Origin of the sequence: Chitinilyticum litopenaei DSM 21440, assembly GCF_000428145.1 — a bacterium.
Classification (GTDB): Bacteria; Pseudomonadota; Gammaproteobacteria; order Burkholderiales; family Chitinibacteraceae; genus Chitinilyticum; species Chitinilyticum litopenaei.
This window is the reverse complement of record NZ_ATZJ01000035.1, coordinates 1-43880: the sequence shown is the minus strand read 5'-3', so window position 1 is coordinate 43880 and position 43880 is coordinate 1. Positions and strand designations below refer to the sequence as shown.

Genomic DNA, 43880 nt, shown 5'->3' with positions numbered 1-43880 from the left:
CAAGGATTTCTTTTCTTCCGCCTCGCCCTTGCCTGCCGCTTCACGCTTGCACAGGGTCGAGAAAATGGTGGGGATCATTTTGTAAGTCGAGCCGTTGCCGATGCCGGCCCAGGCGAACAGCCACAGGAAGCTGAGCAGGAACATGGTCCAGTTGCCGCCGACCGGCGCGCCGCCGGCCATGGCCGGCAACGCCGACAGCACGCCGAGCACGCCGGCTGCCATGCCGGCAAAGACCACCAGGGTTACTTTGGCGCCGCCGAGCTTGTCGGAAATCGTGCCGCCGACCGGGCGGATCAGCGCGCCGATCAGGGGGCCGATAAACGCGATCTTGGCCACGGGGATTTCCGGAAACATGGTCTTGGTGAGCAGGGCGAATGCGCCGGCAAAGCCGATGAAGCTGCCGAAGGTGCCGATATAGAGGTAGCACATGATCCAGTTGTCGCGGCGCTTGAAGATCACGGCCTGCTCGGCAAACGAGGCTTTTGCGTCCGCAATGTCGTTCATGCCGAACCAGGCGGCCAGCGTGGCGGCGACAATCAGCGGCACCCACATGAAGCCGGCATTCTGCAGCCACAGGCTTTTTTCCACGCCGTCTTTCATATAGTGCTGCGCGTCGCCACCGAAGGCGCCAAACAGCGGCAGGGTGATCAGCAGCGGAATCAGCAGCTGCGCGAGCGATACGCCCAGATTGCCGAAACCGGCGTTCAGGCCGTTGGCCTTGCCTTTCTCGGCCGACGGGAAGAAGTAGGCGATATTGGCCATCGAGCTGGCAAAGTTGCCGCTCCCCAGCCCGCACAAGAGCGCAATCGCCAGCATCACCGGATAGGACGTGGTCGGGTCCTGCACGGCAAAGCCCAGCCACAGCGCCGGAACCAGCAGCAGGCCGGTCGAGATGGTCGTCCACTTGCGCCCGCCCACCATCGAGGGCATGAAGGAGTAGAAAATCCGCAGCGTGGCGCCGGACAGATTGGGCAGTGCGGTCAGCAAAAAGAGCTGATCTTTGGTGAAGGTGAAGCCGGCATTGGGCATGTTGAGGGTCACCATGGACCACAACACCGAAATCGAAAACCCCAGCAACAGGCAGGGAATCGAAATCCACAGATTGCGCCGGGCAATGCTCTTGCCCTCGCTTTGCCAGAAGGCCGCGTTTTCCGGCTCCCAGCGTTTCAGTACGGCACTCGACATGATGGTTCTCCTTGGTTTAAAGCTTGCCGCTGGCCGTGGCCAGTTTCTGGGCCGAGGCGTGTCTGATCGCCTCTTCTTCGGCCAGCGGTTTGAAACTGAAATGCATCCACACGAGGCTCACGCAGACGGTGCCGTAGAGCAGCATGAAGCAGCTGGAACGCACGCCGCTGAAATCAAGCAGCGCGCCAAACATAATCGGCAGGATGAAACCGCCCAGCCCGCCAGCGAGCCCCACCACGCCGGACACGGCGCCGATATTGCTGGTGAAGTCATCAGAGATGAACTTGAACACGGAGGCCTTGCCGATCGCCATGGCGATGCCGACGACAAACAGCAGCACGGTAAACGGCACGACCGAAAGACCAATATCGAGCGAAAGCGGCCCTTTGGTGGTCTGGATGATCATCGCCGTTTGCGGGTAGGACAGCAGAAACAGCGCCACCCACATCACCCACATCACGCCCCAGGTGACCTTGTAGGCGCCGTACTTGTCCGACAGCCAGCCACCGAGTGCGCGCAGCACGCCGCCGGGCAATGAAAAGCACGCGGCCAGCAGCGCGGCGTGCTGGATGGAAAGGCCGTATTCAGTGACGTAATACTTGACCAGCCACAGCGACAAACCAACGTATCCGCCGAAAACCACCGAGTAGTATTGGCTGTAGCGCCATACCCTCGGGTCTTTCAGCATGGTGAGCTGTCTGGCAAACGAGACGCCCGCGCCGCTGTGGTGCGAAGGGTTGGTGCTGCTCAGCAACCAGAACAGGATGGCGGTGATCAACATGCCCACCGCGTACACCTGCGGCACCACCACCCAGCCGTACAGACCGATCAGCACGGGCGCGATGAATTTGTTGACCGCCGCGCCCGAATTGCCGGCGCCGAAAATCCCCATCGCCAGCCCCTGCTGGCGCTTGCCGAACCAACGCGCCACATAGGGCGTGCCGACTGAAAACGAACCGCCGGCCAGGCCGACAAACAGGCCCAGCACCAGGAAATGCCAGTAGGCGGTGGCGTAGGAAATCAGCCAGATCGGGATGACGGTGGCGAGCATCAGCAGGAACAGCACGATGCGCCCGCCGTATTTGTCCGTCCAGATACCCAGCGGCACGCGCACCAGCGAGCCGGTGAGCACCGGCGTGGCGGTCAACAGGCCAAACTGCGTTTCGTTCAACCCCAGCGTCGCCTTGATCGGAATGCCGATCACCGCGAACATCATCCAGATGGTGAAACAGACGGTGAACGCCAGCGTGCTGGCAAACAGCACCGACCATTTGCGGCCCGCTTGTCCGTGTTCAGTCATGTCCACCTCCCGTAAAGACCTTTCAGCCCATGTGGACAAGCATACGGGCCGCGCCCAGGCGCCGGCATTCATCGTTGTACGCAGCGCGCCCGCGCAAGCGGGCTAGGCCGCAACCACCCAAAGGCCGGTGCTGGCTAGTCAGTTCGAACTAGGACGGAGAAAAGGCGCGACAAGTTTGACGACCATCAGGACGGGCAACGCGGCCATGACCCACAAGACGGGTGCAGTTTTGCGTGTCGTTTCTGGCCAAACCGGTCGCCAGCATGCGCAGCAGGCAGCAAAGCGGCGTGCGGATCCCGGGCTGCCCCAAAGACAAATCGGGCGTCAGCCATTACAATCGGCGGTTTCCAATTGATTAAGCAGCAGCGTTGATGCGCGTGGTCCGCGGCGCCCTGGGCGCGACCCTCCCCCCCTGTGTTCTGGCCATCGGCAATTTCGATGGCCTGCACCTTGGCCACCAGGCCCTGCTGCAGCAATTGCGCGACGATGGCGCGCGCCGGGCACTGCCTACCGCCGTGCTCACCTTCGAGCCGCATCCGCGCGAGCTCTTCACACCCGATCAGGCGCCGGCGCGACTGACCAGCCTGCGCGAAAAAATCGAGTTGCTGGCGGCGGCCGGTGTCGATTATCTGGTGGTGCAGCGTTTTGACCGCCGCTTTGCCGCGCTTGAGGCCGAAGCCTTCCGCGACGAGGTGCTGGTTCGACACCTGCATGCGCAACATGTGCTGGTGGGCGATGACTTCCGCTTTGGCCGGCAGCGGCGCGGCGACCTGGCGCTGCTTGCGGCGACACCCGCGCTGAGCGTGGCCGGCCTGCCGGAAATCCAGCATGAGTCGAAGCGCATTTCCTCGACCGCCGTGCGCGCGGCGCTCGCGGCCGGCGAGCTCGAGCATGCCGCCCGCCTGCTTGGCCGCCCCTATTCGATTTCCGGCCGTGTGGTCGGCGGCGAGCGCATCGGCCGCCAGCTCGGCTTTCCGACCGCCAACATCCAGCTCAAACACAATCGCCCGCCGTTGCTGGGCATTTTCGTTGTCGCAGTGCATGGCCTGGGCGGAGTGCGCCAGGGCGTGGCCAGTCTGGGTTTTCGGCCGACCATCCACGGCGGCGACCTGCTGCCCAAGCTGGAAGTACACCTCTTCGATTTCAACGAGGACATCTACCGCCGCCATTTGCGCGTCGATTTCCTCGTCAAACTGCGTGATGAAGAAAAATACCCCGATCTGGAAACCCTGAAAGCCCAGATCGCCAGGGATTGCGAAGCGGCCAGAGCCTGGTTCGCGGCAAAAGAAAACCTGAACGTATAGCCACGCAGCCCATCCAATTCAAAGCATACAGACCAATACCCTGCATACCGGAACAGCCATGACCGACAAGACCAGCAACAAGTATCCCGTCAACCTGCTCGACACGCCGTTTCCCATGCGTGGCGATCTGGCCAAGCGCGAGCCGGGCTTTCTCAAGCAATGGCAGGATCAGCAGCTCTATCAAAAATTGCGCGCCCGAGCCAAAGCCGAAAACCGCCCGCAATTCCTGCTGCACGACGGCCCGCCCTATGCCAACGGCGACATCCATATCGGTCATGCGGTCAACAAGATCCTGAAGGACATCATCATCAAGTCGAAGTCGCTGGCCGGCTTCGATGCGCCCTATGTGCCGGGCTGGGATTGCCACGGCCTGCCGATCGAACACCAGATCGAGAAGATCGTCAAAAGCGACAAGGATGCGGTGAAGAACAACCCCGACATCCACGCGCGCATCGTCGAATATCGCAAGGCCAACGGCCTGGATGAGAAGGAAACCAAGCTGCCGGCGTCCTTCACCCGCGAGCTGTGCCGCGAATATGCCGCCAAGCAGATCGAGCGGCAGAAGGTCGATTTCATCCGCCTGGGCGTCTGGGGCGACTGGGAAAATCCGTACCGCACCATGGATTTCAAGACGGAAGCGGAAATTGTCCGCACGCTGGGCAAGATCAACGCCAACGGCTACATGACGCGCGGCCAGAAGCCGGTGCACTGGTGCGTGGATTGCGGCTCGGCACTCGCCGAAGCGGAAGTCGAATACGAAGACAAGACTTCCCCCGCCATCGACGTCGGTTTCCGCGTAATCGATGCCGCAGCCCTGTCCAAAGCCTTTGGCGGGATCAATGTCGGCGACCAGCAAGCCTTTGCCGTGATCTGGACGACCACGCCGTGGACGCTGCCCGCCAACCAGGCCGTCTGCGTGTCTGCCGAGCTGACCTATGACCTGATCGCCACCGAGAAGGGCCTGCTGATTCTGGCTCGCGATCTGGCGGAAGCGGCGATCAAGCGCTACGGCCTGGACGCCAATGAAGTGATTGCGCAAGCCAAGGGCGCGGCGCTGGAGGGCCTGCAGCTGCAGCACCCCTTCTTTGCCCGCCAGGTGCCGGTAATTGTCGGCGAGCACGTCACCACCGACGCGGGTACCGGTCTCGTGCACACGGCACCGGCGCACGGTGTCGAGGATTACCAGGTTGGCCTGCACTACAAGCTGCCGGTCGACAATCCGGTTGGCAACGATGGCCGCTATATCAGCAACACGCCGGCCATGAATGGCAACGTTGAACTGGCCGGCCTCACCGTCTGGAAAGCCAACCCGCTGGTACTGGAAGTACTGGAAGCCAACGGTAACCTGCTGGCGAACGAGAAGCTGCTGCACAGCTACCCGCACTGCTGGCGCCACAAGACACCGATCATCTTCCGCGCGACCAGCCAGTGGTTCATCGCCATGGAGCATGCCGCGCATGACGGCAGCGTGCTGCGCGACAAGGCCAACAAGGCCGTCGACGACACCGCCTTCTTCCCGAGCTGGGGCCGCGCACGCCTGGAAGCGATGATCAAGAACCGCCCGGACTGGTGCATTTCGCGCCAGCGCAACTGGGGCGTGCCGATGACCTTCTTCGTGCACAAGGAAACCGGCGAGCTGCACCCGCGCACCAATGAGCTGCTGGAACAGGTCGCTCAGCGCATCGAGCAACACGGCATCGAAGCCTGGTTCAGTCTGGACGCCAGCGAGCTGCTGGGCGCGGAAGCCGACACCTATGAAAAACTGAAAGACACACTGGACGTGTGGTTCGACTCCGGCTCGACCCACTTTGCCGTGCTGCGCGAACGCGGCCTCAAGTGGCCGGCCGACCTGTATCTGGAAGGCTCCGACCAGCACCGCGGCTGGTTCCAGTCCTCGCTCTTGACCGCTTGCGCGACCGAAGGCCGCGCGCCCTACGACCAGCTGCTCACGCACGGTTTTGTGGTGGACGGCAAGGGCATGAAGATGTCCAAGTCCAAAGGCAATGTGATCGCTCCGCAGACCGTCATCAACCAGATGGGCGCCGATATGCTGCGCCTGTGGACCGCCAGCACCGATTACTCGGGCGAGCTGTCGATTTCCGACGAAATCCTCAAGCGCACGACTGACAGCTATCGCCGCATCCGCAATACGCTGCGCTTCCTGCTGGCCAACCTGTCGGACTTCAAGGCTGAAAATGCCCTGCCCGTCGAACAGCTGACGACACTGGATCGCTATGCGCTGGTGCAGCTCGGTGAATTCCAGCCGCGCGTGCTGGCCCTGTACGACAAGTACGAGTTCCACCTCGCCGTACAGGACATCACCGCCTACGCCTCGGAAGAACTCGGCTCCTTCTATCTGGACATCATCAAGGACCGCCTCTACACGATGGCCGCGGACAGCGCCGGCCGCCGCTCGGCACAGACCGTGCTGTGGCACATCACGCAGGCGCTGGTGCGTCTGCTGGCGCCGATCACCTCGTTCACCGCGCATGAAGTCTGGGAAGTGCTCAATGGCACGGGCGACAGCGTGTTCCTTGATCGCTGGCACCTTGTTCCGGCCGTTGCCGATGCCGCGGCACTCTCTGCCCAGTTTGCACTGGCCCGCGAAGTGCGTACACAAATGCACAAGGATATCGAAGTGCTGCGATCGGAAGGCAAGGTCGGCTCCAGCCTGCAGGCCGAAGTGGTCATTACCGCCAGCGGCGAGACGCACACTGCACTGGCGGCGCTGGGCGAAGAGCTGAAATTCCTGCTCATCGTCTCGAAGGCCGTATTGCAGCAAGGCGATGAAAGCGCCATCAGCGTCAAAGTTTCGGAATACGAGAAGTGCGAACGCTGCTGGCACTACCACCCGACCGTAGGCACCGTAGATGGACACCCGACGCTGTGCGCGCGCTGCGACGACAATCTGCACGGTGCCGGGGAGGTACGCCAGCATGCTTAAGCGACTGGCCGGTTTCGGCCTGAAACAGTGGCTGCTGCTGGCACTGGGCGTGCTGGCGCTCGACCAGATTACCAAGCACGGTATCGAGCTGAGCTTCAACAAGGGCGAGAGCCTGACGGTGATACCCGGCTTTTTCAATCTGACCCTGGCCTACAACCCCGGCGCAGCCTTTTCCTTCCTGGCCGACGCCGGCGGCTGGCAGCGGCATTTCTTTACCGCACTGGCGCTGGGTGTGTCTGCCTATATCGTGGTGCTGCTGAAAAAGCATCAGCACGAAACCCGCTTTGCACTGGCGCTGGCCATGATTCTCGGCGGCGCCATCGGCAATGCCATCGACCGTATGATTTTTGGTCACGTCATTGATTTTCTTGATTTTTACCTGGGCGCGCGCCACTATCCCGCCTTCAATCTGGCCGACTCGGCCATCGTTGGCGGCGCCGCGCTGATCATCTGGGACAGCTACCGCCGCGAGAAGGAGAAACCCGCAGCATGAACATCATCCTTGCCCAGCCGCGCGGCTTCTGTGCCGGCGTTGACCGCGCCATCGCGATTGTCGAAAAGGCGCTGGAAAAATACGGCGCGCCCATCTACGTGCGCCACGAAGTCGTGCACAACAAATTCGTGATCGAAGACCTGAAAGCCAAGGGCGCGATCTTCATCGAGGACCTGGCCGACGTTCCCGCCGGCAATACCGTGATCTTTTCGGCGCACGGCGTCTCGCAGGCCGTGCGCAGCGAGGCCGAAGCACGCGGGCTGAACGTCTTTGACGCCACCTGCCCGCTGGTGACCAAGGTGCACCTGGAAGTGCGGCGCCTGCAGCAACAGGGTTTCGCCATCATCATGATCGGCCACAAGGGGCATCCCGAGGTGGAAGGCACCATGGGCCAGGGCAATGGCCCGATGTTCCTGGTGGAAGAAGCCGCGGATGTGGCGACACTGGACGTTGAGGGTCACGAGAAGCTGGCCTATGTGACGCAAACCACGCTGTCGGTCGATGACGCGCAAAAGGTCGTCGACGCGCTGCGCGCACGCTTCCCCGACATTGTCGGCCCGAAGAAGGATGACATCTGCTACGCCACGCAAAACCGCCAGGATGCGGTCAAGCAGCTGGCGCGCGATGTGGATGTGCTGATCGTCGTCGGCTCGCCCAACAGCTCGAACTCCAACCGCCTGCGCGAAGTCGGCGCCAGCCTCGGCATCGACGCCTATATGGTCGACAACGCCGGCGAGCTGAAGGTGGAATGGTTTGCCAGCAAAGCCCGCGTCGGCATTACCGCCGGTGCGTCGGCGCCGGAAATCCTTGTCCAGCAGGTCATCGAGCGCATCCAGTCCTACGGCGCCAAGAGCGTGGCACCGATGGACGGCATCGAGGAAAACGTCGTGTTCAGCCTGCCCAAGGGTCTGGCCTGACGGCTCGCCACCGGCCGGCTGCATTTCTGACGCCATCAGGCCACCTCCGGGTGGCCTGATGCTTTTGTGGCGGCATATACTGCAGCTCCGGAATTCGCTCGCAGTGCCTGGCCATGAAATCCTCGACCAATCCCACCGACATTGCCCGAGAAACGCTGAAGCAACTGGCGGTGCGACGGGTGCCGCCAACACCGGATCATTATGAAGCGATTTTTCATGAAATCGCCGGCACCGCCGAAGCCGAGCGCCTGCATCCGGCCCTGCGGGAAATTCTCGCTGCGCTGGACCAGCGCTCGCAATCCAGCCCGGAAGGCCAGCGGCAACTGGGACAGCTGCGCAAGCTGGCCCAGACTGAACAGTGGCCCGAACTGCCCGAGCTGCTGTTTCGCTGCGTGCAGACCAGCAGCGCCCAGGGGGCGCTGAGCCGAGCTTGGGCCGAGCTGATTCGTGACCTGATCCGGCAATGGGATTTGCGCAATCCGGTGTACACGCCCAGCCGCAAGCAGGCCAGCCTCGAGAAAGTGCTGATCAATTTCGGCAACAACTCCGATGAACTCAACGACAAGCTGGCCTCGCTGGTCAAGGCCTGGGCCGAAGGCGATACCGGCGGGGACATCGGCGGTCTGATCGAGGCGGCCGATGCGCCGGCCATTGGCGCCGAAGCGGTAGCGACGGCGGCAACTGCCGAGACAGCGGTTTCCCACGGCAGCTGGGCCAATGCCCTGAGCAGCACCCTGACAATCGGCCTGCAGGCACGCCTGAGCCACAATCCCGAGTTGCAGCAGGAGGCCGCCTCGCTCGCCACCGAAGCGGCCACCGTCAGTGATGACGCCGGTTTCGAAAAGCTGTTGCCGCGCCTGCGCAAATTCTGGTTGCGGCTGGAATTGCAGAACGATCAGGAAATGCGCCTGTGCGATGGCCTGATGAACCTGCTGCGGCTCTTGACCGACAATATGGCCGAGATCGTGATCGAGGACGAGTGGGTGCGTGGCCAGATCGCCGTGGTGCAGAGCATCATGGCGCAGCCGCTGGACATGCGCGTCATCTACGATGCCGAATCGGGGCTGAAGGAAGTGCTGTTCAAGCAGAGCCAGCTCAAGCATTCGCTGGTCGAGGCCCAGGCGGCGCTGAAGGAAATGCTGGCCTCCTTCATTGACCGGCTTGGCGTGATGTCGCAAAGCACCGACCGCTACCACGACCGCATCAGCAGCTACGCCGAACGGATCGAGAAAGCCAACGACCTCAGCAGCATCCGCGACGTGATGGAAGGGCTGCTGCAGGATACGCGCAGCATGCAGCTCGATGTGCAGCGCTCGCGTGACGAACTGCAGGAGGCGCGGCAGCGCGCGGATGATGCGCACCAGCGCGTGCAGGAGCTGGAAAACGAGCTGAGCGAGCTCAGCAGCCGCGTGCGTGAAGACCAGCTCACCGGCGCGCTGAACCGGCGCGGCATGGAAGAAGCCATGGAAACCGAAATGGCGCGCAGCCAGCGCACCGGCTCGCCACTGGCGCTGGCGCTGCTCGACATCGACAACTTCAAGAAATTGAACGACTCACGCGGACACGGCGCCGGCGATGAAGCATTGCGCCATCTGGTGGGCGTGATCAAGGCCATTGTCCGCCCCATGGATTCGGTGGCGCGCTATGGTGGCGAGGAATTCGTACTCATCATGCCGGAAACCGACAGCGCCGCTGCAGTGGCTGCCATGCAGCGGGTGCAGCGCGAGCTGACTCGGCGCTTTTTCCTGCACAACAATGAAAAGCTGCTGATCACCTTCAGTGCCGGCGTCACCGAAATCCAGCCCGGCGACAGCACGCAAGCAGCGCTTGAGCGTGCAGACCATGCCATGTATATGGCCAAGAAGGCCGGCAAGAATAGGGTGGAGACCTATACCCCACCCCAATTCTGAGTTCTGTGTCTGAGCCGTTCAGGGCTGGCCGGCAAACAGCTCTTCGGGCAAGACCACCGCCGTACCCAGCTTGGCCACGACAATGCCTGCGGCACGGTTGGACCAGTCCATCGCGTCGGGCAGGCTGAGCCCGGCAGCCAGCATCAGTCCCAGCGTGGCGATCACCGTATCGCCGGCGCCCGAAACATCGAATACCTCCTGCGCAACCGTGGGCTTGTGCACGACCTCGTCGCGCGCAAACAGGCTCATGCCCTCCTCGCTGCGCGTCACCAGCAAGGCGTCAAGATCGAGCTCTTCGCGCAGGGCTGCAGCCTTGGCGGTCAGCTCCGCCTCGTCGCGCCAGCGGCCGGCCACCTGGCGGAATTCGCTGCGATTGGGCGTCAGCAGCGTCGCACCGCGATAGCGGCCGTATTCGTCACCCTTGGGATCGACCAGCACCGGCTTGCCATGCTGGCGGGCTACCTCGATCATCTTCTGCACATGGCGCAAGCCGCCCTTGCCGTAATCCGAGAGGATGACGACATCCACTCCGGGCAGCAGCGCGGCAAACTGGTCGAGCTTGGCAGCAAGGATTTCATGACTGGGCTCGTTCTCGAAATCAATGCGCAGCAATTGCTGCTGGCGCGCCAGCACGCGCAGCTTGACCGTGGTGCTGATTTCCGGATCGCGATGCAGGGAAGCCTTGACGCCATGGGCTGTCAGCAGACGCTCAAGCGCGGTGCCGGCCTCATCATCGCCCACCACGGCAAGCAAGTGAGCCTGTCCGCCGAGCGCGGCAATATTGCGCGCCACATTCGCAGCACCACCCGCACGCTCGTCGGTGCGCTGGATGCGTGCCACGGGCACTGGCGCTTCCGGCGAGATGCGCTCGACATCGCCGAACCAGTAGCGATCCAGCATTACATCCCCCACCACCAGCACGCGCGCTTGCGCCAGACGTTCGGACCAGTTCATCTTCTACCCCTTCGCATAAGTGTCATGACCGCTCAGGCGGCAATACTGGCGTTGATGCGCTGCAGTGTCAGCAGCGGATCCGGACTCTGGGTAATCGGGCGACCAATCACCAGATAGTCAGCCCCGGCGGCCACCGCAGCTTCGGGGGTCATGATGCGGGTCTGATCATTGGCGGCGGCATCCAGCGGGCGGATGCCGGGCGTAACCAGGCGGAAATCCTGACCGCACAGGGTTTTCAGGCGCGCAGCCTCCTGCGCCGAGCAGACCACGCCATCCAGCCCGCAATCGTGCGTGAGCTGGGCCAGTCGCTCGACCTGCTGGGCGGGGGCAGGCAAGCCCAGCTCGGCGAGTTCCTCCTCACCCATGCTGGTCAGCACGGTGACGGCGATCAGCAAGGGGCGCTGCGGCAAGGCTTCGAGTGCATTGCGCGTGGTTTCCAGCATCTTGCGCCCGCCGCTGGCATGCACATTGACCATCCAGACGCCCAGTCTGGCGGCGGCCAGGCAGGCTTGCGCCGTGGTGTTGGGAATATCGTGAAATTTCAGATCAAGAAAGACATCGAAGCCGCGTGCGACCAGTTGCTCGACCAGTGCCGGCCCGGCACTGGTAAACAGCTCCTTGCCCACCTTGAGGCGGCATTGCTGCGGGGAGACGCGCTCGGCAAAGGCGAGCGCCTGGGTGGCGCCAGGGAAATCCAGCGCGACGATGACACGGGGATCAGACATGATGACCTCTTGGTTTATTTCTGATGCGTTCATTCCGGCTACGCCGGGAAAAAACGCGGCGCAGCTGTTTCTGCGGCCTGCTAATGGGTAATGCGCCGCAAGCCGCGCACCGGGGGATAGCTTTCCCACTCGTTGCAGGCCGGGCAATGCCAGAAGTACTGGCGGGTCTTGAAACCGCAGGAGCGGCAATAATAAAGCGCGTTTTCGCGGGTTTCTTCGTGCAGCAGACGCACGATGATTTCCAGATCGGGCTTCTGGTCGTCAGGCGCAAGTTGCAGATAGGCTTCCAGCACCTTGCGCAAGCCCGGCATGGTCGGATGCTCGCGCAAGCGTTCGCGCACGAAGCGACTGGCAGCTTCCGGACCACTGCGCGCGAGGATGCGCTCATACAGGATGTCGAGCACATCCAGGTCGGGATGCTGTTGCTGCAGGCCGATCAGGTAAGCTTCACCGTCCTCGTTGCGCCCAAGCGCGTCATAGGCAGCCAGCAGCTGACGGGCAACCAGTGCCAGATAGAGCACATCCTGACGCTCCATCGCCAGCCATTCACCGATGGCCTCGTCGAATTTTTCCTGCTTGAAGGCGAGCTCGCCAAACATCACCCGGGCGCGGGCGCACTGGCGATTGGCCTGCAGGGCCGCTTGCAGCTCGCTCAGCGCCTGCTCGGGGTGCTTGTGCAGGAGGGCATGGGCAGCCAGTTCACAGTGAAAGTGGGCAATTTCATGCTGGTAATTGTGGCTGTCATCGCGCAAATGTCCGGCCAGCTCAATGGCTTTCTGCCACTCATGCTCTTGCTGGTAAATGCCGAGCAGCTCCACCCTGGCCTGACGGGAAAAATCGGTGTCGGCAAGTTCGTGCAGCAGGTGTTCGGCACGGTCAAACAGGCCGGCCTTCATGAAATCGATGGCCAGCTCCAGCTGCGCCTGCTGGCGCTGGTTATCGCTGAGATCCTTGCGATCCAGCAGCTTCTGGTGCATGCGGATGGCGCGCTCCAGTTCGCCACGCCGCCGGAACAGGTGTCCCAGCGTGAATTGCAGCTCGCTGGTTTCGACATGGTGGCGGGCAATGTCGACATAGACCTCGACGGCACGATTGGTCTCGCCATTGAGCAGATGATTGAGTCCGCGAAAATACTGGGCCGGCAGCGAACGGGTTTCCGCGAGCACGTGCTTGATGTCGATGCGGGCAGCAAGCCAGCCCAGGCCAAAAAACACGGGCAGGATGATCAGCCACCAGAGCTGGATTTCAATCATTCGGAAGTCATTTCAGTAAGTGCAGGAAAACCAGGCCATGCGGCTGGCTGTACGGGGATTCAGAGGGCCTCGCGGGGCGGCAACAATTGCTCGGCATCCTGCCCTGCCGCATCTGCGCGTTTTCGCTCGCGACGCAATACCAGCAGCTCGCGACGCAGGCGCACCGTCTTGCCCAGACCCGCCAGCACCCCCAGCACGACACCCAGTACGGCGGTCAGCAGCAGGACCAGTGCCAGTGGTGCCTCCAGCGCATAACCCAGAAAGAACTGGATCCGGATGGGGGCGGCATTTTTCATCGCGAAATCAAACAACACGGCAAACAGGGCCAGCTTGATGATCCACAAGAGATAGCGCATGGGGCTTTCCGCAATAAGAAACTGTCGTATTGTAGCGGAAAGCATGGCGCACAGCCCTGCCCGCACTTGTAAAAAAAGGCGACATTCTTGCGAATGTCGCCTTTTTCGGTCAGAAGTCGGGCTTACGCGTTGACGTCAACGCGTTCACGCAACTCCTTGCCCGCCTTGAAATGCGGCACAAACTTCTCGGGCACCGCTACCTTGGTTCCCGATTTCGGATTGCGCCCCATTCTGGGCGGCCGGTAGTTCAGATCGAAGCTGCCAAAGCCACGAATTTCGATGCGCTGGCCTTGCGACAGGCTCTTGGCCATGGCATCGAGTATCGTTTTGACGGCCAACTCTGCATCCTTCGCCACCAGCTGCGGATAGCGGGCGGTGAGCTTTGCGATGAGTTCGGATTTGGTCATGCTTACCACTCCGGACTTATTCCTGACCGGACATCTTGGCCTTCAGCAGGGCGCCAAGGTTGGTGGTGCCAGCGGAAGCATCGTTGGAGAGCTGGCTGATGGCAGCCTTCTCTTCACCGGCGTCCTTGGCCTTGATCGACAGGTTGATCGAACGGTTCTTGCGATCAACGTTGATGATCATGGCTTCAACTTCATCACCTTCCTTCAGGACGGTGCGGATGTCTTCAACGCGGTCACGCGACACTTCGGTGGCGCGCAGATAGCCTTCAACGTCGTCAGCCAGACCAACAACAGCGCCCTTGGCATCCAGGGACTTCACGGTGCCGCGCACGATGGTGCCCTTGTCGCTGGAAGCAACGTAGTTGTTGAACGGATCACCTTCCAGTTGCTTGATGCCGAGGCTGATGCGTTCCTTTTCCATGTCGATGGACAGAACCACGGCTTCGACTTCGTCGCCCTTCTTGTAGTTGCGAACAGCTTCTTCGCCGGCAACGTGCCAGGACAGGTCGGACAGGTGAACCAGGCCATCGATGCCGCCCGGCAGACCCACGAACACGCCGAAATCGGTGATGGACTTGATCGCGCCCTGCAGCTTGTCGCCCTTCTTGAAGTTCTGGCTGAACTCTTCCCACGGGTTGGCCAGGCATTGCTTCATGCCCAGGCTGATACGACGCTTTTCTTCGTCGATGTCGAGGATCATCACTTCGACTTCGTCGCCCAGCTGAACAACCTTGGACGGGTGAACGTTCTTGTTGGTCCAGTCCATTTCGGACACGTGCACCAGGCCTTCGATGCCCTGTTCGATTTCCACGAACGCACCGTAGTCGGTCAGGTTGGTCACCTTGCCGAACAGGCGGGTGCCTTGCGGATAGCGACGGGACAGGCCCACCCACGGATCTTCGCCCAGTTGCTTCAGACCCAGCGATACGCGGTTCTTCTCTTGATCGAACTTCAGAACCTTGGCTTCAACTTCATCACCCACGGCCAGAACTTCGCTCGGGTGCTTGACACGGCGCCATGCCAGATCGGTGATGTGCAGCAGGCCATCGATACCGCCCAGATCAACGAACGCACCGTAGTCGGTGATGTTCTTGACGATACCCTTGATGATCGCGCCTTCCTTCAGGGTTTCGAGCAGCTTCTGACGCTCTTCGCCCAGGGACTCTTCCAGTACGGCACGACGGGAAACAACCACGTTGTTGCGCTTGCGATCGAGCTTGATAACCTTGAACTCGACTTGCTTGCCTTCGAACGGGGTGGTGTCCTTGATCGGACGGGTGTCGACCAGCGAACCCGGCAGGAAAGCGCGCAGGCCGTTGACCATGACGGTCAGACCGCCCTTCACCTTGCCCGAGATCACGCCGGACATGATGGCGCCCTTTTCCAGGGCATCTTCCAGCTCGATCCAGGAAGCCAGACGCTTGGCCTTTTCGCGGGAGAGCTTGGTTTCGCCATAGCCGTTTTCCAGGCTGTCGATGGCAACGGTCACGAAATCGCCGATCTTGACGTCAACGTCGCCGTTGTCGTTCTTGAATTCTTCGAGGGCAATCAGGGACTCGGACTTCAGACCGGCGTTGACAGTCACCCAGTTGTTGTCGATGCCAACCACCTCGGCGGTGATCACTTCACCGGAGCGCATTTCCTGGCTCTTGAGGCTTTCTTCAAACAGGGCGGCAAAACTGTCCATGCCGGACAAAGTAGCAGTAGTCATATTGGGATAGGATCCAATTTGCCCGTCAGGCCAACTCGCCTGCGAGCGGGGTAAGTTGAACAAAAGGCCGGGAAGCATTGCGCATCCGGCCGGCAAACACCCCTTGCGGGGCTGCTTCGCTGGCAGACCCAGTCCGCAGCGAAGGCGATATTTTAAAGAAATCCCTTTTATCGATCAAGTGTTTAGTGTGGTTTTCTCCCGCCACCAGCCCAGCACGGTCGCGACGGCTTCCTCGATACCCATCGCCGTGGTATCCAGCAGCCGGGCATCCGGCAGCTGGCGCAGCGGCGCCACGGGGCGGTTGCGGTCACGCTCGTCGCGTGCGGCCAGATCAGCGGCAATGGCCGCAAGATCGGCGGCTTCACCGCGCCCCGTCAGCTGCTTGTAGCGCCGCTCGGCGCGCGCCTCAGCCGTTGCGGTCAGAAAGACCTTCAGTTGCGCGTGCGGAAAGATCACCTCGCCCATGTCGCGGCCATCGCCAACCAGTCCGGGCGCCCGCGCGAAATCGCGCTGGCGCTGCAGCAAGGCGGTGCGCACCGCCGGCAGGGCTGCCACCTTCGAGGCGCCAACGCCGATGTGTTCGCTGCGGATCGCAAGGCTGACGTCCTCGCCCCCCAGGGTGACACGCTCGCCGGCAAACACGACAGCAAGCCCTTCGGCCACTGCCGCCACGCCGGCTTCGTCAGCCCAGTCCACGCCGGCCTGCTCGGCAGCGAGGGCGGTCAGGCGATAGAGGGCGCCAGAATCAAGGTAATGAAAACCGAGTACGGCAGCGACACGCTGCGCAACCGTACCCTTGCCGGAAGCCGACGGGCCATCAATGGCGATGACGGAAACAACCATGGGTATATACCTGCAAGCTAATCAAGTGAAAGGATGCAAGCCTATACACTTGCCAGTATTTCTTCAATGCGCACCAGCTCATCGTTCGTGAAATCCAGCTTGCGCACGGCACCGAGATTTTCTTCGATTTGCGACACCCGGCTGGCGCCGATGATCACCGAGGTCACCGTCTGCAGCGCCCAGGCCAGCGCCATCTGCGCCAGCGTCTGGCCGCGCGCCTCGGCAATGGCATTCAGCGCCCTGATCTGGGCAATGCGCGCGTCGACCTTTTCCGGTGTCAGGAAGGGGTTGTCTTCCGATCCCGCGCGCGAATCTGCCGGCACGCCATTGAGGTAGCGGCTGGTCAACAGGCCCTGCGCCAGCGGGCAGAAGGCGATCGAACCGATGCCCTGCTCTTTCAGCACGGCCGTCAGGCCACCCTCGATCCAGCGATCGAACATCGAGAAACTCGGCTGGTGGATCAGGCACGGCGTGCCCAATGCTTTCAGGATGCGCGCCGCTTCTGCAGTCTGTTCGGCGGAATAGGACGAGATGCCGACATACAGTGCCTTGCCCTGGCGCACGATGGCATCGAGCGCTCCCATGGTTTCTTCCAGTGGCGTATCCGGATCGGGGCGATGCGAGTAGTAGATGTCAACGTAATCCAGCCCCATGCGCTTGAGGCTCTGGTCGAGGCTGGCCATCAGATACTTGCGGCTACCCCACTCGCCATAGGGTCCGTCCCACATGCGCCAGCCGGCCTTGGTCGAGATGATCAATTCGTCGCGATACGCGCGCAGGTCCTGCGCCAGCACGCGCCCGAAGGTTTCCTCGGCCGCTCCGGGTTTGGGACCGTAGTTGTTGGCCAGATCGAAATGCGTGACGCCATGATCGAAGGCATGCAGGACCATCGCCCGGCTGTTGTCGAAGGGCCGGTTTTCGCCGAAGTTGTGCCACAGCCCCAGCGAAATCGCCGGCAACATCAGACCGCTGCGGCCGCAGCGACGGTAAGGCATCGATTCATAACGGTTTGCAGCTGCCTGATAGACCATCTGGACTACTCCTGCTGGTGGGTAAATAAGCAGAGTCTGGCCGAGGAAATGCGGCCCGGATATACCTGCAAGCCATTATGGCAAGAGCGGATAACAATGCGCGGCCTTGCTGCATATCACTGCCGCTTCCTCACTCTCCGGGTGCCAGCCCGGCGGCCCAGGCGATATGGAAGCAAAGCCATGGGACAGCAAAAATGGAGGTATACGGCCAAAGCCCTTTCTGCAAATAGGCTTTACTGATATACCCCATTGCATCAATCACAAACAGACGCAGGGATGTTCTCTTCACCCCCCCGACTTGCCCCATTTGCTGCGCGCCTTGCTGGCCCGTTCGATGTAGGACGTCAACGCTGCCGGCTCGGCGGTTTCGACCAGCGCGATCAGCCGTTCCAGCTGGACGCGGTTGGTGTGCAGATCGGCCAGGATGGCCTCGCGATTGGCCAGGGTGATGTCGCGCCACATTTCCGGATGCGAGCCGGCGATGCGGGTGAAGTCGCGAAAGCCGCTGGCGGCGAAATCCAGGCAACGTGCGGCATTGCGGCGATCAAGCACGGCATTCATGTAGGCAAAGGCCAGCAGATGCGGCACATGGCTGACGCAGGCAAAGACGCCGTCATGCTCGGCGGCGTCCATCTCGTGCACGATCCCGCCACACGCCTCCCAGAGCGCCCGAACGCGCGCGATACTCTCGGGCGCATTCTCCGGCAAGGGCGTGATGACAATGCGTCTGCCTTCATACAGTCCATACTGGGCGGCGGCCGCACCACTGAGGTCGGAACCGGCAATCGGGTGGGCTGGCACGCAGTGCGCCAGTTGTCGCGGCAGGTGGTGACGATAGAGCGCCACCACGTCCTGCTTGGTCGAGCCGCCATCGGTGACGATGCAAGCGCTGTCCAGGTGCGGGGCAATTTTTTCCATCAGTGCCCCCATCTGCCCCACCGGCGTACCCAGCATCACCAGATCCGCGCCGACCACGGCTGCGGCGGCATCCTGAGTGGCGACGTCGATGACTTTCAGCTCGATGGCGCGTTCCAGATTGGCGAGGCTGCGGCCGACGCCGACCACTTCCCTGACCAGTCGGGCGCGCTTGAGCGCCAGCGCGAACGAGCCGCCAATCAGGCCGGCGCCCAGCAGCACCAGCTTGTTCAAAGGTTTCATTGCAGCATCCATGATTACAGGCTGCGCCCCACGGCACCGGCAATGGCTGCCAGGGTTTTCATCAGCTGTGCGAGCTCGCCGGGCGCAAGCGCCTGATCGGCATCGCACCAGGCTTCGCACGGATTCGGATGCATCTCGATCAGCAGGCCATCTGCGCCAGCGGCCACCGCCGCCTGCGCCAGTGCCGGCACCATCCAGGCCTTGCCGCCGGCATGGCTGGGGTCAACGATCACCGGCAGGTGTGTTTCCCGTTTCAGCACCGGAATCGCGGTCACATCGAGCACATTGCGGTAGGCCGTTTCAAAGGTACGGATGCCGCGCTCGCAGAAAATGATGTGATGGTTGCCGCCGGCGGCGATGTACTCGGCGGCCATCAGCCATTCGCTGATGGTGGCCGACAGGCCACGCTTGAGGATCACCGGCTTGTTCACGCGCCCCACTTCTTTCAGCAGGTCGAAATTCTGCATATTGCGTGCGCCGATCTGGATGACGTCGACGTCATACTCCATGAAGGTATCGAGCATGCGCACGTCCATCAGCTCGGTGACGATGGGCAGATTGTGGCGACCAGCGGCTTCCTTCAGGTATTCCAGCCCCTGTACGCCCAAGCCCTGGAAGGCATACGGGCTGGTGCGCGGCTTGAAGGCGCCGCCGCGCATCATGCGGCAACCGGCATCCACCACACCCTGAGCAGCCAGTGCCATCTGCTCCGGCGTTTCCACCGAACACGGGCCGCCAATCACCTGGATCTGTTCGCCACCGATGGGAATGCCGCGCACCCTGATCACCGAGCCGGCCGGATGCGTGACACGGGATACGATCTTGTACTGCTTGGCCACGCGCGTAACGCGCTCGACACCGGGCAGGACCTCAAAGCGGGCCGGATCAAGCTTGTCCTCGTCGCCGATGGCGCCGATGATCACCAGCTCGGCGCCACGCGAAACATGTTCCTTCAGGCCCGCTTCGCGAATGTGGCCAATCACATTGCTGATCTGGGCATCACTGGCGTGATACTGCATCACGATTATCATCGTCACACCTCAATCCTGTTCAAGGCCGTAACTCTAGCAGACGCCCCGCGGCAAGTCCCGGCCTGCCGGTTTTTCGCCGCCGCAGCCCGGGATGCGACAGGCATGTTAGCGCTTCTCCCAATATATGCGCACCGCCGGCCGTGCTCTGATGCTGTCGTGTGCATCTCGCGTAAAAAGGCCGGGCCATGAATCCGAAAGCAATCTTCGAATCCTTCCTGCGGGGCAATATCGTCCTGCAAATCCTGTGCGGCATGGCAATGGGCATTGTCGTCGCGCTACTGTCGCCGACCCTGGGCAAATCCGCCGCCCTGCTCGGCTCGGTGTTTGTCAGCGGGCTGAAGGCAGTCGCACCGGTGCTGGTGTTTTTCCTGGTGACCGCTTCGATCGCTGCCCGCAAGCAAGGCGGCGACAGCAATATGCGCTCGGTCATCGTGCTCTACCTGCTTGGCACCTTCGCTGCAGCGCTGGTCGGCGTAGCCGCCAGCTTCCTGTTCCCGTCCAGCCTGACCCTGGTTGCGCCTGCCGGCAGCACGACGGCGCCGGGCGGCATCACCGAAGTACTGAAGACGCTGCTGTTCCAGGTCTTCGAGAATCCGGTCAAGGCCATTGCCGGCGGCAATTACATCGGCATCCTGGCCTGGGCCGTGGCACTGGGCATTGCCCTGCAGCACGCCAGCGCCACGACCAAAGAGGCCATCACGGAAGTAGCCGGCGCCATCACCCGCATCGTGCAGCTGGTCATCCGCTTTGCGCCCTTTGGCGTGTTTGGCCTGGTGGCCGAGTCGGTGGCGACTACCGGCTTTGCCTCCTTGCTGGGCTATTCGCACCTGCTGCTGGTGCTGGTCGGCGCCATGGTCTTCGTGGCACTGGTGGTAAACCCGCTGATCGTGTTCCTGACCATTCGCCGCAACCCCTACCCGCTGGTACTCACCTGTCTGCGTGAAAGCGGCATCACGGCCTTCTTCACCCGCAGCTCGGCGGCCAACATCCCGGTCAACCTGCAGCTGTGCAAGCGCCTGGGCCTGCACGAAGACACCTACTCGGTTTCGATTCCGCTGGGCGCCACGATCAATATGGCGGGCGCAGCCATCACCATCTCCGTACTGGGCCTTGCCGCCGTGCATACCCTGGGGATCAAGGTGGATCTGCCGACAGCATTGCTGCTGAGCGTGATTTCCGCAATTGGCGCCTGCGGCGCCTCGGGTGTGGCAGGCGGTTCACTGCTGCTGATTCCGCTGGCTTGCAGCCTCTTTGGCATCAATAACGACGTGGCCATGCAGGTGGTTGCCGTTGGTTTCATCATCGGTGTCGTGCAGGATTCGGCTGAAACGGCACTCAACAGCTCGACCGACGTGCTGTTCACCGCCGCTGCCTGCATCGCTGCCGAATCGGCCCGGGAAGGCGCGGGCCAGGCCGCAGCCGGCACGCTCGCCAACGAAACGGCGTAAGCCCGCCCTGTCAGCAGTCCTGAATGACAACAGGCCACCCCGGGTGGCCTGTTTCTCATCAGCCGGCGAGGCCGCGCTGCAAATCGGCGATCAGATCATCGACATGCTCGAGCCCGACCGAGATGCGGATCAGGCCATCACGGATGCCTGCCGCTGCGCGTGCTTCCGCCGTGACCCGACCGTGCGTTGTGGTTGCCGGATGGGTAATCGTGGTGCGCGTATCACCCAGATTGGCGGTACGACTCATCAACTGCACGGCATCGACCAGCCTCCAGGCGGCATCCTTGCCCCCTATGACCTCGAAAGACACGATGCCGCCACCGCCATTTTGCTGGCGTGCCGCCAGCGCATGCTGGGGATGCGAGGCCAGGCCCGGGTAGAAAACACGCTCGATTTGCGGCTGGGCTTCCAGCCATTGCGCCAGTTTCAGGGCATTGTCGCAGTGTGCACGCATGCGCAGCGGCAGCGTCTCCAGCCCCTTGAGCATCACCCAGGCATTGAATGGCGACAGGCTGGGGCCGGCCGTGCGCAGAAAGAGATAGACGGGGTCGACCAGCGCCTTGCTGCCAACCACTGCCCCGCCCAATACACGCCCCTGGCCATCCAGGTATTTGGTGCCGGAATGGACGACCAGATCGGCGCCCAGCTTCAGCGGCTGTTGCAGGATTGGCGTGCAGAAGCAATTGTCGACCGCCAGAATCGCGCCATTCTCATGGGCAATTGCCGCGATGGCGGCAATGTCGGCGACCTCGGTCAGCGGGTTGCTGGGTGTTTCCAGGAAAAACAGCCGGGTATTTGGCCTGACTGCCGCAGCCCAGGCCGCTGGATCGGTCGGGGCTGCATAGCTGACTTCGACGCCGAACTTGCTGAAATAGGTATTGAACAACTGGATGGTTGCGCCGAACAGGCCATTGGATGCGACGACGTGATCACCCGCCTTCAGATGCGCCATGCCCAGCGACAGGATGGCCGCCATGCCGCTGGCGGTGGCAATCGCCGTCTCCCCGCCCTCCAGCGCCGCCAGGCGCTGCTCGAAGGCGGTGACAGTCGGGTTGGTAAAGCGCGAGTAGATATAACCCGGAATCTGGTTGGTGAATTTCAGCGATGCCTCTTCGGCGCTGCCCACGCAAAAGCTGGAAGTCAGGTGCAAGGCATCGGAATGCTCGCCGAATTCACTGCGCAGGGAGCCGGCGCGCACGGCCAGCGTTTCCGGGTGCAATTCATCAAACTCGTCAAAAATCATCATGCGTCTCCAGACGACAACGGGGGCAACTGCCCCCGTGGTTATTATTGGCTTACACCGATTATCAAGCAGGGCAAGCGCCCCTGCTGTAACGGTGTTAGATCAGGTTCTGCTCGGCCACACCGATATTCAGATCGAGATTGGCACTGGCCTCGGCCTTCGTCGACAAGGGTGAAAGGCGCTTGGCCTCCAGCTCGTCAAGATAGGCATCGCTGACATCGCCAGTGATGTAATTACCATCAAAGCAGGATGTTTCGAACTTGGTAATGCGTCCACCGCTAGCGTCCGTACAGGCCTGGATCAAGGCCGACAGATCCTGGTAAATGACTGCATCGGCCGAGATTTCGGCGGCAATCTGCTCGGCATTGCGCCCGGTGGCGATCAGCTCGGCACGCGTGGGCATGTCGATGCCGTAGACATGAGGGAACTTGACCGGCGGCGCAGCCGAAGCCAGGTAAACCTTTTTCGCGCCGCAATCGCGCACCATCTGCACGATTTCCTTGGAAGTCGTGCCACGCACGATGGAATCATCAACCAGCAGCACATTCTTGCCACGGAACTCGACCGCGATCGGATTGAGTTTCTGGCGCACCGACTTTTTGCGGCTGGCCTGGCCCGGCATGATGAAGGTGCGGCCGATATAGCGGTTTTTCATGAAGCCTTCGCGATACGGTTTGCCAAGCGCCAGCGCCAGCTCCATCGCGGAGTCGCGGCTGGTGTCCGGGATCGGGATCACGACATCGATATCCAGCGCCGGCACCATCGAACGCACCTTCTCGGCCAGCTGCTCGCCCATTTTCAGGCGCGCTTCATGCACGGAAATGCCGTCGATGACGGTATCCGGACGCGCGAAATACACGTGCTCGAAAATGCAGGGCACCAGCTGCGGACTCGGATGGCATTGCTTGCTGTGCAGCTGACCATCAAAAGCAATGAACAGGGCTTCGCCCGGCGCGACATCGCGCTCGAAGCGGAAACCCAGGGTATCGAGCACCACCGATTCGGAGGCAACCACATACTCGGCCCCCTCGGCCGTGTCGTGGCGACCCAGCGACAGGGGACGAATGCCGTGCGGATCGCGGAAGGCCACGAGGCCGAAACCGGCAATGATGGCAACAACGGCGTAGGCACCCTTCACGCGGCGATGGACAGCGGCGACCGAATCAAAAATGGTGGCGACATCCAGATGCGGCCCCTGCACACGGCGCGACAGTTCGTGGGCAAACACATTCAGCAGCGCTTCCGAGTCGGAGTTGGTGTTGATGTGCCGCAGATCGGTGCGGTACATCTCGTCCTTGAGCTGCTTGTCATTGGTCAGATTGCCATTGTGCGCAAGCACGATGCCAAACGGGCTGTTGACATAAAACGGCTGAGCCTCGGCCAGACTGGACGCGGAGCCGGCGGTCGGATAACGGACATGGCCAATGCCGGCATTGCCAAGCAGCGAACGCATATTGCGCGTGCGAAAGACATCGCGCACCAGGCCCTGGCCCTTGTGCATGTGCAGGCGCTGGCCTTCGGCCGTTACGATCCCTGCCGCATCCTGCCCGCGATGCTGAAGCATCAGCAGACCGTCATAGAGCAACTGATTTACCGGTGTTTTGGCCACGACGCCGACAATGCCACACATGGGTTAAGTCCCTTTGAATCCAAGAAAACAACAATTTGCTTCACAGGCAGGCCGGAGCTGGCCATGCCGCACTACTCATATTTGAGATTCTGTCCCAGCACGGCCGGCAGCCAGGGCCTCACCCAGCCCACGCTCTCTTCCAGCACGCTGCTGAACATGGCATCCCGCCAGAGCGGCTGGCGCGGCAGACTGGTCAGGCCAGCCAGAATCACCAGCATCAACACAAACAGATAACCGCGCAACAGGCCAAAGCCGGCCCCCATGATCCGGTCCAGCGGCTTGAGGCCCGAAGCCTTCAGGAAGGCATTCAGGGTAATGCGCAGAATGGCCGATACCACCCAGGTAAGGAAAAAGATCGCGACAAAGGCCGCCAGGTAGCGGAGGCTGTCATTGGGCAGACTCGCCGGTGCGAGCACGCTCAGCTCATCGGCATACTGGCAGGCCAGCCAGACAGCCAGCACCCAGGCCAGCAGGGCCAGCACCTCCATCACCAGCCCGCGCATGACCGACAGCAGGATGGAGAGTCCGATGATGACCAGCACCACATAGTCGAACAGGGTCATCGCATTCTTACTTGGTCACAATCCGGCCATCCAGACCCAGCGCCTGCAGTTTGGCCAGCCATTCGCGCGCCAGTGCTTCGTTGCTGGTGGGACCAAGACGGACACGCGTCAGTGTACCCTTCTCCCTGGTCTCGACCGTATCGCTGCTGGCCGGCAGACCGGCCCCCTTCATTCTGGCGACGATGGCCGCCGCCTTGGCCGCATCGGAATAGGCACCCACCTGGATGAAATACCGCTCGGCCCTGGCGGCCGGCTTGGGTGTCGGGGAGGAAGGATCATCAAGGCCATCGAGAATGCGCTGCGGATCAGTCGTGGGCTTGACCACGGGGCGGCTGGTCGGCTTGACCGTGGGCCTTGGCGTCGGCTTGGCCTTCGGCGTGGGGGCGACTGCGGGAGCGACCGGCTCGACCTCTTCCGCTGCGGTTTCAGCAGGAGGTTGCTGGACATTGACCAGACGGCCCGGCAAGGCTTCACTGGCCAGGCTGGCACCGGCACTGGCAATCACCACATCGGCGTTGGCATTTTCCGCGGCGAGCGTTTCACTGGCGGCCGGCACGGCGGCAACCGGAGCCGCAAGCGCCGGTGCGCTGGAAATGACTTCGACAGGCTGGCTGGAAACCATGCTCGCCGGCGGCTGGCTGTCCAGCGCGGTCCAGAGTACGCACAGGGCAAAAATGACCAGGGCAATGGCGCCAATCAGCCGGCGCCGGGCGCGCTTCCTGAGTTGCAGCAGCTCTTCGGAAAGGTTTTGATTGGCCATGCTCAATGATTCCTGGCGGCAAGCACTTCCGCCACGGTGTAAAAGGATCCGAAGACAAGGATTCTATCAGCTTCGCCTGCACGCTCACAGGCAGCCCGGTAGGCTGCGGCGACCGATTCATGCTGATGGACTTCGGCCGTGCTGCCAGCAGCGACGACGGCTTCGGCCATCATCGCGGTCGGTGCCGCGCGTGGCAGCTCGGGGCTCGCAAGGTGCCAGACATCAACGAGATCGGCCAGTTGCGCGACGACACCGGGAATATCCTTGTCCTGCATCATGCCGAAGACGGCATGCGTGCGCGCGGCAAAGCCCATTTGCTGCAAGCTTTCGCGCAGGACGACAGCAGCATGGGGGTTATGCGCCACATCCAGCACTGTTACTGGCCTGCCGGGCAATACCTGGCAACGTGCCGGCCACTCGACTTCCAGCAAACCGCGCTTGATGGCGCCCAGTGGCACGGCAAGCCGATCCTTGCAGGCATCGAGCATGGCAATGGCCAGCGCGGCATTGCCCAGCTGGTAAGCACCGCGCAGGGCCGGCAAGGGCAAGGCATGCCGTCGCGCCGCGCCCGGCCCCCACCAGGACCATTGCTGGCCTTCGCCATTGCGCTGGTAGCCATAATCGCGCCCGATCAGGTGCAATTCACATCCGCAGTGCGCGGCCGCTGCCAGCAGGCTTTGCGGCGGCTCCGGGTCCGCGCAAAATGCAGGGCGGCCAGCGCGGTAGATGCCCGCTTTTTCCTGCGCAACCGCTTCACGCGTGTCTCCCAGATAGGCTTGATGGTCAAGCCCGATGCTGACGATGGCCGCGACGTCGGCATCAAAGGCATTGACGGCATCCAGCCGCCCCCCGAGGCCGACTTCCAGCACCATGACATCGACATCCGCAGCCATGAACACCATGACCGCTGCCAGCGTGCCAAACTCGAAATAGCTCAGCGACACATCCTGCCGGGCGGCGTCGATGGCGGCGAAAGCCGAAGTCAGCGACGCATCGCTGACCGGCTGCAGATTGACCATCACCCGCTCGTTGTACTGCAGCAGGTGTGGCGAAGTGTAGGTGCCGACCTTGTAGCCGGCCGCGCTCAGCATGGCGCTCAGCATGGCGCAGACCGAACCCTTGCCGTTGGTGCCACCCACGGTCAGCACCGGACAGCCGGGCTTCAGCCCCAGGCGGTCGCGCACGGTGGCGACACGCTCGAGCCCCATGTCGATGGCGCGCGGATGCAGGTTTTCGAGATAGGCCAGCCACTCGGCAAGCGTGGCGCTGGCGTGCGGTTTGGCCGGCAGCATCAGCCGATGGCGGCTTGCTTGCCGAGCAACGTCAGCAGGTCGGCCAGCTTGCGGCGCATGTCGCGACGGTCGACGATCATGTCGATCGCGCCCTTTTCCAGCAGGAACTCGGAACGCTGGAACCCTTCTGGCAGGGTTTCGCGCACGGTCTGCTCGATCACGCGCGGGCCGGCAAAGCCGATCAGCGCGCCGGGCTCGCCGATTACCACGTCACCCAGGAAGGCAAACGATGCCGAAACACCGCCCATGGTCGGATCGGTGAGCACGGAAACGAAAGGCAGGCGTTGCTCGGAAAGCTTGGTGAGGATGGCGCTGGTCTTGGCCATCTGCATCAGCGAATTCAAGCCTTCCTGCATGCGGGCGCCGCCCGAAGCGGCTACGCAGACGAAGGGCAGATTGTTGTCGAGCGCGGTTTTCACGCCACGCACGAAACGCTCGCCCACCACCGAGCCCATCGAACCGCCGATGAACTTGAATTCGAAGGCGGCGACCACGCACGGCACGTTATGGATTGCGCCCTGCATCACCACCAGCGCATCGTCTTCGCCGGTGTCTTCCTGGGCGGCACTGATGCGATCCGGATAGCGCTTGCTGTCCTTGAACTTGAGGATGTCGACCGGACGCACTTCCGCGCCAATCTCGAAACGGCCCTCGGCATCCAGCAGGATGTCCAGTCGCCGGCGTGCGGGCACGGCATTGTGGTAACCGCATTTCGGGCAGACATCCAGATTGTTTTCCAGGTCCGTGCGGTACAGCACGGCACTGCAGGCGTTGCACTTGCTCCACAATCCTTCGGGCACGCCCGACTTGCCGCCGTTATTGCGGCTCTTGATTTTCGGTGGCAGCAGTTTTTGCAACCAGCTCATGGGAATCTCCTGTACTGCCTGTTGATACCAGTCGGTGTTGCAGCAGGCACGACCGGCCCGGCGCAATCAGCATGGCTACGGGCCGGAACGCCCGGCCCGTTCAACAGATTCTGCAAAGCGGCGGATTATGCCTGATCCATCGCCTGACGCACACCCGTCAGGAAGGTGGTCAGACGATCGTTGAGGCCGGCGGCGCCGGCTTCCATTTCCTGCACCAAGCGCGAGCCGATCACCACCGCATCGGCAATGCCCGCCACTTGCTGCGCCGTCGCGGCATCGCGGATGCCAAAACCGACCCCGATCGGGATGCTCAGATGCTGGCGCAGTGTCGCCAGCTTGTCGGCAACACTGGTGACATCCAGATTGGCCGCACCGGTGACGCCCTTCAGCGACACGTAGTACACATAGCCGCTGGCAAGCCGGGCCACATGCGCCACCCGGTCTTCCGTGGTGGTCGGCGCCAGCAGGAAGATCAGATCGATGCCCTGGGCTTTCAGCGCGGCAGCGCAGGCTTCGGCCTCTTCCGGCGGCAGATCCACCGTCAGTACGCCGTCGACACCGGCAGCGCGGGCCGCTTCGGCAAAGGCCTCATAGCCCATGGCCTCCACCGGATTGGCGTAGCCCATCAGCACGACCGGCGTCTTGCTGTCGGTCTTGCGGAACTCCGCCACCATGGCCAGCACGCGGGTCAGCGTCATGCCGTGCGCCAGCGCCCGCTCGGACGCCCGCTGAATCACCGGGCCATCGGCCATCGGATCGGAAAAAGGCACGCCAAGCTCGACAATGTCGGCGCCGCCGGCCACCAGCGCGTGCATGGCGGCAACCGTGGCATCCGGCTGCGGATCGCCGGCGGTAATGAAGGGAATCAGCGCCTTGCGGCCGGAAGCCTTGAGGGCTTCCAGCGTGGATTGAATTCGGGACATGTATAGGCTTCCAGGTATGGCTTTACAGGCTTTCGTGTGATTGGCTTAGAGCTGAATACCCGACATCTTGGCAACAGTAGGAATATCCTTGTCGCCACGACCGGACAGGCAGACCAGCAGGACTTCGTCCTTGTTCATGGTCTTGGCCATCTTGGCGGCCTGCGCCAGCGCATGACTGGATTCCAGCGCCGGGATGATGCCCTCGTACTTGCACAGGTCATGGAAGGCCGCCAGCGCTTCATCGTCGTTGATGGCGACGTATTCGGCACGTCCGATGTCCTTGAGGTAGCTGTGCTCCGGACCGACACCCGGATAATCCAGACCCGCAGAAATCGAATGCGTTTCAACGATCAGGCCGTTCTCATCCTGCATCAGGAAGGAGCGCTGGCCGTGCAGCACGCCCGGCTTGGCGTTCGACGTCAGCGGCGCAGCGTGACGGCCGGTTTCGACACCGTCACCACCGGCTTCAACGCCGATGATGCGCACACCTTCGACTTCGATATAGGGGTAGAACATGCCGATGGCGTTGGAGCCGCCACCCACACAGGCAATCACGGCATCGGGCTGGCGGCCGATCATCTCGACGATCTGGGTCTTGCATTCCTCGCCGATGATTTTCTGGAATTCGCGCACCAGCTTCGGGTAGGGATGCGGGCCGGCCGCGGTGCCGATGATGTAATAGGTGCTGTCGATATTGGTCACCCAGTCGCGCATTGCCTCGTTCATCGCGTCTTTCAGCGTCTTCGAGCCGCTCTCGACGGGCACGACGGTCGCGCCCAAGAGCTTGATGCGGAACACGTTCGGCGCCTGGCGGGCCACGTCTTCGGCGCCCATGTAAACCACGCATTCCATGCCATAGCGGGCAGCAACGGTGGCGGATGCCACGCCGTGCTGGCCGGCGCCGGTTTCCGCGATCACGCGCTTCTTGCCCATGCGGCGGGCCAGCAGCGCCTGGCCGATGGTGTTGTTCACCTTGTGCGCACCGGTGTGGTTCAGGTCTTCACGCTTGAGATAGATCTGCGCGCCACCGAGTTCTTCCGACCAGCGCTTGGCGTGATAGATCGGGCTGGGACGGCCTACATAGTGCTTCAGTTCATTGCGGTATTCGGCCATGAATTCGGGATCGGCAATGGCCTTTTCGAATTCGACCCGCAGTTCATCCAGTGCCGGAATCAGGGTTTCGGCAACATAAATGCCACCGAAAATGCCGAAATGGCCCTGCTCGTCCGGCAGGCTGTAATTGGCTTTATCGTTCATTGACCATCCCTCGTTGCGGCAGACTGCACTGCCTGGATAAATGCGGACACGCGGCCCAGATCCTTGATTCCCTTGCTGCTTTCCACTCCGCTGGAGACATCGACCGCCCAGGGCCGGACTTGCCGGACTGCCGCAACCACATTCTCCGGATGCAGGCCACCCGACAGGATCAGCGGCAGAGGCAGAGGCAGCGATTCCGGCAGCAAAGACCAGTCGAAACTGGCGCCGGTGCCACCGGGCACGCCCTCCACAAAGGCATCGACCAGCAGACCTCGGCACAGGCCGCCGCAAGCAGCGAAGGAAAGCGCGTATTCTAGCAAATCCAGTCCGGGTTTGACCCTAATCGCCTTGATAAAAGGGCGACCGAATTGCGCGCAGTATTCCGGACTTTCCTCGCCATGAAATTGCAGCAGATCCAGCGGCGCCTGCTCCGCCATGTCGCGCACAAAGGCGGCATCGGCATCGACAAACAGGCCAACCGACATCACGAACGCCGGCAGTGCCGCGACCACCTCGCGCGCCTGGGCCAGATCGACATGACGGGGGCTGGGCGGATAGAAAACCAGGCCGATGGCATCGGCCCCCAGCTCCGCCGTGGCCCTGGCCGTTGCGCCATCACGCAGGCCGCACACCTTGATGCGAGGATGCATACACAAACCCATTGAAGTATTTAACCAGAGCCCATTGAGCCGAAGGCTTTCAGCAATATACCCTGTCACTCAGCTACAGCAATCCATAGCGTGGCGCCGGCTCGCTGGGCAGCTCGAATTCAGGCGGATAGCTTACACCGGAAAGGTAGAGTCCGTCCGGCATGAATGTCGGCGGCGCCAGGCTGCGATCCTGCCAGGAGAGCAATTCGCTCATCCACTCGGCCGGCTGGTTGCCCTTGCCGATGTGCAGCAAGGCGCCCATGATGTTGCGCACCATATGGTGCAGGAAGGCGCTGGCGGAAAAATCAAAGCACAGCAGCTGGCCATCCTGCCGAATGCGGATCGCCCGCATCAGCTTGACGGGGCTGGGCGCCTGGCATTCGGCAGCGCGAAAGCTGGAAAAATCATGCTCACCCAGCAGCAGCTCGGCCGCCGCGCGCATGGCCGGCACATCGAGCTCCTGATGTGCCCAGCCTATCCTTCCCGCCAGCAGGGCCGGGCGCACCGGATGATTCAGCACCAGATAGCGATAATGCCGCGCCGTGGCGACAAAACGGGCATGGAAGTGCTCGGGCACAGCGCGCGACCAGGTCACGGCAACGCCTTCGGGCAGGAAGCTGTTCACCCCCCTCACCCAGGCATTCAACGGTCTTTTGGCATCCGAATCAAAGTGACAGACCTGGCCGGTGGCATGCACACCGGCATCGGTGCGGCCGGCAGCATGCACCCGCAGGGGATGACCCGCCATCCTGGCGACCGCCCGCTCGAGCGCTTCCTGCACCGTGGGGCGATCCGGCTGAATCTGCCAGCCATTGAAGGCACGTCCGTCATATTCCACACCGATGGCATAACGCTGCATCACGGCCACGACTGATTTCCCAGAAAAATGAGGCTTGCCGCAATCAGCAACACCAGCACCAGCAGATGCCAGCGATCGCGGGCCTGCATTGTACACAGCGGGAGGCACACCCCGGCATCCGGCTCGACGATTTCTGCGGCGTGCAACTGCCGCAACAACTCGGCAAAGCCGAATTGCTGCTCCAGCAAGTCATCGGTGTACTGGATGGCGAGCGCCAGCCGCACGACCAGACGCTCATGCGCGACGCCGATCAGGCGCAAGGGCTGCAGCAGTACATGCAAGCCACCATGCAGCTGCTCGCGCGTCAGCCTGAGCAGCAGCAGCTGCAGACTGCCGACCAGGGCGACAAGGCGCAAGAGCTGCACCAGCCCGTAATGCAAGCCTTCACGCGTCGGCGCGAGCCAGCCCGACCACAGATACCAGCCCGGCGTGGACCAGCCGTAAATCAGCAAAACGGCCAGCAAGAGCCAGCGCATCCGGCGCAGGGCGAGGCCGAATCGCCGTGGGCAGACGCACAGGACCAGCAGCAGCAGCGCAACAGCCAGCGCATAAAACGGCAAACGCTCCAGCCCGGCCAGCAGGATTGCCAGCCAGAGCCAGAGCGTCAGGAGTACTGCCGGATGCAAGATGGGCGATCAGATACCGGACAGAAGCGACTGCGCCAGCGACTTCTGCTCGGCATTGCCTTCTTGCAGCGCCTCCTGCAGGATTTCACGCGCGCCTTCGACATCGCCCATGTCAATGTAGGCACGGGCCAGATCGATCTTGGTCTGCACCGGATCATCGGAGGCGAGATCCAGCTCGGTAGCCGGATCGGAACCCGCCGCGAAATCCAGATTAAGATCAGCAAGCTCGGATTCCGCCGCCGCAGAAGTGACCGGCGCGGCCAGCAGCTCTTCAGCCGGCGCATTGAGGTCGAAATCGAAATCCAGACCCAGATCGGCCGCAGGCTCCTCGGCAAAGCCGCTCAGCTCGGGCAAGTCATCCAGCGACTCACCCAGCTCAGGCAGGCTGGCGGTCAGCTCTTCCGCGGCAGCCTCGGCCTCGGGAAGCGCAAGATCAAGCGCCGAGAATTCATCCGCAACATCCAGACCCGGCAAGGCGTTCAGCTCAAGCGCACCAGCCTCGGGCTCGCCGCTTTCCAGATCGATGGGGAGATCCAGCGCCATGACTTCATCGGCAGGCTGCACCAGCGGCTCGGCTACGGACTGAGCCTGCGGCGCCCCCAGATCCAGCGAGAAGTCGAGATCAGCCGCCGCATTTGCCGCAGCAAAGGCATCTGCCTCGGCAACCGCGGGGGCAGCCGGCTCGGTTGCGATTTCAAAATCCAGCTCGGCCGGCTCGGCCGGCTTTACGTCCTGCGACGCCAGGTCGACACCAGCAACCGCTGCTGCAACACCGGTGGCAGCTGCTGCGGCAACGCCCGTGGCAACTGCAGCGACCGCGCCGGCATAGCGGGGATTATCGGCATCCAGCACGCGCCCCATGCGGGCAGCTTCTTCCCACAGCGGCCCCTTGCCCTGCGTCTGGGCATGCAGCTCGGCGGCAATGGCCTCGAAGGCAGACTTGTCCTTGGCTGCGGCATAGATTTCCAGCAGCTTCAGGCGAATCTCGGCACGTTGCGGATCCTTGCTCAGCGCGTCCTTCAGGATTTCTTCGGCCTGCGCATTGCGGCCATAAGCCATGTAGACGTCAGCCTCGGCAATCGGATCGACCTCGTCGGTATCGATGGTGCCAAGTCCCTGGCGACTGAAATCGGTCAGGAAGGAGTTCTCGGTAGGCTGAGTGCTGATTACACCACCGCCGGTACTGCCCAGCACGGTATTCGCCTTGAGGTCGCTGCCGGTGATGATGCTGTCCTCGAACACCGGAGCACGCTGACGGCGACGCATGAAGATGAAGGCGCCCGCGCCGGCCAGCAAGGCCAGCAGACCACCACCCAGCGGGACAATGTTCTCCATCAGCATGTCGACCAGGCCCGGCTCTTCTACCGGCTCCGGGACAGGAACCGGGCGACGCTTCGGCTTGGGCACCGGCGTGGCGGCCACTTCGCTTGCCTCGGAGGCAGCACCTGCCAGCGCGGCCGCCGACGCATCGGAGGCCGCGGAAGCCACTACCGTGGCAGACGCAACACCAACAGCAGACGCGGCCATCACCGGCGAGGCGGATGCACTGGCAGAGCTGGCTTTTTTCGCCGAGATGTACTGCTCCATCTCCTTGACGTTCTTTTGCAGCTCGCCGACCCGCTTGTTGCTCTCTTCGAGCGACTTTTTGCGGGCGGCAGCTTCGTCTTCCAGCGCCTTGGCAGCAGCATCACCCTTGCCACCCTTGTCGGCCTTGGAGAGCTTGAGGGTAGACTTGCTGCTGTCGGGGGCGGAAGCACCCTTGTCATCCATCTTGGGAGTAATCTTGCCTGCCGCACTGCCCTGCTTGGTTTCGGCGGGCGGCGTGCGCGCGGCAGATTCGGCGAGCTTGGTACGATAGGCCTGCCAGTTTTCGGTCTGCACCTTCACTTCGCGGGACGCCTCGGCGGACGAAACCGACTTGATCTCGTCAGCAGATGGCACCTGCAGGATCTTGCCGCGCTTCAGGCGGTTCATGTTGCCGTCGAATGCCTGCGGATTGGCACGATACAGGGCAAGCAGCACCTGATCGAGACTCACCCCCTCGGGCTGAACCCGGCGGGCAATCCCGGACAGCGTATCACCGGACTTCACCGCATACGAATCGGCACCAGCTTCCGGCTTGGCTGCTGCGGACTCCTGGGCTTGCGGTGCCGAGGACTGCTCGGCGGGACGCGCCTTCTTGCCCTGTCTGACCTTGCCGGTCTTGCGTACCCCGGGCAGGACATCCGAAGTGATCGTGCCAGCTTCGGCATCCACAGTGCCGGCAGGCGCGCGGTAATTGGGGGGATCAATCAGTGCGGTGAACTCGCGCTTCACATTGCCGCCATCCCAGTACAGCTCGACGATCAGGTCGAGAAAGGGCTCGGAAATGGGACGCGCCGAATTGACCAGCACGACATAACGGCCATTCTTGCGTTTTTCGACATTGAAGCGCAGCCCCATATTGCCGGGATAGGGAAGTTGCGCCGACTCGTGAGCTTCGGGACTGCCCAGCTTCACCAGCAGGGAGTCCGCCTCGCTGGGCTGCACGCCGACAATTTCAATCTGCCCGCGAAATGGCTCACCAAGGCTGGAGAGCACATTCATCCTCCCCAGACCGGCCGCATTGGCCAGCAAGGGCAGTGCCGCCAGCGACAAAGCCAGCACACAAGTTTTCAATCGAAGCGTTTTCGGCACAGCCCTTCCCCCTACACTTACAGCATCTTTTTGAACGGCAAAAGTATCACCCGGACATGCCGGATGCAACCAGAGCGCGCATGGCTACCAGCCCAGCACACAAAGTCGGACGGGCAAACCGATGGCTTGAAGGCCTTGCCGCCGTCGGCAAATGCCGCGCAATGCAAGCCAAGCCTCGATAAACATTTGGATTAAAGGATTTTATAGCCACTGCCTTCGCCATACTCCACAGGAATCGTGCGGCACTGTGGTATCTTGCTGACAGTCCAGTGCTCGCGAGCCCAGGACCAGAGCTCCGGCAGCCCGGCGTCACGCCATTGCGGGGGCACTTCCTGCCCGAGCGCCTGCAGCACGAAAGCGAGCAATTCGACCTCCCTGCCCGCATCCAGCGCCCTCGCCAGTGTCTGCTTGCTCAATTTTTCCCCGGCCGCATTGGCCAGTACCGGCACGTGCAGATAGCGCGGCACGGGCAAGCCCAGCGCCTGCTGCAAAAAAATCTGCCGCAGCGTTGAATCCAGCAGATCGGCGCCCCTTACCACATCGGTCACTCCGGCAGCGGCATCGTCCACCACCACCGCCAGCTGGTACGCCCAGCAGCCATCGGCGCGCAGGAGTACAAAATCCCCAAGCTCCTCGCCCAGATGCTGACTTTGCAACTGCTGCACCCGGTCAAGAAAAGCAAGCCGTGTCTCGCCGACATTCACCCGCCACGCATGCTGGCATTCCGGCGCGCCGGCAGACTGGCGGCACGTTCCCGGATAACGCCAACCGTCGATACCGCGCAAACCGGCCTGCTGGATTTGCTTGCGACTGCAGGTGCAGGCATAGGCAAGCCCAGACGCGCGCAACTGCTCCAGCGCATCACGATAGGCCGCATGCCGCTCATGCTGCCAGACGATGGGGCCATCCCATGCAAAGCCGAACGCCTGCAGGGTCGCGATGATGGCCTGCGCAGCACCGGGCACTTCGCGGGGCGGATCGAGATCCTCCAGCCGCAGCAGCCAGCGCCCACCGCAGGCGCGCGCATCCAGATAGCTGGCAGTGGCGGCGAGCAGCGAGCCGATGTGCAGCTCGCCGGTCGGACTGGGGGCAAAGCGCCCCACATAGCCTGGCTCCTGGCGCGGCTGGGCGCCCGCCGCCGCACTGCGATAGAATTCCGTCATTGCCGAGCTGATTCCAAATCCTAATTTTTCCCTGATTGGGTAGCCACCTCAGCAAAGTCCAGTGCGTCATGCCGGCGTCCCACGGGGATTCCCTGTGGGACGCCGGCATGACGAATTACTGAGCTGGCTACCCAATCGATAATCATCTCTTTCACTTCGTGAGGCTGCTAGCCATGACCTTTGTCGTTACCGATGCCTGTGTGCGCTGCAAGTACACCGACTGCGTGGCAGTCTGTCCGGTTGACTGCTTCCGGGAAGGGCCGAATTTTCTCGTCATCGACCCCGAAGAGTGCATCGACTGTTCGCTGTGCGTGCCCGAATGCCCGGTCGCGGCGATTTTTCCGGCCGATGAGGTGCCGGAAGCCTTCCGGCAATACATTGCCATCAATGCCGAGCTTGCACCGCAGTGGCCGCCCATCATCGCCCGCAAGGACCCACCGGCCGATCATGCCGAATGGGCCGGCGTCAGCGGCAAGGCCGGGCTCATCGAACGCTGAGCCCCCGGCAACCCAGTTCCATAAGCCAGCAAGAATAAGGCTTGAGCCAAACGGCATCAAGCCGCTATAATCGCTGGTTTTCCGCCTTGCCTGACCGACGTCGCAATCGGCAGGCTGTGTCAAACCACAAGGAGTTCTCATGCGACATTATGAAATTGTATTCATCGTACACCCCGATCAGAGCGAGCAAGTGCCCGCCATGATCGAGCGTTACAAGAGCCTGATCACTGCCGGCAACGGCGCGATCCACCGTCTGGAAGACTGGGGTCGTCGTCAACTGGCTTACCCGATCCAGAAAATCCACAAGGCACACTACGTGCTGATGAACGTTGAAATCGGCCAGGAAACCCTGGACGAGCTCGAACACGCCTTCAAGTTCAATGACGCCGTTCTGCGTCACCTGACCCTGAAGAAGGACGTGGCCGTGACCGAAGCTTCTCCGATGATGAAGGAAGAGAAGTCCAAGTCGCTGACCGCTGCCAGCGAAGAGCAGGCTGCCTGATTCCAGGCCCGCCTTGCGAAACCGGATCCTGTTTGAAGGTTTGCTGAACAAGGCCCCGACACTGCGCCAGACCCCCGCCGGCATCCCTATTGTCGAAGGCGAGCTGGAACATGAGTCGGAGCAGCACGAAGCGGGGATGACCCGCAAGGTGCGCTGTGTGGTGAACTATGTGGTGATTGGCCCGCAAGCCCTGCGCTTTGCGAGACTACCGGCACCGGGCACCTTGCGCTGCAAGGGCTTCATCGCCGCCAAGAATCTGCGCCAGCCGGATCAGCTGGTTTTGCATATCGACGAATACGAATTTTCTGAATCAAGGAAAGACCATGTCCCAACGTAATCTGTTCAAGCGGAAGAAATATTGCCGCTTCACCGCCGAAGGCATCAAGGAAGTGGACTACAAGGATGTAGCCCTGCTGAAGGACTTCATTGCCGAAAACGGCAAGATCATCCCGGCCCGCATCACTGGTACCAAGGCGAAGTATCAACGTCAGCTGTCGTCCGCGATCAAGCTGGCCCGCTTCCTGGCCCTGCTGCCGTACACCGACCAGCACTAAGACGGACAAGGAACCAGATCATGCAAATCATTCTGCTCGAAAAAGTAGCCAACCTGGGTCAACTGGGTGATGTCGTCAAGGTCAAGGACGGTTACGCTCGCAACTTCCTGATCCCGCAAGGCAAGGCCAAGCGCGCGAACGATGCCAACCTGGCCGAGTTCAACGCCCGCCGTGCCGAACTGGAAGCCCGCCAGGCTGAAATCCTGGCTGCTGCCCAGGCTCGCGGCGAAAAGCTGGCTGATGCTTCCTTCACCCTGGCCCAGAAGGCTGGCGTGGATGGCCGTCTGTTCGGCTCCGTAGGCACCCAGGACATCGCTGACGCGATCACTGCTGCCGGCACCGAAGTCAAGAAGACCGAAGTCCGTCTGCCGGAAGGCCCGCTGAAGACCATCGGCGAGTTCGAAGTTGCCCTGGCGCTGCACCACGACGTGGTTGTGAACGTCAAGATCGTGATCGTCGGCGAGCAATAAGCTTTCTGCCATCGCGCATTGGAAAAGGGGCTTCGGCCCCTTTTTTCTTGCCCGTCGCTGGCACCTCATTCCGGCGCCTCGCTCATACGGCATTACCCATGCTGCCGGAGCCAATTATCAGCAATGGCTGCAGCCTGATACCCTATAAAATCCTTACACCAGCAAGCCGCCCGGCACTGCCAATCCAGCCACCCACCGTTCAGCGCGCCACGATAGCGTTGCGCTTGGCGGCCCGGCTTGGCCGGTGCCTAGACTGTGTCATTAGCAAATGCCGATGAACGCCGTCATGAGCACCGTCCGCCCCCCGGCCGTCGCCGGCCTCTTCTACCCGCTGGATGCCGTGGAACTGCGCGAAACCGTCGCGCGGGAACTCGCGCGCAGCTCCCTCAGCCTGCCCCAGGCGCCCAAGGCACTGATCGTGCCGCACGCCGGCTTCCAGTACTCGGCCTGCGTGGCTGCCGTGGCCTATCACGCCCTGCAGCCCTATGCTAGCGGCATCCGCCGGGTGATCCTGCTGGGGCCAAGCCACCGCTACGCACTGGCGGATACAGCGCTGCCACAGGCAGACGCGATGCAAACGCCGCTGGGGTCCGTGCAGCTCGACAGCGAAGCCTGCAAGGCCCTGCAGGCGCTGGGCGTGATGCGCAACGAACAGGCTCATGCCTTCGAGCATGCCCTGGAAGTGCAGCTGCCGTTTCTGCAGGCCATCCTGCCGGGCTTCCGCCTCGTTCCCCTGCTGATCGGCGATTGCACGCCGGAGCGCGTGGCCACGCTGCTGGATGCCGTGTGGGGCGGCCCGGAAACGCTGATCCTGGTCAGCAGCGACCTCTCGCACTATGAAAGCCAGGCCTGCGCGCGCGAACACGATCTCGCCACACTGAGGCACATCGTCGCTGGCAACTTCACCCTGGATCACCGGCACGCCTGCGGCGCCACGCCGCTGATGGGGCTGCAGCTGTGCGCGCAGCGGCGCGGCCTCACGGCCCGGCTGCTGGATTACCGCAATTCCGGCGACACCGCCGGCCCGCATGATCGCGTGGTCGGCTATGCTGCCGTGGCATTTTGCGAGGAGGAGGAGCATGCCCGCACTCACTGAACAGCAAGGCCAGCTGCTGCTGGGCATCGCCCGCCGCAGCATACGCCAGCATCTTGAAGGTATGGCCATGGAACCCTTTCCCGGCGAGAGCTTTCTGGATATACCTGCGGCTACTTTTGTCACCCTCACCCAGAACGGCCAGTTGCGCGGTTGCATCGGCTCACTGGCGGCCTGGCGCCGGCTAGGCGAGGATGTGCGCGGCAATGCGATTGCCTCGGCCACCCGCGACCCGCGCTTTCCGGCATTGCTGCCCAGCGAATTGCCGCTGACGCGCATCGAAGTCTCGGTGCTGAGCCCAGCCGAGCCCCTGCCTTTTCGCGACGAAGCCGATCTGCTGAGCCAGCTGCGGCCACACACGGACGGACTGATCCTGCACCATGGCGCACAGCAGGCCACCTTTCTGCCCCAGGTCTGGCACCAGTTGCCCGAAGCGGCCGAATTTCTGGCCCATCTGAAGATGAAGGCCGGACTCCCCCCCGATTGCGCCACCGAAGACCTGCGCTTTGAGCGCTATACGGTGCAGAAATGGCTGGAAAAACCGCACTGACGCGCGGCCAGCAGGCCGGCCAGGCCTGGTTTCACGCCCTGCCGGACGGCCGCCTGCAATGTGACCTGTGCCCGCGCGACTGCAAGCTGCGCGACGGCCAGCACGGCGCCTGCCTGATCCGCGAACGTCACGGCGATGCAATCATGCTGACCAGCTGGGGGCGCTCGTCGGGCTTCTGTGTCGACCCCATCGAGAAAAAGCCGCTCAATCATTTTCACCCCGGCTCCAGCGTGCTGTCCTTTGGCACCGCCGGCTGCAATCTGGCCTGCAAGTTCTGCCAGAACTGGGACATCTCGCACTCGCGCGAACTCGACGCCATGCAGGCCAGCGCCATGCCCGAACGGCTGGCGCAGCTCGCCGCCGAACTGGGCTGCCGCAGCGTAGCCTTTACCTACAACGACCCGGTGATTTTTGCCGAGTACGCGCTGGATGTCGCCGATGCCTGCCATGCACAAGGTATTTTCACCGTCGCCGTGACGGCCGGCTACATCAAGCCGGCGCCGCGCCAGCTGTTCTACGCGGCGATGGATGCGGCAAACATCGACCTCAAGGGCTTCACCGAGGACTTTTATCGCCAGTACTGCGGCGCGAAGCTGGCGCCCGTGCTCGATACGCTGCTGTATGTGCAGCACGAAACGGATTGCTGGCTGGAAATCACCACCCTGCTGATTCCGGACACCAACGACAGCGACGCGGAGATCGCCGCGCTGTGTCGCTGGGTGCATGCGGAACTGGGCGACGCGGTGCCACTGCATTTCACGGCCTTTCATCCCGACTACAAGCTCACCGACCGGCACGCAACCCCGGCCGCCACGCTGAATCGCGCCCGGCAGCTCGGGCTGGATGCCGGCCTGCGCCATGTCTACACCGGCAATGTCCACACCGCGGAAGGCGGCACGACCTTCTGCCCGGCCTGCCATGCCGTGCTGATCGAGCGCGATGGCTATCGCATCCTCCGTTACCGGCTGAACGAGACTGGCACCTGCCTCGACTGCGGCCAGCCGCTGGCCGGCCGCTTTGGCCGCTACCAGGGCTCGTTTGGCAACCGGCGCATTCCGCTGCACCTGCTTGGCGCCTGAGGCTCACTGCCTCAACACGCCGCTCACGGGTCGCAGAGCAAGCGGCGGGCACACCCCGGCCTGTTCACAGCGCCTTATCAGCCTCCGCCTGCCATACATGCTATTGTATTGCCATACAGGCAATCACGATAAAGACCTTTGGCCAGATACCCACCACCCCAATCATCACGAACGGGCAATTGCACCGGCACGGGCCTACACTGACAACAACAGGAAACACCCGGCCACTCCATGACTGCCCTCGCCCTGCTGCAACGCCACCGCTGGCGCCTGCTAATCACCCTTCCCGTCCTTGCCCTTGCCCTTGTCCAGGCGCTGAACTGGTGGCGCGGGCCGGAGCTTGCCACCGTGGCCGTGGTGCGCGGCGAGCTGATCCAGTCGGTGGTGGCCAGCGGCCATGTCGAAACCCCGCACCGCGTCGACATCGGTGCCCAGATCACCGCAACCGTCGCACGGGTGGCCGTCGGTGAAGGCGAAACGGTCAGCGCCGGCGCCATCCTGCTGGAACTCGACAATCGCGAGGCGCGCGCCAACCTGCAGCAGGCCACGATGGCCGTCGCCCAGGCCAGCGCACGCTTGCGGCAACTGCGCGAGGTGCAGGCGCCGGTCGCAACCCAGACCCTGCGCCAGGCGCTCACCAATCTCGACAACGCCCGCTCGGTGCAGCGCCGCAACCAGGACCTGCACCGGCAGGGCTTCATCAGCGCCGCCGCGCTGGAAAATGCCGACAAGGCCGTGGCGCTGGCCGAGGCCCAGTACCAGTCTGCCCGCCAGCAACTCGATGGCCTGCAGGCCAATGGCAGCGAGCTGGCGCAAGCCAGCGCGGCGCTCGCCGTGGCCGAGGCGGCCCGCATGGCCGCGCAGGCGCGACTGGACTACACCCTGCTGCGCGCCCCCCTTGCCGGCACCATCCTCAGCCGCAGGGTCGAAGCCGGCGATGTGGTGCAGGCCGGCAAGACCCTGTTAACGCTGTCGCCTACCGGCAAGACGCAACTGGTCGTCGACATCGACGAAAAGAACCTGCGCCTGCTGCGCGAAGGCCAGCCGGCGCAGGCCTCGGCCGATGCCTATCCACAGGAGCGCTTTGCCGCCGTACTGGGCCGCATCAACCCGGCGGTCAACCGGCAGACCGGCGCGGTCGAAGTGCGGCTCGACGTGCCGCAACCGCCGGCCACGCTGCGCCAGGACATGACCGTCTCGGTGGACATCGAGGTCGCGCGCCGCAGCAATGCCCTGCTGCTGCCGCTCGCCGCTGTCCATCTTGCCGACGCGGCGGACGGCGGGCACTGGGTCTTGCGCATCGAGGCCGGGCGCGCACAGCGGCGGGCCGTCAGACTGGGACTGATCGGCAGCGCACACGCCGAAGTGCTGGACGGGCTGGCCGCAGGCGATGTCGTGCTGGCCGATGCGCAGGCGGCCAGCCCCGGCCAGCGCGTGCGCCCGCTCAGGTAGCCGCCGCCATGCTCAAGCCCTGGACTCCGTTCGAATGGATCGTCGCCTTGCGCTTTCTGCGCGAGGGTCGCCTGCAGACGCTCTTCATTCTCAGCGGCGTGGCCATCGGCGTGGGTGTCATCGTCTTCATGTCGGCGGTACTGGCCGGCATGCAATCCAATTTCATCCGCCGCGTGCTCTCGGCGCAGGCGCACATCCAGTTGCTGCCGCCGCAGGATGTCAGCCGCCCCTTGCGCCAGGCCGCCAGCGCGCCGGGCACGGTTGTCGTGGATGCCATCGTGCAGGCGCCGCGCCAGCGCGTGAAATCCATCGACCAGTGGCAGGCCGTCGCCGCGCAGATCCGCGCCATGCCGCAGGTGCTGGTGGTTTCGCCCGCCGCCGCCGGCTCGGCGCTGGTCACGCGCGGCAGCGCCAGCCGCTCGGTCTCGCTGGCGGGCATCCTGCCCGCGCAGTACTACCGCATCGTCAACCTTGAGGACAAGCTGCTGCGCGGGCACGCGCGGCTGGCGGCCACCGACATCCTCGTCGGCGCCGAGCTGGCCAGCGATCTGGGGGTCAGCGTCGGCGACAAGCTGCATCTGGCTACGGCAAACGGTGCGGCCGCCACGCTGACCATCATCGGCATCTTCGACCTCGGCAATCGCGGCGCCAACGAGCGCAGCACCTTTGTCGCCCTGCATACCGCGCAAAGCCTGCTGGGCCTGCCCGGCGGGGTGACCAGCCTCGATGTCACCGTACGCGACGTGTACGCGGCCGAAACCATCGCGCAGCGCATCACCGCCACCACCGGCGTGGATGCGCAAAGCTGGATCAAGACCAGCGCCCAGTTCTTCACCGCCATCAGCGCCCAGACCACGGCCAACACCGCCATCCGCTTTTTTGTCGGCCTGTCGGTCGCCTTCGGCATTGCCAGCGTACTGGTGGTGGCCGTGGTGCAGAAATCACGCGAAATCGGCATCCTGCGCGCCATGGGCATCTCGCAGGGCCAGATCCTGCGGGTCTTCCTGCTGCAAGGGGGGCTGCTCGGCTTCGGCGGCTCGCTGGCCGGCTGCGGCATCGGCGCACTGGCGCTGATCCTGTGGCAGCGTTATGCGCGCAATGCCGACGGCACGCCGCTGTTTCCGCTGGTCTTCGATCCCAAGCTCTTCCTCAGCGCCCTGCTGCTGGCCACACTGACCGGCCTGATCGCCGCCTTTGCACCGGCGCTGCGCGCCGCGCGTCTCAATCCCGTGGAGGCCATCCGTGGCTGAATTTCCCGCACCAGCCGGCACGAACAAGATGGCCGTCGGCACGGGCCCGGTGGTGCAACTCAGCGGCGTGCGCAAGGCCTACCACACCGGCACGGCCATCGAAACCGAGGTACTGCACGGCATTGATCTCAGCCTGCAACCCGGTGAATTCTGCGCCGTCATGGGGCCATCCGGCTCGGGCAAGAGCACGCTACTCAATCTCGTCGGCCTGCTGGACCGACCAACCGCAGGCAGCCTGCGCCTGTTCGACACCGAAACCACCGGGCTGGACGATCATGCGCTGACGCGCCTGCGCGGCCACCACATCGGCTTCGTCTTTCAGTATCACCACCTGATCACGGCGTTCAGCGTGCTGGAAAATGTCATGATGCCCATGCTGGGCGCGGCCGGCTTTCCGGATGCCGCCATGCAGCAGCGCGCCAGCGCGCTGATCGCCAGCGTGGGTCTGAGCCAGTGGCAGAACCAGCCGGCCGGCAAGCTCAGCGGTGGCCAGCAGCAGCGCGTGGCGATTGCACGCGCGCTGGCGATGAACCCGGCGCTGGTGCTGGCCGACGAACCCACCGGCAATCTGGACACCAAAAGCGCGGACGATGTCTTTGCCCTCTTGCAGGACGTCAACCGCGAGCATGGCACCACGGTGCTTTTCGTCACCCACAACCCGACGCTGGCCGCACGCTGCCCGCGCACCATCCATGTCATCGATGGGCGGGTGATTGAGGAGTGAGGAGTGAGGCATGAGGCGTGAGGCGTGAGGCGTGAGGCGTGAGGCGTGAGGCGTGAGGCGTGAGGCGTGAGGCGTCTGGATTGTACAGCCATGGGTATTTCAGCCCAGCCCTTTTCCGTGATGGGCTACATGCACATACCTGGCGAACAAAACAAAAAGGGCCCGCAGCGCGGCAATGCCGCTCAGTTAAGCAAAAAGCTCCGTCAGGAGCTTTTTGCTTTTGTAACATAG

Annotated in this window: 43 protein-coding genes; 18 read left to right on the top strand and 25 right to left on the bottom strand. The window is 62.8% G+C overall.

From position 1 onward, the window contains the following. Together C515_RS0112945 and C515_RS20935 are read right to left on the bottom strand one after the other, a co-directional pair. A partial coding sequence (locus C515_RS0112945) for an MFS transporter (protein ID WP_028455889.1) occupies positions 1-1185 on the bottom strand: 1185 nt, incomplete at its 3' end. Positions 1186-1201: 16 nt separating this feature from the next. Continuing rightward, positions 1202-2485: an MFS transporter gene (locus tag C515_RS20935; RefSeq protein WP_051304913.1), complete on the bottom strand. Its 1284-nt coding sequence runs from the start codon at positions 2483-2485 to the stop codon at positions 1202-1204. A gap of 371 nt (positions 2486-2856) precedes the next feature. Between C515_RS20935 and C515_RS0112930 the strand changes: the two genes are divergently transcribed. The 5 genes from C515_RS0112930 to C515_RS0112910 all read left to right on the top strand — a co-directional run bounded on the left by C515_RS0112930 (position 2857) and on the right by C515_RS0112910 (position 10053). Continuing rightward, complete coding sequence (locus C515_RS0112930; protein ID WP_028455888.1) at positions 2857-3789, top strand: bifunctional riboflavin kinase/FAD synthetase; 933 nt, start codon at positions 2857-2859, stop codon at positions 3787-3789. A 58-nt stretch (positions 3790-3847) separates the two neighbouring features. After that, positions 3848-6733: an isoleucine--tRNA ligase gene (gene ileS / locus C515_RS0112925; RefSeq protein WP_028455887.1), complete on the top strand. Its 2886-nt coding sequence runs from the start codon at positions 3848-3850 to the stop codon at positions 6731-6733. After that, positions 6726-7226, top strand: coding sequence for a signal peptidase II (gene lspA, locus C515_RS0112920; protein ID WP_028455886.1), 501 nt, complete (start codon positions 6726-6728; stop codon positions 7224-7226). Before ileS ends, lspA begins: the two co-directional genes overlap by 8 nt. Continuing rightward, positions 7223-8143 carry a 4-hydroxy-3-methylbut-2-enyl diphosphate reductase gene (ispH, locus tag C515_RS0112915; RefSeq protein ID WP_028455885.1) on the top strand — a complete coding sequence of 307 codons (921 nt, stop codon included), beginning with the start codon at positions 7223-7225 and terminating at the stop codon, positions 8141-8143. The genes lspA and ispH overlap by 4 nt, the downstream gene beginning before the upstream one ends. Before the next feature lie 113 nt (positions 8144-8256). Beyond that, positions 8257-10053, top strand: coding sequence for a GGDEF domain-containing protein (locus C515_RS0112910; RefSeq protein WP_028455884.1), 1797 nt, complete (start codon positions 8257-8259; stop codon positions 10051-10053). 18 nt (positions 10054-10071) lie between these two features. Here the strand turns inward: C515_RS0112910 and rfaE1 are convergent, their stop codons facing one another. The 10 genes from rfaE1 to aroF form a co-directional block, all read right to left on the bottom strand. Further along, on the bottom strand, positions 10072-11007 hold the full coding sequence (gene rfaE1 / locus C515_RS20930; protein ID WP_051304912.1) for a D-glycero-beta-D-manno-heptose-7-phosphate kinase: 936 nt from the start codon (positions 11005-11007) through the stop codon (positions 10072-10074). 32 nt (positions 11008-11039) lie between these two features. Continuing rightward, on the bottom strand, positions 11040-11732 hold the full coding sequence (gene pyrF / locus C515_RS0112900) for an orotidine-5'-phosphate decarboxylase (RefSeq protein WP_043649446.1): 693 nt from the start codon (positions 11730-11732) through the stop codon (positions 11040-11042). An 80-nt stretch (positions 11733-11812) separates the two neighbouring features. Then, positions 11813-12985 carry a lipopolysaccharide assembly protein LapB gene (lapB, locus tag C515_RS0112895; RefSeq protein ID WP_051304911.1) on the bottom strand — a complete coding sequence of 391 codons (1173 nt, stop codon included), beginning with the start codon at positions 12983-12985 and terminating at the stop codon, positions 11813-11815. 59 nt (positions 12986-13044) lie between these two features. Beyond that, positions 13045-13341, bottom strand: coding sequence for a lipopolysaccharide assembly protein LapA domain-containing protein (locus tag C515_RS0112890; protein ID WP_028455881.1), 297 nt, complete (start codon positions 13339-13341; stop codon positions 13045-13047). 122 nt (positions 13342-13463) lie between these two features. Further along, a complete protein-coding gene (locus C515_RS0112885) occupies positions 13464-13748 on the bottom strand; it encodes an integration host factor subunit beta (protein WP_028455880.1) in 285 nt (94 codons plus the stop codon). Between the two features lie 16 nt (positions 13749-13764). Continuing rightward, the gene (rpsA, locus tag C515_RS0112880; protein ID WP_028455879.1) at positions 13765-15435 is read right to left on the bottom strand and encodes a 30S ribosomal protein S1; all 1671 of its coding nucleotides are present in this window, start codon (positions 15433-15435) and stop codon (positions 13765-13767) included. 198 nt (positions 15436-15633) lie between these two features. Continuing rightward, complete coding sequence (gene cmk, locus C515_RS0112875; RefSeq protein ID WP_028455878.1) at positions 15634-16302, bottom strand: (d)CMP kinase; 669 nt, start codon at positions 16300-16302, stop codon at positions 15634-15636. Positions 16303-16343: 41 nt separating this feature from the next. Next, a complete protein-coding gene (locus C515_RS0112870; RefSeq protein ID WP_028455877.1) occupies positions 16344-17333 on the bottom strand; it encodes an aldo/keto reductase in 990 nt (329 codons plus the stop codon). A gap of 285 nt (positions 17334-17618) precedes the next feature. Continuing rightward, complete coding sequence (locus C515_RS0112865) at positions 17619-18491, bottom strand: prephenate dehydrogenase (protein ID WP_043649445.1); 873 nt, start codon at positions 18489-18491, stop codon at positions 17619-17621. 14 nt (positions 18492-18505) lie between these two features. Continuing rightward, entirely contained in the window at positions 18506-19522 is a 1017-nt protein-coding gene (aroF, locus tag C515_RS0112860) for a 3-deoxy-7-phosphoheptulonate synthase (RefSeq protein WP_028455875.1), read from the bottom strand. Between the two features lie 185 nt (positions 19523-19707). Here aroF and sstT point away from each other — a divergent pair, with 185 nt between their 5' ends. Further along, on the top strand, positions 19708-20970 hold the full coding sequence (gene sstT / locus C515_RS0112855; RefSeq protein WP_028455874.1) for a serine/threonine transporter SstT: 1263 nt from the start codon (positions 19708-19710) through the stop codon (positions 20968-20970). A gap of 58 nt (positions 20971-21028) precedes the next feature. On the opposite strand, the gene C515_RS0112850 is transcribed toward sstT, so the two are convergent. The 13 genes from C515_RS0112850 to gluQRS all read right to left on the bottom strand — a co-directional run bounded on the left by C515_RS0112850 (position 21029) and on the right by gluQRS (position 35478). Beyond that, on the bottom strand, positions 21029-22216 hold the full coding sequence (locus tag C515_RS0112850; RefSeq protein WP_043649444.1) for an O-succinylhomoserine sulfhydrylase: 1188 nt from the start codon (positions 22214-22216) through the stop codon (positions 21029-21031). 94 nt (positions 22217-22310) lie between these two features. Next, positions 22311-23843 (bottom strand): amidophosphoribosyltransferase, encoded by a 1533-nt coding sequence (gene purF / locus C515_RS0112845; protein ID WP_028455872.1) that lies wholly within the window; start codon positions 23841-23843, stop codon positions 22311-22313. A 71-nt stretch (positions 23844-23914) separates the two neighbouring features. Further along, positions 23915-24406, bottom strand: coding sequence for a CvpA family protein (locus C515_RS0112840; protein ID WP_028455871.1), 492 nt, complete (start codon positions 24404-24406; stop codon positions 23915-23917). A 7-nt stretch (positions 24407-24413) separates the two neighbouring features. Beyond that, complete coding sequence (locus tag C515_RS0112835) at positions 24414-25166, bottom strand: SPOR domain-containing protein (RefSeq protein ID WP_028455870.1); 753 nt, start codon at positions 25164-25166, stop codon at positions 24414-24416. Positions 25167-25168: 2 nt separating this feature from the next. Continuing rightward, positions 25169-26458, bottom strand: a complete 1290-nt coding sequence (gene folC / locus C515_RS0112830; protein ID WP_043649442.1) for a bifunctional tetrahydrofolate synthase/dihydrofolate synthase — start codon at positions 26456-26458, stop codon at positions 25169-25171. After that, on the bottom strand, positions 26458-27324 hold the full coding sequence (gene accD / locus C515_RS0112825) for an acetyl-CoA carboxylase, carboxyltransferase subunit beta (RefSeq protein WP_028455868.1): 867 nt from the start codon (positions 27322-27324) through the stop codon (positions 26458-26460). The genes folC and accD overlap by 1 nt, the downstream gene beginning before the upstream one ends. A 125-nt stretch (positions 27325-27449) precedes the next feature. Further along, complete coding sequence (gene trpA / locus C515_RS0112820) at positions 27450-28247, bottom strand: tryptophan synthase subunit alpha (RefSeq protein WP_028455867.1); 798 nt, start codon at positions 28245-28247, stop codon at positions 27450-27452. Positions 28248-28292: 45 nt separating this feature from the next. After that, positions 28293-29504, bottom strand: a complete 1212-nt coding sequence (gene trpB, locus C515_RS0112815; protein ID WP_028455866.1) for a tryptophan synthase subunit beta — start codon at positions 29502-29504, stop codon at positions 28293-28295. Beyond that, complete coding sequence (locus tag C515_RS0112810; protein ID WP_028455865.1) at positions 29501-30154, bottom strand: phosphoribosylanthranilate isomerase; 654 nt, start codon at positions 30152-30154, stop codon at positions 29501-29503. Before C515_RS0112810 ends, trpB begins: the two co-directional genes overlap by 4 nt. A gap of 73 nt (positions 30155-30227) precedes the next feature. Next, complete coding sequence (gene truA / locus C515_RS0112805) at positions 30228-31013, bottom strand: tRNA pseudouridine(38-40) synthase TruA (protein WP_028455864.1); 786 nt, start codon at positions 31011-31013, stop codon at positions 30228-30230. Then, positions 31013-31639 carry a CbiQ family ECF transporter T component gene (locus C515_RS20925; protein WP_051304910.1) on the bottom strand — a complete coding sequence of 209 codons (627 nt, stop codon included), beginning with the start codon at positions 31637-31639 and terminating at the stop codon, positions 31013-31015. The genes truA and C515_RS20925 overlap by 1 nt, the downstream gene beginning before the upstream one ends. 9 nt (positions 31640-31648) lie before the next feature. Next, positions 31649-34285, bottom strand: a complete 2637-nt coding sequence (locus C515_RS0112795) for a motility hub landmark protein FimV (RefSeq protein WP_028455863.1) — start codon at positions 34283-34285, stop codon at positions 31649-31651. 221 nt (positions 34286-34506) lie between these two features. Further along, entirely contained in the window at positions 34507-35478 is a 972-nt protein-coding gene (gluQRS, locus tag C515_RS20920; protein ID WP_051304909.1) for a tRNA glutamyl-Q(34) synthetase GluQRS, read from the bottom strand. A gap of 173 nt (positions 35479-35651) precedes the next feature. On the opposite strand from gluQRS, the gene fdxA reads away from it, so the two are divergent. The 12 genes from fdxA to C515_RS24050 all read left to right on the top strand — a co-directional run bounded on the left by fdxA (position 35652) and on the right by C515_RS24050 (position 43880). After that, on the top strand, positions 35652-35975 hold the full coding sequence (gene fdxA, locus C515_RS0112785) for a ferredoxin FdxA (RefSeq protein ID WP_028455862.1): 324 nt from the start codon (positions 35652-35654) through the stop codon (positions 35973-35975). Positions 35976-36114: 139 nt separating this feature from the next. Next, positions 36115-36477 (top strand): 30S ribosomal protein S6, encoded by a 363-nt coding sequence (gene rpsF, locus C515_RS0112780; RefSeq protein WP_028455861.1) that lies wholly within the window; start codon positions 36115-36117, stop codon positions 36475-36477. A gap of 13 nt (positions 36478-36490) precedes the next feature. Beyond that, a complete protein-coding gene (priB, locus tag C515_RS0112775) occupies positions 36491-36814 on the top strand; it encodes a primosomal replication protein N (RefSeq protein WP_144290455.1) in 324 nt (107 codons plus the stop codon). Continuing rightward, complete coding sequence (rpsR, locus tag C515_RS0112770) at positions 36801-37031, top strand: 30S ribosomal protein S18 (RefSeq protein WP_028451097.1); 231 nt, start codon at positions 36801-36803, stop codon at positions 37029-37031. Before priB ends, rpsR begins: the two co-directional genes overlap by 14 nt. Positions 37032-37051: 20 nt before the next feature. Beyond that, on the top strand, positions 37052-37501 hold the full coding sequence (gene rplI, locus C515_RS0112765; RefSeq protein WP_028455859.1) for a 50S ribosomal protein L9: 450 nt from the start codon (positions 37052-37054) through the stop codon (positions 37499-37501). 286 nt (positions 37502-37787) lie between these two features. Then, complete coding sequence (amrB, locus tag C515_RS23595) at positions 37788-38597, top strand: AmmeMemoRadiSam system protein B (protein ID WP_028455858.1); 810 nt, start codon at positions 37788-37790, stop codon at positions 38595-38597. Next, a complete protein-coding gene (gene amrA, locus C515_RS23590; protein ID WP_028455857.1) occupies positions 38581-39144 on the top strand; it encodes an AmmeMemoRadiSam system protein A in 564 nt (187 codons plus the stop codon). Before amrB ends, amrA begins: the two co-directional genes overlap by 17 nt. Then, positions 39123-40223 (top strand): AmmeMemoRadiSam system radical SAM enzyme, encoded by a 1101-nt coding sequence (gene amrS / locus C515_RS0112750; protein ID WP_051304907.1) that lies wholly within the window; start codon positions 39123-39125, stop codon positions 40221-40223. Before amrA ends, amrS begins: the two co-directional genes overlap by 22 nt. Positions 40224-40454: 231 nt before the next feature. Next, complete coding sequence (locus tag C515_RS20915) at positions 40455-41675, top strand: efflux RND transporter periplasmic adaptor subunit (RefSeq protein WP_043649438.1); 1221 nt, start codon at positions 40455-40457, stop codon at positions 41673-41675. A gap of 8 nt (positions 41676-41683) precedes the next feature. Further along, positions 41684-42925: an ABC transporter permease gene (locus tag C515_RS0112740; RefSeq protein ID WP_028455855.1), complete on the top strand. Its 1242-nt coding sequence runs from the start codon at positions 41684-41686 to the stop codon at positions 42923-42925. Then, positions 42918-43649 (top strand): ABC transporter ATP-binding protein, encoded by a 732-nt coding sequence (locus C515_RS0112735; protein WP_245575034.1) that lies wholly within the window; start codon positions 42918-42920, stop codon positions 43647-43649. Before C515_RS0112740 ends, C515_RS0112735 begins: the two co-directional genes overlap by 8 nt. A 90-nt stretch (positions 43650-43739) precedes the next feature. Continuing rightward, positions 43740-43880, top strand: coding sequence for a hypothetical protein (locus C515_RS24050; protein WP_158380820.1), 141 nt, complete (start codon positions 43740-43742; stop codon positions 43878-43880).

What these genes read in the sequence shown, in the direction of transcription:
- C515_RS20935 (WP_051304913.1), bottom strand. Translation starts at nt 2,485, where the DNA reads ATGACTGAACACGGACAAGCGGGCCGCAAATGGTCGGTGCTGTTTGCC.
- C515_RS0112930 (WP_028455888.1), top strand. Translation starts at nt 2,857, where the DNA reads ATGCGCGTGGTCCGCGGCGCCCTGGGCGCGACCCTCCCCCCCTGTGTT.
- ileS (WP_028455887.1), top strand. Translation starts at nt 3,848, where the DNA reads ATGACCGACAAGACCAGCAACAAGTATCCCGTCAACCTGCTCGACACG.
- lspA (WP_028455886.1), top strand. Translation starts at nt 6,726, where the DNA reads ATGCTTAAGCGACTGGCCGGTTTCGGCCTGAAACAGTGGCTGCTGCTG.
- ispH (WP_028455885.1), top strand. Translation starts at nt 7,223, where the DNA reads ATGAACATCATCCTTGCCCAGCCGCGCGGCTTCTGTGCCGGCGTTGAC.
- C515_RS0112910 (WP_028455884.1), top strand. Translation starts at nt 8,257, where the DNA reads ATGAAATCCTCGACCAATCCCACCGACATTGCCCGAGAAACGCTGAAG.
- rfaE1 (WP_051304912.1), bottom strand. Translation starts at nt 11,007, where the DNA reads ATGAACTGGTCCGAACGTCTGGCGCAAGCGCGCGTGCTGGTGGTGGGG.
- pyrF (WP_043649446.1), bottom strand. Translation starts at nt 11,732, where the DNA reads ATGTCTGATCCCCGTGTCATCGTCGCGCTGGATTTCCCTGGCGCCACC.
- lapB (WP_051304911.1), bottom strand. Translation starts at nt 12,985, where the DNA reads ATGATTGAAATCCAGCTCTGGTGGCTGATCATCCTGCCCGTGTTTTTT.
- C515_RS0112890 (WP_028455881.1), bottom strand. Translation starts at nt 13,341, where the DNA reads ATGCGCTATCTCTTGTGGATCATCAAGCTGGCCCTGTTTGCCGTGTTG.
- C515_RS0112885 (WP_028455880.1), bottom strand. Translation starts at nt 13,748, where the DNA reads ATGACCAAATCCGAACTCATCGCAAAGCTCACCGCCCGCTATCCGCAG.
- rpsA (WP_028455879.1), bottom strand. Translation starts at nt 15,435, where the DNA reads ATGGACAGTTTTGCCGCCCTGTTTGAAGAAAGCCTCAAGAGCCAGGAA.
- cmk (WP_028455878.1), bottom strand. Translation starts at nt 16,302, where the DNA reads ATGGTTGTTTCCGTCATCGCCATTGATGGCCCGTCGGCTTCCGGCAAG.
- C515_RS0112870 (WP_028455877.1), bottom strand. Translation starts at nt 17,333, where the DNA reads ATGGTCTATCAGGCAGCTGCAAACCGTTATGAATCGATGCCTTACCGT.
- C515_RS0112865 (WP_043649445.1), bottom strand. Translation starts at nt 18,491, where the DNA reads ATGAAACCTTTGAACAAGCTGGTGCTGCTGGGCGCCGGCCTGATTGGC.
- aroF (WP_028455875.1), bottom strand. Translation starts at nt 19,522, where the DNA reads ATGATAATCGTGATGCAGTATCACGCCAGTGATGCCCAGATCAGCAAT.
- sstT (WP_028455874.1), top strand. Translation starts at nt 19,708, where the DNA reads ATGAATCCGAAAGCAATCTTCGAATCCTTCCTGCGGGGCAATATCGTC.
- C515_RS0112850 (WP_043649444.1), bottom strand. Translation starts at nt 22,216, where the DNA reads ATGATGATTTTTGACGAGTTTGATGAATTGCACCCGGAAACGCTGGCC.
- purF (WP_028455872.1), bottom strand. Translation starts at nt 23,843, where the DNA reads ATGTGTGGCATTGTCGGCGTCGTGGCCAAAACACCGGTAAATCAGTTG.
- C515_RS0112840 (WP_028455871.1), bottom strand. Translation starts at nt 24,406, where the DNA reads ATGACCCTGTTCGACTATGTGGTGCTGGTCATCATCGGACTCTCCATC.
- C515_RS0112835 (WP_028455870.1), bottom strand. Translation starts at nt 25,166, where the DNA reads ATGGCCAATCAAAACCTTTCCGAAGAGCTGCTGCAACTCAGGAAGCGC.
- folC (WP_043649442.1), bottom strand. Translation starts at nt 26,458, where the DNA reads ATGCTGCCGGCCAAACCGCACGCCAGCGCCACGCTTGCCGAGTGGCTG.
- accD (WP_028455868.1), bottom strand. Translation starts at nt 27,324, where the DNA reads ATGAGCTGGTTGCAAAAACTGCTGCCACCGAAAATCAAGAGCCGCAAT.
- trpA (WP_028455867.1), bottom strand. Translation starts at nt 28,247, where the DNA reads ATGTCCCGAATTCAATCCACGCTGGAAGCCCTCAAGGCTTCCGGCCGC.
- trpB (WP_028455866.1), bottom strand. Translation starts at nt 29,504, where the DNA reads ATGAACGATAAAGCCAATTACAGCCTGCCGGACGAGCAGGGCCATTTC.
- C515_RS0112810 (WP_028455865.1), bottom strand. Translation starts at nt 30,154, where the DNA reads ATGCATCCTCGCATCAAGGTGTGCGGCCTGCGTGATGGCGCAACGGCC.
- truA (WP_028455864.1), bottom strand. Translation starts at nt 31,013, where the DNA reads ATGCAGCGTTATGCCATCGGTGTGGAATATGACGGACGTGCCTTCAAT.
- gluQRS (WP_051304909.1), bottom strand. Translation starts at nt 35,478, where the DNA reads ATGACGGAATTCTATCGCAGTGCGGCGGCGGGCGCCCAGCCGCGCCAG.
- fdxA (WP_028455862.1), top strand. Translation starts at nt 35,652, where the DNA reads ATGACCTTTGTCGTTACCGATGCCTGTGTGCGCTGCAAGTACACCGAC.
- rpsF (WP_028455861.1), top strand. Translation starts at nt 36,115, where the DNA reads ATGCGACATTATGAAATTGTATTCATCGTACACCCCGATCAGAGCGAG.
- rpsR (WP_028451097.1), top strand. Translation starts at nt 36,801, where the DNA reads ATGTCCCAACGTAATCTGTTCAAGCGGAAGAAATATTGCCGCTTCACC.
- rplI (WP_028455859.1), top strand. Translation starts at nt 37,052, where the DNA reads ATGCAAATCATTCTGCTCGAAAAAGTAGCCAACCTGGGTCAACTGGGT.
- amrB (WP_028455858.1), top strand. Translation starts at nt 37,788, where the DNA reads ATGAGCACCGTCCGCCCCCCGGCCGTCGCCGGCCTCTTCTACCCGCTG.
- amrA (WP_028455857.1), top strand. Translation starts at nt 38,581, where the DNA reads ATGCCCGCACTCACTGAACAGCAAGGCCAGCTGCTGCTGGGCATCGCC.
- amrS (WP_051304907.1), top strand. Translation starts at nt 39,123, where the DNA reads ATGGCTGGAAAAACCGCACTGACGCGCGGCCAGCAGGCCGGCCAGGCC.
- C515_RS20915 (WP_043649438.1), top strand. Translation starts at nt 40,455, where the DNA reads ATGACTGCCCTCGCCCTGCTGCAACGCCACCGCTGGCGCCTGCTAATC.
- C515_RS0112740 (WP_028455855.1), top strand. Translation starts at nt 41,684, where the DNA reads ATGCTCAAGCCCTGGACTCCGTTCGAATGGATCGTCGCCTTGCGCTTT.
- C515_RS24050 (WP_158380820.1), top strand. Translation starts at nt 43,740, where the DNA reads ATGGGTATTTCAGCCCAGCCCTTTTCCGTGATGGGCTACATGCACATA.